Source organism: Dietzia massiliensis, assembly GCF_018390595.1.
In the GTDB taxonomy this organism is placed as follows: Bacteria; Actinomycetota; Actinomycetes; order Mycobacteriales; family Mycobacteriaceae; genus Dietzia; species Dietzia massiliensis.
Window position 1 is genome coordinate 1 of record NZ_JAHBAV010000003.1, and the last position, 57,671, is coordinate 57,671.

The window sequence follows — 57,671 nt, forward strand, 5'->3', positions numbered from 1 at the left end:
CCCCCCCCCCCCCCCCCCCCCCCCCCCCCCCCCCCCCCCCCCCCCCCCCCCGCCCGCCCCCCCCCCCCCCCCGCCCCCCCCGCCACAGCCGCGCGCCGCGTGAATCCGCAGGGCCCGCTGCAGCCGCGCGCCCGCCCGAACCCGCAGGGCCCGCCGCAGCCGCGCCCCGGCATGGCGTCTCGCGCGCACCGGCGGGCGGGCCGGACGCCATCGTGAGGAGCGGCGGTGTATTTGGCCGTGCAGGCACGGGAGCGAGACGCCAGGCGGGGGAGCGAGACGCCAGGCGGGGGAGCGGATGTTCGGGTGGGGAAATGCGGAACGGGCCCGGGACGACACTCTGGTCGTCTCCGGGCCCGTGGCCTCCTCGCCGCTACAGCGCGGCGGTAAGGGGATCAGTCCTCCTCGGCGGCCTTCGCGGCGTCCTCGGCATCCGCACCCTCGGGGGCGGCCTCCTCGTCGGCCTCGAGGTCGGCGCCCGACGGGGCCTCCATGACGTTGACCAGCAGCGTCTCCGGGTCGGAGATCAGGGTCGCGCCGGCGGGCAGCGTGACGTCGGCGGCGGTGATCTGCGTGCCGGCCTCGGCGTCCTCGACGGAGATCTCGAAGTCCTCGGGGATGTTGAGGGCGTCGACCTCGACCTCGATGACGTCGGCGTCGGTGGTGACCAGGGTGCCGGGGGCGGCCTCGCCGGTGACCAGCACGGCGATCTCGACGACGACCTTCTCGCCCTTCTTCACGACGATGAGGTCGGTGTGCTCGATGACGCGGGTCAGCGGGTGCACGTCGATCTGCTTGGGCAGGGCCAGCTGCTCCTCGCCCTCGATGTCGAGGGTGAGCAGGGCGTTGGTGCCGGCGTGACGCAGGATGGCGGCGAACTCGAGCGCGCCCAGCAGCAGATGGCGGGGCTCGGTGTTGTGGCCGTACAGCACCGCGGGGACCTTGAAGTCGCGGCGGGCGCGGCGGGAGGCGCCCTTGCCGAACTCGGTGCGGACGGTGGCGGCGAGCTTGTTGACGTCAGACATGCGATGACCTCTGTGTTGGTATTTCCGGCCCGGCGCGAAGCGCACCAGAGGCGGGAGCCAGAGGTGATCGCGTCGATAACGGAGCGGCCCTTGCGGGTCCTCCCTCGCCGAGATGACCCGACCAGCCTAGCGGCGCCGGGGGTTCGCACCCAAATCGGACGAGCCGGGCCGGGCGGGAAGCGCGAATCGGGCGAGAGCCGACGGCCAGACCGGAAGTGCGCGGGACCCGCCGAAGACACACGGGCACGGCGAGACCGGAAATGCGCGGGACCCGCCGCCCCTCAGAAGGGAACGGCGGGTCCGGGCGCGTGGGGTGCCGGTATTCGTCAGGCGCGAACCGGGCGGAGTGGCGTCAGAGGATCTCCTCGACCTCCGCCGTGGGGCGCGCGAGGCGGGTGCCCTTGTCGGTGACGACGAAGGGCCGCTCGATCAACCGCGGGTGGGCGACCATCGCGGCGAGGAGCTCGTCATCCGAGGCGTCGATCAGGCCGAGCTCGGTGAACTCCGCCTCCTTGACGCGGACGGCCTGCCGCACCGTGAGCCCGGCGTCGGCGATGAGCGTGCGCAGCTCGTCGACCGTCGGCGGGGTGTCGAGGTACTTGATGATCGTCGGCTCCACGCCCCGCTCCCGCAGCAGCTCGAGAGCCTGCCGCGACTTGGAGCAGCGGGGGTTGTGGTAGATCGTCGCATCCATGGTCGCCCCTACGCGGAACCGTTGAACAGGCTGGTCACCGAGCCGTTCTCGAAGACCTCGTGGATGGTCCGGGCCAGCAGCGGCGCGATGGACAGCACGGTGAGGTTCTCGAAGCGCTTCTCCGGCGGGATCGGCAGCGTGTCGGTGGTGATGACCTCCTTGGCGCCGCAGGAGGCGAGGCGCTCGGCGGCCGGGTCGGAGAAGATGCCGTGCGTGGTGGCGATGATGACGTCGCCCGCACCGGCGTCCTTGAGGACCTTGACCGCGCCGGCGATGGTGCCGCCGGTGTCGATCATGTCGTCCATGAGCACGCAGGTCTTGCCCTCGACGTCACCGACGACGCGGTTGGACTTGACCTGGTTGGGCACGTTGGGATCGCGGGTCTTGTGGACGAACGCCAGCGGGGCGCCGTCGAGCGCGTCGGCCCACTTCTCGCCCACCTTGACGCGGCCGGCATCGGGGGAGACCACGACGATGTTGTCGGTCCCGTAGTGCTGCCGCACGTAGTCCGACAGCTGACCCTGGGCGTGCATGTGGTCGACCGGACCGTCGAAGAAGCCCTGGATCTGGTCGGTGTGCAGGTCGACCGTGATGATCCGGTCGGCGCCGGCGGCCTTGAGCAGGTCGGCGATGAGGCGGGCCGAGATCGGCTCACGCCCGCGGTGCTTCTTGTCCTGGCGCGCGTACGGGTAGAACGGCAGGACCGCCGTGATCCGCTTGGCGGAGCCGCGCTTGAGCGCGTCGATCATGATGAGCTGCTCCATGATCCACTTGTTCAGCGGGGCAGGGGCGCTCTGCAGCACGAACGCGTCGCAGCCGCGGACCGACTGTTCGAAGCGGACGAAGATCTCGCCGTTGGCGAAGTCCCGGGCAGTCTGCGGGGTGACCTCGACCCCCAGCTCTGCGGCGACCTGATCGGAGAGCTCGGGGTGCGCGCGCCCCGCGAAAAACATCAGGTTCTTCTGGTTGTCGATCCACTCGCTCACTGCGTGAGTCCGTCCTTCTGGGAGTCGTTCCGGGCACGACGGGCGGCCTCGGCCGAGCCGGAATCCGGCCGGTTCTTGATCACCCAGTCGTCGATGTTCCTCTGCCGTCCTCCGGACACCGCGAGGGCACCCGGCGGGACGTCGTCCTTGATCACGGTACCCGCGCCCGAATAGGCCCCGTCTCCGACGGTCACCGGTGCGACGAACATGGTGTCCGAACCGGTGCGGCAGTGATCGCCGATCACTGTACGGTTCTTGTTCACCCCGTCGTAATTGACGAACACGCTCGACGCCCCGATGTTGGTGTGCTCACCGATGGTCGCGTCCCCCACATAGGTCAGGTGCGGCACCTTGGTGTTGGCGCCGATCGTCGACTTCTTGACCTCGACGAACGTACCGATCTTGCTGTTCGCACCGAGGTCCGCGGCGGGCCGCAGATACGCGAACGGGCCGACCTCGGCGCCAGCCCCGACTGTGGCGCTCACCGCATGTGAACGCACGACCGTGGCACCCTCGCCGACGGTCGTGTCCTGCAGGGTGGTGTCCGGGCCGATGGTCGCGCCGTCGTGGACGACGGTCGCGCCCGCCAGGTGCGTGCCGGGCAGGATCGTCACGTCCCGTCCGATCTCCACGCCCACGTCGAGCCACGTGCTGGACGGGTCCACGATGGTCGCCCCGGCGCGCATGGCCGACTCGCACAGACGGCGGTTCATCTCACCGGCCAGCGCGGCCAGCTGCACACGGTCGTTGACGCCCGCCACGAGGTCCGCGTCCTCGACGCGGTGTCCGCGGATGAGTCCGTTGGCCTGCCGGGCCAGCTGGATGACGTCGGTGAGGTACAGCTCGCCCTGCGAGTTGGCGGTGCTCAGCTGTCCGAGCTTGTCCCGCAGGACCTGCGCGTCGAACGCGTAGATGCCCGAGTTGACCTCGCTGATCGCCTTCTCGTCCTCCGAGGCGTCCTTGTGCTCGACGATCCTGAGCACCTCGCCGTCGTCGTTCCTCACGATGCGGCCGTACCCCGTGGGGTCGGGCGCCGTCGACGTGAGCACGGTGACCGCCGCCCGTGGCCGCATGTCGTGGCGGCTCACCACCTCGCGCAACGTCTCGGCGTCGAGCAGCGGGATGTCGGAGGTGGTCACGAGGACCGTGCCGGAGAAGTCGGCGGGCAGCCCCGACATGCCGGCCGCGACCGCGTCACCGGTGCCCTTCTGCTCCTCCTGGACGGCCGTCGACACGGGCACCCCGAGGTCGGCCGACAGCTCCGCCACCGCGGCGGAGACCTGCTCGCGCTGGTGCCCCACCACCACGACGACCGCGTCCGGCTCGATCCCCGCCGCGGCGTGCAGGGCGTGACCGAGCATGGTCTGCCCGCACACGCGGTGCAGCATCTTGGGGGTGGCGCTCTTCATCCTGGTGCCGGAGCCGGCGGCCAGGACGATGACCGCGGTCTGGGCGCGATCGGTCTGCGGTGTCGTCATCAAGTCTCCTCGGGCGTGGCAGCGCCGTGTGGGGGATGGGCGGCTGCGCAACATCTGCGCAATCGCCATCGGTTTTGTGCACGTTCCGTCCGAGGATAGAGGGTGACTCCGACCAATCGAACCGTCTCGCGGCCGAGTAGCCTGCCCCGGGTGTCAGTTCTGAGGCGCCAGCTCGCCGATACCCGGCCGTTGAGGCAGCCGGACTTCCGCAGACTGTGGCTCGCCAACATCGTCACGGTCATCGGCGCGCAGCTGTCCATAGTCGCGGTGCCGCAACAGGTTTTCGAGATCACCCGCAACTCCGCCTATGTCGGCCTCACCGGCGTGTTCGCGCTCGTGCCGCTCATCGTGTTCGGCCTGTGGGGCGGGGCGTTGGCCGATGCGTTCGACCGGCGCACGCTGCTCATGATCACCACCACCGGCCTCATCGCGACCGCCGCGCTGTTCTGGCTGCAGGCCGCCGCCGGGAACCAGAACGTGTGGCTGGTGATGGGGCTGCTCGCCGTGCAGCAGGCGTTCTTCGCGGTGAACCAGCCCACCCGGTCGGCGATCATCCCGAAGCTCGTCCCGTCCGATCAGTTGGCCTCGGCCTCCGCGCTCAACATGACCGTCATGCAGTTCGGCGCGATCGTCGGGCCGCTCTCGGCGGGCATCCTCATCCCGGTGCTCGGGCTGGAGTCGCTGTATCTCCTGGACTCGGTCGCGCTCCTGGCGACGCTGTACGCCGTCTACCGGCTCCCACCCCAGCCGGTGTCGGGGGAGCGCCCCTCGGTAGGGCTGCGGTCGGTGATCGACGGGTTCGCCTACCTGGCCACCCGCCGCATCCTGTTGGCCTCATTCCTCGTGGACATCATCGCGATGGTCTTCGGCATGCCGCGGGCGCTCTTCCCGCAGATCGCCACCGAGTCCTTCGGTGACCCCGCGACCGGCGGGACCGCGCTCGGGCTGTTGTTCGCCGCGATGAGCGTCGGCGCCGTGCTGGGCGGTGTGTTCTCCGGCTGGATCCCGCGTGTGCGACGGCAGGGCCTGGCGGTGCTGGTGTGCGTGGCGCTGTGGGGTCTGGCGATGGTCGCGTTCGGCGTGTTCGTCGGTGCGGCCTCACCCGAGGGCTCGGCCTGGTGGCTGTGGTTGGCGCTCGCGGCGCTGGCGTTCGGCGGTGCGGTGGACATGGTCTCGGCCGCGTTCCGTCAGGCCATCTTGCTTGAGTCGGCCACCGACGAGATGCGTGGTCGCCTGCAGGGCGTGTTCATCGTCGTGGTGGCCGGCGGGCCGCGGATCGGCGACGTCGCCCACGGCGTGGCGGCGGCGTCGGTGGGAACCGCGGTCGCGGCGGCCGGTGGCGGCGTGCTCGTCGTGATCGGCGTGGTGATCTGCGCGGTCGCGTTCCCGGCGTTCCTGCGATACACCGTCCGCAGCGCGGTCGAACGGGGCGCGAAGGGCTGAGCGGGCGCGCCGCGTCGGCTACCCGACCGCCGGGTACTGCGCGGCCTTGAGGAACCGTGCGAGATGCACCGCGTTCGACGAGAGCGTGGTGATGGTCGACGCCAGGGCGGAGGGTGTCTCGTCGAGGTCCTTGTAGTCCTTGGGGTTCATCGCCTCGTGGTTCCAGTAGGTGCCGCCCTGGGCGGGGATCGTGAACCCGATGTCGTTGAGTCCCTGGAACGTGTCGGCGATGATCTTGTGCGCGCCGTCCTCGTTGCCCACCACCGAGACCACGGCGACCTTGCCGAACATCGCCGGCCGGCCGTCGTCGTCGGTGGCGGACAGCTGCGCGTCCAGACGCTCCAGCACGCGCTGCGCGATGCTCGACATGTGGCCGACCCAGGTGGGTGTGGAGAAAACCAGGATGTCGGCGGCCCTGATCTTCTCGAGGATGGCGGGCCACTGGTCGCCGTCGCCCATGTCGTCGTCGACACCCGGGCGCACGTCGTAGTCGGCGACGCGGACGGTCTCACCGGTCACGCCGTGACCGGCCAACTCGTCGAGGATCTGCCGGGCGATGAGGTCACTGCTCGACTCGGCGGGAGAGGCCTTGAGCGAGCACACCAGTGCGAGGGCTTTCAGGTCCGTGTCCATGCCGCGCACGGTAGACCCGCCCCGCGCGCCGGTCAACCGCTGTCGCGGGCCCGGTCAACAGACCGGTGGAGCGTGTCGTAGGCGACCCCTACGGTGGGGGCCACTCACGGACCGACGAGTGGAGAGGACACGCGTATGAGCACGGACAGGACGGTGGCCGACCTCGTCGTCGAACGACTCGTGGCCTGGGACGTCGAACGGATCTACGGCTACGCCGGGGACGGCAACAACCCCCTGCTCGGCGCGCTGCGCCGCTCCGACATCGCCCCGGCGTTCGGGCGCGCGCGGCACGAGGAGTCCGCCGCGTTCATGGCGGTGGCCGACGCCAAGTACTCCGGCGCCGTCGGCGTGGTGACCTCCACCCAGGGTCCGGGCGCGATGCACCTCATCAACGGCCTGTACGACGCCAAACTCGACAGCGTTCCGGTGGTGGCCCTGGTCGCGCAGCAGCACACCAGCGTGCTCGGCTCCGGCTATCAGCAGGAGATCAACCTCGGTGACGTCTTCTCCGACGTCGCAGGGCCGTACATGCAGACCGTCGCGTCGGCCGAGCAGGTGCCGTTCGTGCTCGACCGGGCATTCCGTTCCGCGCTCACGCACCGCACGCCGGTGGTGGTAATCCTCCCGCACGACGTGCAGAACGCACCCGCGCCGGAGTTGGGGGACGACCTCGGCCAGGAGCACGGGGTGGTGGTCACCGCTCCCGAGTGGACCCACGGGGTCACCACGCCTCGTGACGACGATGTGGCGCGCGCGGTGGACGTGCTCGACGCGGGGGAGCGGATCGCGATCCTCGCCGGGCGCGGTGCGGCCGGGGCACAGGCCGAGCTCATGGAGTTGGCCGACCGCCTGGGCGCCGGCGTGACGATGAGCCTGTTGGGTAAGCCGTACGTCGACGAGTCGTCGCCGCTGGTGGGTGGGACCATGGGGCATCTGGGGACGACGGCGAGCGCGCGCATCCTCCAGAACTGCGACACCCTCTTGATAGTCGGATCGAACGACCCCTGGACCGAGTTCTACCCGACACCCGGGCAGGCGCGGGCCGTGCAGATCGACCTGGACCCGGTACACCTGGCGAACCGGTACCCGATCGAGGTGGGCCTGGTCGGCGATGCCGCGCTCGCGCTGCGTGAGCTGCTCGGGCGGGTAGCCGAGAAGGACCGCTCCGCCTGGCGTGGCGACGTCGAGACATGGGTGCGGCAGTGGCGGGAGATCTCCCGGATGCGCTCAGAGGTGCCCACACGCGGACTCAACCCCGAGCTGGTCGCCCGGCGACTGGCCGACCACATACCGCACGACGCGCGCCTCGCCGTGGACGTGGGCAGCAGTGTCTACCACTACGTGCGGCAGATGGATCTGCCCACCTCCGTGCCCGCCCACCTGTCGTCGACGCTGGCCTCGATGGGCTGCGGCATCCCGTACGCGATCGCCGCCAAGGCCGCCGCACCCGCCAAGCCGGTGGCCGTGCTGGCCGGCGACGGCGCGGTGCAGATGCTCGGTATCAACGAGCTGATCACCGTGGCCGAGGCGTGGCCCGCCTGGGAGGACCCGACCATGGTGATCGTGGTGCTCAGCAACCGCGATCTGGCCGAGGTGAGCTGGGAGCAGCGGGAGAGCGAGTCGCAGCCGCGGTTCGCGCGCTCCCAGGAGGCGCCGGAGTTCGACATGGCCGCCTACGCCGAGCAGCTCGGCCTGCGGGGGATCCGGGTCGAGGAGCCCGACCAGCTGGTGCCGGCGCTGGAGGAGGCGTTCTCCGCGGACCGGCCCACGGTCATCGACGCGATCACCGATCCGGACGTCCCGCTGCTGCCGCCGTTCCCGCACGGCCGCGAGATGCTCGAGTCGATGCGCACCGGCCTGCAGGCCGAGGGCGCCGCAGGCGAGCACGCCCTCGAGCTGCTGGAGACGTACGCACGGATGGAGGAGGAGCGGTTCACGTGACGGAGATGAACGGACCAGGCCGACCCGACAACGACCCGGCGTTCCGGCCCGATGCCGAGGTGGAGCGCAGGCCGCGCCGCTCGCGCCAGCCCGCGCTGACGGTGCTGGCAGTGGTGGCGATCCTGCTGCTGGTTCTGGCGGTGGGGATCTTCGGCGGCATCTTCTAGGCGGAGGCCGACTGGGCAGCGGCTACGTGTTCATCCCACCGCGGGGGAGTAGGAGCGCTGCGACACCCATCGCGGTCCGTTCTCTGAGTACATCGCGGATACGCGAAAATGCTCAGCGAGTGTGTGCCTCTGCCTAACATCTGGCGCACCCATGAAAGGTCCGATATGCGCTCTGCTCTTTTCGCTGCGGCGGCGGCCGTCCTGGTTCTTGCCGGATGTTCCGCTCAATCCGACTCGGAATCCGAAGCGCTGCCCACGCCGATCACCTCGAGTTCGGCTCCGGCTGGGCCCGCTGAAGTACCTATCGCTCTCGGGGAGGTGTTCACCATCAGCGGGCCGAGTTACACCGCTGACGTCACGATCGAGCGAGTATTCGTTCCCGGGGCCTGCAGTGGGGCACCGGACGACTCTGTTGCCATTCAGGTCGATGTAGACGTGAAGTCCGGCGACGGGACTCGGGAAGTACTTAATACGGGCACGATCCGCGAACGCACGCGCGACGGCTACATCGAGAAGGAGCGGACGATCTCGCGGAGTTGCGGCGATATTGACGAGCTCGACGCCGTGAACGTCCAGACCGGTGACAAGTATCGAGGAGTCGTCTGGCTCAAAGACGACGTCGACCCTGAATCCGAGCTGCTGATCAACGCTCCGACTGATGGCGGTCCGATTACCGAAGTCTTCGTGTTGAATCTGAGCGACATCGAGATAGCAACAGACGCCCCGGCGCCACCAGGCGACGACGAACCCACTGCGCCGACAGCGGCCGCTGTACCGACAACGGCGGCGCCGACGGTCGTCGAGTGCCTGTTCGGGACCCCCGGGCCGTCTCGCATGTCAGACGGGACGATCCAGAACACCGAGTTCTGTGCCAATCAGCCGGGTGCAGCCGAGAGTCGATACCTGGAATCGAACTGCTCGGACATGGCGTGGCGTCAAGAGATGGGTTTCGAGGGCGACCGTCTGTGCGGGTCGTCCCTCTCTGAGGATGGAGCATTGGGCGGCAACTAGTCGGCTGGACTGATGAGAAGGTCCGCGTCCGACAACGCGCTGGCTTCCAGGAGTCATCCTCCGCGCGACCCGCGGCACCTTCACGTGCGCGGCGAAGGTCGGGAGTGCTCGAGCTCCCCCGCCAGGACTCGAACCTGAAATGCCTGAACCAAAATCAGGAGTGTTGCCAATTACACCACGGGGGAACGGCCCGGCGCGGGCCACTCCCCAGTCTGGCATACGAGCACGGACCCACTGTCCCCTACCTGTTCCCGGATGGGTGGCCTGGCCGCTAGCAGCCCACACGGGGGAGTCCGACCCCTGATCGGTCGGCCGCGTTCAATGCTCCGACTAGGCTTTTCCGTCGAGGGAGGCGACACCACATGACAGGTCAGTCGGAAATGACGCCGGCGCCGCGTACCAGGATGTCAGCGGCGAAACGCCGGCAGCAGTTGGTCGAGGTGGGCCGCCGGATTTTCGCCGAGTACGGTTACGACGCGGCCACTGTCGAGGAGATCGCGTCGGTCGCAGGCGTGTCCAAGCCGGTCGTCTACGAGCACTTCGGCGGCAAGGAGGGCCTGTACGCGGTGGTGTGTGACCGCGAGCTGGCCTATCTGGGTGCCGAGATCACCGAGGCGTTGGAGGGCGAGGGGTCGCGCCGCCGCATCGAGCGCGCCGCGATGGCGCTGCTTCGCTACGTGGAGGAGCGCACCGACGGGTTCCGGATCCTGGTGCGTGATTCGTCGCTGAACAACGGTGGCTCGTACTCGACGCTGCTCAACGATGCCACGGCCAGTGTCACCTACATCCTCGAGGAGGAGTTCGTGGCCCGCGGGTTCGACCCGGTCACCACGAACGTCTATGCCCAGGCCCTGGTCGGCATGGTCTCCGGCACCGCGCAATGGTGGCTTGATGAGCGCACTCCGCCCAAGGAGGAGGTGGCCGCGCACATCGTCAATCTCTGCTTCAACGGCCTGTCGCACCTCGATCCCGCGCCGTCGCTCGAGTCAGGTGTCATGGCGAAGTACTCCAGCCGCAGTCATCCGGCCGGCGACTCGGCCGGGCGCGATCTGCGCCCGGGGCCGGCTCGGCCCTGAGCGCACCGTAAGTGACGCGGGCCCGTGAGCGCACGTGAGGTCCCCGGTGAGTCCGCCACCCTCTGCGAGGCACCGGCCGAGAAGAACAGGGCCCGCCGGAAAGAACGAAGCCCCCGCGGCCCTCGAATAGCGGGCAGCGGGGGCATTCGTGTCGGCAGGTTCGGCAGTCACGGCCTGCCGGAACGGTCGGCCCGAGAATCAGACCTCGTCGGCCACCGGGGCGCTCGAGAGCTTGGCGGCATCACTGCGTAGACGGAACGAGACGGCGATCATGATCAAGCCGACGATCACGCCGAACCAGCCGGCGAACGGCAGGAAATTCTCGATGGTCGACGGCCCCAACAGCGCCAGGCCGAGTCCCACCACGGCGATCACAACGCCGACCGCACCCATGATCCACGCGTTGGCGACGACGGTCCGGAGGGTGGACGCGCCGTAGACCAGCAGCGCACCGGAGGCGATCAGCCAGATCGCGAAGAGCAGCACCAGCGCGGTCACGGTGATCGACGGCCAGAACAGCACGACCAGGCCGAGCACGATGAAGAGCGCGCCGCCTCCGATGAACAGGCTCGACGAGCCGCTGTGTCCGCGCAGCCCCAGGCCCGTGGTGATGGTCATAGCGCCGTCTGCGATCGCGAACGCCGCCACGAGGAACACCGCGAGCATGAGGCTCGAGCCGGGGGCGATCAGCGCGGTGATGCCGAGTACGAGCGCCAGGACACCGCGGATCAGCTGGACCCACCAATTTCGGGTGAGGGACGTGATCATTGTTTCCACCTCTCTGTCAGCGGGCTCTCAGCCCGTACGCCTCGAGATCATGCCCGCACTTCGGATGTGCGGCAGTCCACTGTGAGGCATTGGACTCTAGTAGGTATCCGCCGGTGTTCGTGGGTGCCAGCAGCGCGCGCCAGCGCCTGCAGGTGGCCGCCGACGCCGACGGGGTGCAGGGCGAGGGCCGCCGGATCAGAGGTTCGCGAAGAAGTCCGCCCAGTAAAAGTCCCAGAACGCCCACAGGATGACGCCCGCCACGGCGAGGAACCACACGACCACCGGGACGAGGTGCCACTGCTGCAGAGTGCGCACCCAACGGGCCGCCGTGAGCTTGGCCAGCACGTGCAGCAGCGTGTACCAGAACATGGGGATGGTGGTGGCCCACACGACCATGCACCACGGGCACAGCACCTGGATCTCGAAGATGGACTGGAACGCCAGCCAGTGCACGAACCCGGCGGCGAACGTCAGACCGAGCAGCGCGCCCACCCAGTACCAGCGGGGGAACCGCACGCCGGAGGCGGCGGCGACGCCGATCGCGATCACGATGCCGTACCCGACGAGCCCGATGAACGGGTTGGGGAAGCCGAACGCCGCGCCCTGCTCCGAGTTGATGACGCTCTTGCAGCTCATGAGAATGGAGAAGTTGCATGCGGGCGTGTAGTCCGGGTTCTCCAGCAGCCGGATCTTGTCCAGGCTGAGCTGGAACGACGCGACCAGCGCGATGGCCGAGCCGATCGCCAGCAGCACGCCGATCCACCGGTCGGTGAACACCCGCGAGCCGACGATCGTCGCGCCGGCGTCCGGTCCGTCGTCGCGGGGGCCGGGGGCGATCGTCACCGGGGCGGCGGGCTCGCCGGGTGCGGTGTCGCCCGCGGCTGGCCCGGGGGTGCCCCGTCCGGCGTTCCCGGCGGCGGCGTCTGTGGTCTCGCGCATACGCACAGGCTACCGGGGCCGCCGCGCCGTTAGAGTGGGAGATCTGGCACATCGGCCCGCCTGTCGTGCCCCGCCGCGCACCGCTGGTCCGATCACGGCCGACCTGCGCGTGCCGTGCGCCCGCGCCCGCCCAGACCGAGTCCGACCACCTCGCCCCGACCCTGAAGGACCCTCACGCGTGACCTCCACCGCCCCCGCCGTCACCTCCACGACCGCCGCGCTGTCCGGTCTGGCCGGTGCGGTCATCTCCAACCCGGCGCTGGCCGACCTCCGCGCGGGCCTGGACCGCGACGCCGCGGTGGTGCGCGCGCCGGAGTCGCTGCGGCCGTTCCTGGTGGGCGCAATGGCCGAGCGCGCGCCGTTGCTGGTGGTCACCGCCACCGAGCGCGAGTGTGAGGAACTCGCCGACGAACTGTCGGGGATGTACGACGGCGAGGTGGCGCAGTTCCCGAGCTGGGAGACGTTGCCGCACGAGCGTCTGTCGCCGGCGGCCGACACGATCGGTCGCCGCCTCGAGGTGCTGTCCGCCGTGATGGCCGGACGGGCGCCGAGGATCATCGTCGCGGCGGCGCGATCGGTGGTGCAGCCCATCTCCCCGGCGGCCGCCCGCCGCGAGCCCGTGCGGCTGACCCGGGGCGCCGAGGTCGACCCGACCGACCTCATGGCCCGCCTGGCCGAGTTCGCCTACACCCGCGAGGACATGGTCGCCCGCCGCGGCGACATCGCCGTGCGCGGCGGCATCGTGGACGTCTTCCCGACCACGGCCGACCACCCGCTGCGCATCGAGTTCGACGGCGACGAGATCGCCGAGATCCGCGAGTTCTCCGTCGCCGACCAGCGCTCGCTGCCCGACGGTGAGGTCGAGCAGGTCGTCCTCTACCCGTGCCGCGAGCTGCTGCTCGACGACGACGTCCGCGCCCGGGCCGGTCAGCTGGCCGCCGAGCACCGCGCCAACCCGACGCTGGCCGAGCTCCTGGACTCGCTGGCCGAGGGCATCCCGCGCGACGGCATGGAGGCCCTGACCTCCGTGCTCGTGCCGGGCGAGATGGCCACCCTGCCGATGCTCATGCCGGACGACACCCGCGTCGTGGTGTGCGACCCCGACAAGGTGCGCCGCCGCGCCGCCGACCTCGCCTCGGCGGGCCGCGAGTTCCTCGAGGCCTCGTGGACCGCCGCCACCATGGGCGGCGACGCCCCCGTCGACAGTGAGACCCTCGACCTGTCCGGCTCGGGCTACCGCACCTTCTCCGCGGTGCGCGAGGAGGCCACCGGCGCCGGCCGCGCCTGGTGGCAGCTCGTCCCTCCCGGTTTCCTCACCGACCCCGAGGACGGCCTCGTGGTGACCGTCGAGGCCGGCGACCCGCCCGCCCCGCGCGGCAAGGACTCCGAGATGGAGGCCATGTTCGCGCGGCTGCGCGCGCTCGTCGGCGCCGGCGGCCGGGCCGCGATGGTCGTCCCGGGCCACGGCACCGTCACCCGCATCCTGGAACGCCTGTCCGAGGCCGAGGTCCCCGCCACCGCCGCGCCGGCGGGCTCCGAGCCCGCCGACGGCCAGGTGTCGGTGTACGAGGCGGTCCTGCACGCCGGGTTCGCGCTCACCGGCGGCGCCGACGGGGCGTCCGGCGACCTCGTCGTCGTCTCCGAAACCGACCTCACCGGCAACCGACTCGGTTCCACGGCGCGCCCCAAGGCCCGCCACTCCAAGCGCCGCAACCAGGTCGACCCGCTCGCCCTCAAGGCCGGCGACCTGGTCGTCCACGATCAGCACGGCATCGGCCGGTTCGTGGAGATGGTCGAGCGGCAGGTGCGCGGCGGCGACGGCTCCTCGCGGCGCGAGTACCTGGTGATCGAGTACGCGCCCGGCAAGCGCGGCGCGGCCGGCGACCGGCTCTACGTGCCGATGGAGTCGCTCGGCCAGCTCAGCCGCTACGTCGGCGGCGAGGCACCGACGCTGTCCAAGATGGGCGGCGCCGACTGGCAGAACACCAAGCGCAAGGCCCGCAAGGCCGTCCGCGAGATCGCCACCGAGCTCGTCCAGCTCTACGCCAAGCGGCAGTCCGCCCCGGGGCGCGCCTTCGGCCCCGACACGCCCTGGCAGCGCGAGATGGAGGACGCGTTCCCGTTCACAGAGACCGTCGACCAGCTCAGCGCGATCGAGGAGGTCAAGGGGGACATGGAGAAGTCCGCCCCCATGGACCGCGTCGTGGTGGGCGACGTCGGCTACGGCAAGACCGAGGTCGCCGTTCGCGCCGCGTTCAAGGCCGTCCAGGACGGCACCCAGGTCGCCGTGCTCGTACCCACGACCCTGCTGGCGCAGCAGCACCTCGCGACGTTCACCGAGCGGATGACCGGGTTCCCCGTGACCATCAAGGGGCTTAGCCGGTTCACCTCGGACGCCGAGGCCAAGGAGATCCTCAAGGGCCTGGCCGACGGGACGGTCGACGTGGTGATCGGTACCCACCGACTTCTCGCCACGGGGGTGCGGTGGAAGAACCTCGGCCTGGTGATCGTGGACGAGGAGCAGCGCTTCGGCGTGGAGCACAAGGAGCACATCACCTCCCTGCGCACCCACGTCGACGTGCTCACCATGTCCGCCACGCCCATCCCGCGCACGCTCGAGATGTCGCTGGCGGGCATCCGCGAGATGAGCCAGATCCTCACCCCGCCCGAGGAACGCCTGCCCGTCCTCACGTACGTGGGCGCGTACTCGGACAAGCACGTCGCCGCCGCCATCCGGCGCGAGCTGCTGCGCGAGGGCCAGGTGTTCTACGTCCACAACCGGGTGCGCACCATCGACTCCACCGCCGCGAGGATCCGCGACCTCGTGCCCGAGGCGCGCGTCGTGGTGGCGCACGGGCAGATGGGGGAGGAGCAGCTCGAGCAGACCGTCGGCGGGTTCTGGAACCGCGAGTACGACGTGCTGGTGTGTACGACCATCGTCGAGACCGGCCTGGACATCTCCAACGCCAACACCCTCATCGTGGATCGCTCCGACCAGCTGGGCCTGTCGCAGATGCACCAGCTGCGCGGCCGCGTGGGCCGGTCCCGCGAGCGCGGGTACGCCTACTTCCTCTACGACCCGGAGAAGCCGCTCACCGAGACCGCCTACGACCGGCTCGCGACCATCGCGCAGAACAACGACCTCGGCGCGGGCATGGCCGTGGCGATGAAGGACCTCGAGCTGCGCGGCGCCGGCAACGTGCTGGGCGCGGAGCAGTCGGGCCACATCGCGGGCGTCGGGTTCGACCTCTACATCCGTCTCGTCGGCGAGGCGGTGGAGGCCTACCGCGCGATCGCCGACGGCGAGAAGGTCGAGACGCAGGAGGAGCTCGGCGAGATCCGCATCGAGCTTCCCGTCGACGCCTTCATCCCGCCCGACTACGTGGACGGCGACCGGCTGCGGCTCGAGGCCTACCGCAAGCTCTCGCAGGCGCGCGAGCCCGGCGATATCGACGCCGTGGTGGAGGAGCTGCTCGACCGGTACGGGCCCCTGCCCGTCGAGGCCCGCCGCGTGGTGTCGGTGGCGCGGCTGCGGCTGGTCGCGCAGAAGTACCGGGTCCGCGAGATCGTGTTGGCCGGCTCGCGCCTGCGCGTGGGCCCGCTCGACCTGCTGGACTCGCAGCAGATGCGTCTCAAGCGCATGTACCCGGCCGCGCAGTACCGGGCCACGCAGAAGACCGTGCTGCTGCCGCTGCCCAAGGCCGCCGGGGCCCGCGCCGGTGCGGGCGGGGAGAAGGCGCGCGACGACGAGATGTTGCAGTACGCCGCCGACTTCCTCACCGCGATGGCCGGCGACCCGGAGGGTTCGAACCCGGTGATCCAGCCCGAGACCGCGCCGGCGCGATGAGTGAGCGCGGTCCGGCCGCCGACGCCCCCCGTCCCCATCGAGAAGACAGTTCCGCACGAGACCACTCGGCCGATGCGGGCGAAACTGTCTTCTCGACGGCGGTCGGCGACCGAGCGGGCCGCCGGGCGGACGCGTCGGGCGACCGGCTGTCCGAGGCCGTCGCCGTGATGGCCCGCATCCGGCGCCACGGCCGGTGGGAGTCCGCCCAGACCCACGCCTCCCTCCTGCCGTATCTGCTCGAGGAGTCGTGGGAGCTGGTCGACGCAGTGGCGGACGGCGACCGCGACGAGCTGGTCTCGGAGCTCGGCGACCTGCTGCTCCAGGTGCTGTTCCATGCCGCGATCGGGGCCGAGCGGGACGAGTCGCCGTTCGACGTGCAGGACGTGGCCGGGGCGTTGCTCGACAAGCTCCGACGCCGGGCGCCGTACTGGTTCACCGACGGGCCCGGTCGTGGGCCCGGGGCCCTCGATGCCGCCGAGCAGGACCGACTGTGGCAGGAGGCCAAAGCCGCCGAGCGCGCCGGTCGCCCACCGCGCGGTGTGGTCGAGGGAATCTCCTGGGACATGCCCGCACTGGCACTGGGGCAGAAGGTTCTCGAGCGCGTCCGGTCGGCCGGGATCCCCGACGATCTTGTGCCCGATCGGATGCGGGTCGTCCACGTCGGTGCCGGGGGGTTGTTCCGCGCCGCCGCCCGCGCCGCCGCCCACGACACCGACGAGGCCTCCGACGCCGACGGCTCCGGCTCAGCGGAGGTCGAGTACCGACGGGTGGTCCGCGAGTTCGCCGAGACCGTCAGGGCCGCGGAGTCGCGGCTGCCCGTGCCCGCGGCCGAGGCCGGCGCGGATGAGTGGCGTGCCGCGTGGCACCGCCGCACCGACCGGCACTGATCCACACCTCGGGAACACCCGCCTCCCGCACGCCGCCGACCAGCCCGCCGCCGACCCGCCCACGGGTGCGCCCGGCCGAGGGGTGGTCCTCGCAGTCACCTGCTGAGGTATGTGAGCCCACTCTTAAGTTGACGGCACTCCGTTCGCGGAGCGCACAGTCGCCGGGGTCGACCGCTGCCGCTTGATCTTGGGCCATCGGCGCAGGCAGGACCCGTAATGTTTGCATCCGTCCGCAACTATCTGGGGTCGGTGATCTGGCAACGTTCATCCACAACATTCCCTGAGCATCGGCCTCGGCACCGAGGTCCGTTTGGGGTTTTCCTCCATCTTGTGGCCGGGTCGCAGGCCGTCGAACGGTGGGGAGCGGGCTCCATTTTGGACCTCCCGACAATGCCTCTCGCCTTGGCGATTCTCAGTCTCCCGTCAGGGTTCTCTATGCTGGGCCCGTTGTTCTGACAATAAAAGAGAGAAAGGCAGATATGGATTTGCTCGGCTCTCCCGCGCTGAGTGCGACTGCGCTTGTATTGCTACTGCTGCTGTTCTACGGCGGCACCATGGTCATGTCCATGCGGATCGCGCGCAAGGACGAGAACGCTGACAACTACATGACGGCCGGTCACCGGATCGGATTCGGCATCTCGGCGGCGTCGATGACGGCCACCTGGATCTGGGCCTCGTCGATGTACGCCTCGGTCAACTCCGGCTACCTCTACGGTCTGTCGGGACCGATCCACTACGGGCTCTGGGGTGCCCTGATGATCCTGTTCATCTACCCCTTCGGTCGACGCATCCGTAAGGTCGCGCCCCAGGCTCACACCCTGGCCGAGGTCATGTTCGCGCGCCACGGGCGCTCCTCCCAGCTGATGCTGGCCGGCTCCAACATCCTGGGCTCGGTCATCTCGCTGACGTCGAACTTCATCGCCGGTGGCGCCCTGATCGCCATGCTCAGCCCGTTCAGCTTCATGCAGGGCATCATCGTGATCGCCGCCGGTGTGCTGCTCTACACACTGTGGTCCGGCTTCCGCGCCTCGGTGCTCACGGACTTCGCCCAGGTGCTGGCCATGCTCGGCGCGGTCATCATCATCGTGCCGTCGATGTTCTTCTTCCTCGGCGGTGCCGAGGTGTTCTCGAGCGGTGCGGCCAACCTGACCCCGCAGCAGAGCAACTTCTTCTCCTCGGACGCGTTCCTCAACCAGGGCGCGCCCTACATCGCGGCCGTGCTGGCTTACGCGATCGGCAACCAGACCATCGCCCAGCGCCTGTTCGCGGTGCGCGAGGACCTGATCAAGCCGACCTTCATCACGGCGACGATCGGCTACGGCGCCACGATCATCGGCATCGGCATGGTGGGCGTGCTCGCCCTGTACGCGGGTATCGATCCCGTGGACGGCGACCCCAACAACATCCTGCCGCAGGTGGCCGCTGAGTACCTGCCGGGCGTCCTGGTCGCGGTGTTCTTCATCATGATCATCGGGTCGCTCTCGTCGACCGCGGACTCCGACCTGTCGGCCATGTCGTCGATCGCCATGACCGACGTCTACGGACAGAGCCTGCGCAGCAAGGGCAAGGTCCCCAATCCGCGCACGATGCTCATCGTGGGCCGGCTCACGATGGTCGTCGCCACCGCTGCGGCGCTGGTGTTCGCCAACATCCGCTTCAACATCCTCGACCTGTTGGTCTTCGTGGGTGCACTCTGGGGCGCCCTGGTGTTCCCGGTGATCGCGAGCTTCTACTGGAAGAAGGTCACCAACATGGCCTTCACCGTGTCCGTGCTCGCGGCGCTCGCGGTGTTCCTGCCGACCCGTTTCGGTGCCATCCCGGACAGCGGCGTGCTCGCGTACGGCATCGAGGCGCTGGCGGTGGTCGGCGTGGGCGTGGTGCTCGGGCTGATGGTCTTCGGGTTCTTCGGCCTGCGCCCGGCGCTGGTCGTCGGCGCGATAGCAGCCCTGGGCAGTGCGCCGTTCATCTTCGGCTTCCTGCGTGACTACGACACCCTGACCGCCTCGCTCGTGGCGTACGCGGTGAGCACGATCGTCTGTGCCGCGATGTCCTTCCGTAGCTCGATGGACTTCGACTTCGCCAAGATCGCCGCCCGCACCGCCGACTACGACACGGCGGAGTCGGCGGAGACCCTCGAGGCGCAGTCCGACGACGACGGCCGCGACCAGAACGTCCGAACCGATGACGACGACGACGACCTCGTCCGCGTCTAGGAAGGAAGGCAGCTGACAATGACACCGATCCTTCTCACGATCTACGTCCTGATCTGGCCCGTCATCGTGGCCGGCGTCCTCGCCGTCCTCGTTCGTGGCTTCGTCAAGGAGGCCGCCGAGGCCAGGCGCGAAGGCGACCCGATCATCTAGGTCGCCACAGAGCCGGCCCGATGCAGTGCTGGCCCGCCACAGAGCTGGCCCGTTGCAGAGCAGAGCCCCCGGTAGGCAGTCGCCGACCGGGGGCTCTTCTCATGCCCGAACCACGACCGCGCCGAGAGCGAGCATCACCCCGGGCGCGAGTCTCAGGCCAGGAGCGCGGCGTCGACCTCGTCCCACGAGCTGGCGCCTCTCAGCGACATGGTGAGGTCGATCTCGGCGAGCAGGTTGTCGAGCACCTCGCCGACGCCGTGTTCGCCGGCGATGGCCAGGCCGTAGACGTGGGGCCGGCCGATCGTCACCGCGTTCGCGCCGCACGCCATGGCCTTGACGACGTCGGTGCCGTTGCGGACGCCCGAGTCGAGCAGCAGTGTCGGCTCCGGGCCGACCGCCTCGCGGATCGCCACGAGGGCGTCGAGGGTGCCGATCGACCCGTCGACCTGGCGGCCGCCGTGGTTGGACACCATGACCGCGTCGACACCGGCATCGAACGCCTGCCGGGCGTCATCGGGGTGCAGGACGCCCTTGAGGACGATCGGCAGCCTCGTCCGGTCCCGCAGGGTCGCCAGGTGATCCCAGCTCAGTGCCGGGTTGGAGAACGTGTCGAGGAACGTCTGCACGGCGGCACGGGTCTCGGGGGCGCGCAGGTTCTCCCGCGTCGAACCCGGGTGGTTGCGCGCCATCTCGAGCAGCGTCAGCGCCGCCTGCGGGGTGACCTTGACGGCATCGGCGTCCGCGCTGGCGCCCGCCGCGGCCTCGCGGTCGACCCGCTCGGCGACCAACTGCCGGAAGCGCGGGTCCGAGGTGTACTGCGCTATCCCGACACCGCGGGTGAACGGCAGCGAACCGAGGTCGAGGTCCCACGGCCGCCAGCCCAGCGTGGTGGTGTCGAGGGTGACGACCAGGGCGCCGGCGTCGATCGCCTCGGCGCGGGCGATGAAGCTGTCAACCAGCTGCTCGTCGCTGCTCCAGTACAGCTGGAACCAGCGGGGGCTGTCCTGCATCGCGGCGGCCGTCGCCTCCATGGGCGAGGAGCCCTGCGAGGAGAAGATGTACGGCAGTCCGCGCCGGGCGGCGGCCCGGCCGACCATGACGTCGGCGTCGCGACGAATGAGTCCGGCGGCGCCGATCGGGGCCACCAGGACGGGCGCGGGGAGCGTCTGCCCGAGCACCGTGGTGGAGATGTCGCGCCGGGAGGTGTTGCGGAGCATGCGCGGCACCAGTCGCCGGCGGTCGAAGGCCTCGCGGTTGGCGGCCATCGTCTGCCCCGAGCCGGCGCCTCCGTAGACGTAGGCCCAGGCCTTTTTGCCGCCGGGTCGTCGCAGGAGCGCGCGGCGGGCGGCGGCTTCGAGCTTCTCGGCGCCGGTCGGTACCGCGGGGGTGATCCCGGAGACTCCGGAGCGGTAGATGATGTTCTGGCGCGCGCGGCCGAGGGTGTCTGTGATGGGGGTCACGAAGTCTGCCGTCATAGCCGTGAGCGTACTGAGGCCTTCGTCGCGTGCGCGGAGGAGGTGCTGCCCGGCGGGTCTACTCCGCGCGTCCGTCGGGCCGGTCGGACCGGTCCGCGCTGTCGACGGGCCGACGGACCATGGCGGTCGAGGACTGACCGGGCAGCGTCGGCACGGAGCCCACTGCCTCGAACCCGAACCGCTCGTAGAGGCGACGGCTCGCCGGGGTGGTGGATTCGAGGAACGCCAGCGGGTTCGCGGAGTGGTCGACGACCCTCAGGCGGTGCTCCAGCAGTGCCGATCCGACGCCCTTGCCGCGGGCTCGGGGACCGGTGCCGATGTCGCGGATGTACCAGTGCGGTTCGGTGGGCCGGTAGGCCTCGATCTGGAGGGTGTGCCGGGCACCGCGGCCCAGGGGGAGCCGGCCCAGCGTCCACAGGGCCGCACCGGAGATCGCTCGCCGGGCGGTCCCCAGAGCGCCGCGGGCGGCAGGGGGCTGCCACAGGACCGCTCCGACGACACGGCCGTCGTCCATCGCGACGTCGACCCACTGGGGGTGTCGCCGCACCCGGCGGAGGTAGTACGAGGTGAGTTTGGTGTGCCGGGTCTCGTCCTCGGGCAGCGTGACCGACCATGCGGGGTCGTCGCGGAACGCGTCGCTGAGGATGCGGGCGATCGCGGGCGCGTCGGCACGCGTGGCGGTTCGGACGGTGACCATGGGCGGGCTCCTGGCGGGTGCGGGTCGGGTGCGGCGTCGGGCTCTTACGTCAGGTGCGCCGTGGTCAGACAGGTGAGGTCGTCGTCGCCGGTGGCGATCGGCACCGTCGAGGACTTTCCGTCGTGCTCGACGGTGAGGGTGCCGGTGAGGTCGCGGGGGAGCCACAGGCCGACGAACCCGTTGTCGTAGGCCGTGCGGGTCTCGTCGACGACCGTCCGCCCCGTCTCGTCGGTCACGGTGATGTCGACGGGCTCGCCGGCCATCTCGCCGAGGCAGGTCGTCAGACTGTGGAAGAGACAGTCATGGGTCTGGTCCTCGTAGGGCGCGACGGACAGGTAGAACTGCTCGTCCGGCATCGGCAGGGTCGCGATGGAGCCGCCGGCGGTGTCGGTGAGGACGAGCTCGGTCGGCTGGACCGAGGCGAGGAGGGTGGTGGGGCGCTCGGCGACGGGCATCGTGTCGAGGTGCTCGATCACCCCGCGGGCGTCCATATCGGCCAGCCCGTACTGGTCGAGGATCTCGACCGCCGCGACCTGGCTCGCCTCGGCCTGGTTCTGACCACTGTGGTCTTGTCCGCCCTGGTTCTGCGCGCTCTGGTTCTGCCCGCTGGGGCTCTGGTCCGCCTGGTCCGATTGTGTGGTGCCACAGGCGGAGAGGGTGAGCCAGCTCGCGGTGACGACCGCGGCGAGGGCCCGGCGACGGAAACGAGGGGTGGTGGTCATTGCTGGGCGGGCTCCTTGTCGGGTATCACGCTGTCGGGTATCACGCCGTCGGGTGTCGCGTGGCCGGTCAGGCCTCACATCGCCGCGAGCATCTCACGCATGCGCGCGATCTCCTGCTGCTGGGTGTCGATGATCGACCGGGCCAGGGCGACGGTCGGCGGGTAGGTGCCGTCCGCCACCTCCCCCTGTGCCATGTCGATGGCGCCCTCGTGGTGGGCGATCATCTGCTCCAGGTACAGCCGCGCGGCGTCGGTGCCCTCGGCGTCGAACAACTGCTGGAGCTCGTCGGCGGAGAGCATGCCGTCCATCATCGACATGTCGTTGCCCATCACGGGCATGCCGCCGCCACCGTGGCCCCGGTGGCCGTCGCGCGGGCCGGGCGGTTGTCCCCACTGGTCGAGCCAGGTCGTCATCTGATCGATCTCGGGAGCCTGTTCGGCCTTGATCTTCTCGGCGAGGGCTGTGGTGTCGGCGGGGATGTCTGATTTGGCCAGGATGATGTCGCTCATCTCGATCGCCTGCTCGTGGTGCGGGATCATCATCCGCACGAACATGACGTCGGCGGCCGAGCGCTCACCCTCATCGGCGGGAGCGTCGGCGCCGGGATCGGCCGGGGCTTTCGTGCCGGACTCCGCGCTGGCGTCGGCGGAGGTGCCGGCCGGGGCAGCCGCGGTCGCGGTGTCGTCCCCGCCCCCGCTGCATGCGGTCAGGGCCAGCGCGGACGCGGTCACGGCGGCGGAGACCAGGAGCGTCGTGCGGGTCATGGCGGGTGTCCTCTCCTCGCGGATCGGCAGGCGTGCTCAGCCCAGGGTATGCAGAACCGCGAGTCCGAGCGCCCCGCACGCCGCGGCGACGAGCAGGGAGGCGAGCGTGCCGATGATGAATCGCTCGCTCACCGCCGGGTTCTCGCGGATCTCGGGGTATCGGCCGAGGGCCTTGATGGCCACGACCACCGCGGCGAGCTCAAAGCGCCCGGCGAGGATGGCCGCGGTGAGTCCGACACGTTCGAGGATCCCGATCCACATGCCGCCGCGCAGTACCTCGCGGACCTGCGGGGCGGGGTCGTCGCGTCGGCGCATCACCGGTCGGCGCTCGTCGCCGGTGACCTCGACCGTCGGAGGCTCGGGCACCTGCGCGGAGCGCAGGACGAGTGACGCGATCGGCGACCCCAGCGCGGCGGAGGCGAGGAGGCTGGCCGTCACGACGATCGCGATGGGGATCCAGTCGGGCCAGGTGCTCATCGCCCGGACTCCCCGCGCTCGCGGCCTGTGCGCCCGGTCCCGCGCGCCGCGGCCGCCGGGTGCTCGCCGGACCGGTCGGCGAGTGCCGCCGCGTGCGTGCCGGCGAGCAGCCGGTCGAGCGCCGGGTAGGCCGTTCGTTCCTCCCGGATCCGGGACAGTCGCAGGGCTCCGGTGACCGAGGCGGGCGCGATGCCCAGCTCCTCCGCGGCGGCGACCTGCGTGGGGGAGCGGTCGACGGCGTCCACGACCCGCCACTGCGCCTCCGTGCGGCCGAGTACGAGCGGCGCGACCAGGGCCCACACCGCTTCGCAGTCGGCTGCCCAGGCCGTCGCCGACGTGCGCTCGTCCTGCGATCCGGGGTCGCCCGGCACCCGTATGGCCACCGAGCCGGGGAGGCCCTTGGCGGCGTCGACGGCGGAGCGGGCGGCGATATAGGCGGCCCCGCGACCGGCCCGGGTTCCGGAGGCGACGGACTCGTCGTCGACGTCTCCCACCCCCACGCCGCAGTGCCACTCGCCGTCGCGCAGCGCGACGAGCAGGGCCGCGCGCACGGCGGCGGGGTCGTCGAGCAACCCCTGGACCTCGTCGCCGGCCGTGCGCTCGAAGGCCGCCGCGACCGGCACGCCGTCCAGCGCGTCGAGGAGGGCGGGCACCCGGTCGGCGCTGGTCCGGCTGCGGCGCTGGTCGATGGTCACCACGAACATGAGGTGATCGTGCCACACCCCGCCGACATGAGGTGAAAACACCTAAAACAGCGAAATGAGCCGTTATCGCCTCATCTGGCGAGTTGAGGGGTCGGGGCCTCATGCGCGGGTCCGACCGCTGCTACGGGGGGCCAGGGGGTACGGGCGGCGCGCAGACCGTTGAGGATCACGAGCACCTCGGCCAACTCGTGGATGAGCACCACGGCCGCGAGTCCGAGAACGCCGGTGATCGCGAGCGGAACGAGGGTCGCGATGAGGATCAGCGAGAGGGCGATGTTCTGGTTGATGATCCGGCCGCCCCGGCGCGCGTGCGCGAGCGCCCGCGGCAGGAGGCGCAGGTCGGTGCCGGTTAACGCGACGTCCGCGGACTCGATGGCCGCATCGGATCCGCGCACGCCCATCGCGATCCCGACGTCCGCCGTCGCGAGCGCCGGGGCGTCGTTGATGCTGTCGCCGATCATCGCCGTGGGCCGGGTGCGGGAGAGCTCGGCGATCGCGTCGGCCTTGCCGCCGGGCGTGAGGTCGGCGCGGATGTCGGAGATGCCGGCCTGCGCCCCGAGAGCGGCGGCGGTGCGTGGGTTGTCGCCGGTCAGCATGCTCACCCCGATGCGGTGGTCGGCCAGGGTTGCGACGACGACGGGGACCTCCGCCCGCAGCTCGTCGCGGATGCCCATGGCGCCGATCAGGCGGCCGTCGCGATGGACCACGACCACCGTCATGCCGTCGTGCTCGAGGGCCGTGATCTGCCCGGTGAGCTCGTCCGATGCGAGCCGGCGCGGTGATCCCACGGTGATCCGGCTGCCGTCGACGGTGCCGGAGATCCCGTGCCCGGCGGACTCGCGGACGTCAGCAACGTGCGGCGTCCCGGCCTGCCGGCTTTCGGCTGCGGCGGAGGTGATCGCGGTGGCCAGCGGGTGGGTGCTGTGGCGCTCGACGGCCGCGGCGAGGCCCAGCACCTCGGACTCGCTGACGCCCGGGGCGGTGAGGACGCGGACGACCGAGGGGTGGTTGCTGGTCAGCGTCCCGGTCTTGTCCATCGCGAGGTGGCGGATGGTGCCGAGGCGCTCGAACGCCGCCCCGGAGGTGATGACCACCCCGAGCCGGCTGGCCGCACCGATGGCGGAGACCACGGTGACCGGAACGGAGATCGCCAGCGCACACGGCGAGGCCGCCACGAGCACGATCAGCGCGCGGGTGATCCACAGCTCCGGGTCGCCGAGCAGGGAGCCCAGGGCCGCGACGAGGACGGCCAGCACCAGGACCCCGGGAACGAGGGGCCGGGCGATCCGGTCGGCGAGGCGGGCCCGGTCGCCCTTCTCTGTCTGGGCGCGCTCGACGAGGCCGACGATCGTGGTGAGCGTGTTGTCCGCGCCCGGGGCCGTGGCGGTGAGTTCGAGGAGGCCGGAGGTGTTGATGGAGCCGGCCAGGATCGCGTCGCCGGGCTCGACCTCGACGGGGATGGACTCGCCGGTGACCGCCGAGGTGTCGACGCTGCTGCGGCCGCGGGCGACAGTCCCGTCAGTGGCGACCCGCTCACCGGGGGCGACGACGAGCGTCTCGCCCGGACGTAGTTCGGCCGTCGGGATCTCGGCGGTGTCGGCGCCCCGGCGGACGGTGGCGGTGTCCGGGACCAGGCGGAGGAGCGAGCGCAGGCCGGAGCGGGCGCGGTCCATGGCCCGGTCCTCGAGTGCCTCGGCGATGGAGTAGAGGAACGCCAGCGCCGCGGCCTCCTCGACGTAGCCGAGGATGACGGCGCCGACGGCGCTGATGGTCATGAGCAGGCCGATGCCGAGGCGGCCGTGGGTCACCAGTCCGCGGATCGCGCCCGGGGCGAAGGTCGAGCCGCCGAGGAGGAGGGCGGCCCAGAACAGGAGCTGGCCGACCGCTCCGGCGCCCGCCCACTCCGCCCCGGGCCACGCCGCGCCCGACCACTCCGTGGCCAGGCCCGCGGCCAGCGCGACGCCGGAGGATGCCGGGACGAGAACGGCCGGATCCCGCCACCACGGACGGGCCTCCTCGTCGTGGTCGCCGGGGTCCGGGGCGTTGCAGCCGCACGCGGAGGTCACGACGGCCTGCAGGTGGGGCAGTCGGAGACCACGCACTCGGCGTCGGTGTCCACGGCAAGCGTCACGTCAAGGAGGTCGCGGAGCGAGGCGGCGAGGTGGGGATCGGAGATCTCGTAGCGCATCTGCCGTCCCTCGGGTGCGGCCACGACGATGCCGCAGTCCCGCAGGCAGCCCAGGTGGTTGGAGACGTTCGGTCGGGTGAGGTCGAGCTCGCGTGCGAGGCCGGCCGGGTAGCGGGGCCCATCGAGCAGGCACAGCAAGATCCGGGACCTGGTCGGGTCGGCCATCGCCCGGCCCAGCCGGTTCATCACGTCGAGGCGCGTCTCAATGGTCAGCACGCACTGAACTATACAGCGCTCGCTGAACAATGACTGGAGTCAGGCGGTGGCGGGGCGGCCGATGTCCGGGCGGGCGTCGCCGAAGGTCTCCTTGCGCTCGCGGTCGCGGACCCGCTCGCCCCACGCGTCGAGTCGGGCGCGGCCGAACGGCGTGCGGTAGCGCAGGGTGTTGAGCGCGACGAGGTAGGCGTGGGCCCACGGCGGCCGCACGGGCAGACCGAACTCGCGCATCGACTCGCGGCCCAGCAGCACGGTGAGCATGCTCAGCAGTCGCTCGTGTCCGACGCGGGCGCGCAGGCGGGGGAAGGGGCCGCTGCGATGCCGCGTGCGCTGCGCCTCGACCAGCGCCTGCGTGAGCTGCGGGCCCGCCTCGGACAGCCCGGCCTGCGCGAGCAGGATGTGGTAGTTGATGCGGTGGCGTTCGCTCTCGCGCTCGACGAGGAAGTCGTCGTCGACCCCGAGCAGCCAGCCGACGTAGCGCCACACGTGCATGACGTCGGCCGAGTCCTGGCGGCTCACCGGCACACCGAGCGTCCGCACGCCCAGTAGGACGACGGCGTCGAACAGGCCCAGGGTGGCGGCGAGGTCGCTCTGGTTGATCGGCAGGCCCCAGCGGCCCGTGTCCCAGCGCGGCTCCATCGCGTGGTTGACCACCGCGTGCATCGCCCGCACATGGCCGGTGAGCCGCCACGCCTCGCCGCCCGGGCGCAGCCCGTCGGGGATCGAGAGCGACATGGTCCAGTGGCTGGTCTCGGCCAGCCGACGCAGGGTCGTGTTGCCGGTGAGTCCGCCGGTTGCCACGAGCAGGTCGGTGGGGCCCCCGAAGCGGTAGCCACCGATGAGCGAGAGTTGCAGCAGGATGTCGGCGGCGTTCTGGCCCAGCCGCGGGTAGACCTTCTGGCCGCGCTCGATCTTGGCCCAGTCGACCCAGTCCGGGGTGTCCTCGAGTCGGGCGATGTACTCGCGCAGGACGGCCGGGGCGTCGTCGGGCAGGCCGGCGGAGCCGGTGGTCAGGGCCTCGTCGAGCTGGCGGCGGCTCACGGCACCGGGCTCACCGGAGCGCAGGTGCATCGCGGCGGCCAGCCTGTTGCCGAGCTCGTCGCGCTCGAGGTAGCCGCGGCCGAGGCGGTCCATGAGGTGCTCGTCGACCTCGTCCACGCGCGCGACGGCCTTGAGGGTGCGGCCGATGCGCTTCGAGCGGTCCTCGGCCTCACGGAAGCGCGTCGGATACGGCGAGTGCACGGTGGTGGGGCGTTCAGGCGCTGCGGTCATGACACGACTATGACGCGAGTATTTACTCGCATACAATTCGCGTTCATGAGAAGGGTGCCCAAGCAGGCCAGATCCCGCGCGATGGTCGAGCGAATCGTGGAGGCGGCTCGCGTCGTGCTCGTGCGCGACGGCTACGAGTCCTTCACCACGAACCGCGTGGCCGACGAGGCCGAGGTGAGCCCGGGGTCGCTGTACCAGTACTTCCCCGACAAGTCGGCGCTGGTCACGGTGGTGATGGACCGCTGGTCGGCGGAGATCTCCGACCGCGTCGCGGCCTCGCTCGCGGCCTCCGGCCCGGTCGACGTGCAGGACCCGGCGGCGGTCCGGGGGATCGCCGACGCGCTGCTGTCCGCGTTGGAAGCAGACGCCGGGCTGCTGCGGATCGTGTGGGAAGAACTGCCCGCGGTGCGCCACCGGGCCGCGCAGCACGCGCTGGAAACGCGGGTCCGCGAGCTGCTGGCCGTGTACCTCTCCGCGGCCGGCCTGCGCTCGGCGGACCCGGCGGCGCGGGCCTGGGTGATCGTCATGGCCGTGGAGAACATCGCCGTCCGCTGGGTGCTCGACCGGCCGGCCATAAGCCGCGACGCCCTGCTCGACGAGCTCACCGCGCTCGCCGGCGGGTTCGGGTCCGGGTGAGGTGAGCATCACGGCCGGCCCGCCGCGAATCGGGGGATACCCTGACGCGCTGCGGAACCGGGCTCCGGCAGGATGGCAGGCGATGCCCACCTTGACCCCCCGCGCCACCGCGAGCCTCGCGGGACTGCTCGCGACCGTCGTCTTGTCGTCGTCGTGCTCCTACGAGGCCACCCGCGAGGCGCCCATCCCCATCCCCCCGGGCATTCCGCCGGCCGCCGGCGCCCCGGTGCCGACCATCGACATCAACGCCCCGGGTCGCACGTCCGACCAGCTGCGCGAGTGGGCGGCCGGCCTCAACGAGCCGATGAACATCCCCGTCGCCGCGCTGGCGGCCTACGGCAACGCCGCCGAGACCATGCGCCAGACCCGGCCCGAGTGCAACCTCGCCTGGACGACGCTCGCCGGCATCGGGCACGTGGAGACGCGGCACGGCCGGTACCGCGGGGCGATGTTGAACGACGACGGCTACGCGCTCCCGCCGATCATCGGCATCAAACTCGACGGATCGCCGGGTTTCGCGGACATCCCCGACACCGACGGCGGGCGCTGGGACGGCGACACCGAACACGACCGCGCCGTGGGGCCGATGCAGTTCATCCCCGAGTCGTGGAACAAGTACGGCCGCGACGCCAACGGTGACGGGGTGGCCGACCCCAACCAGATCGACGACGCCGCCGTGGCCGCCGCGCGCCTGCTGTGCGAGACCGGGGGAGACCTCTCGGTGGCCGAGAACTGGCAGCGCGCGGTCCTCGCCTACAACGCCTCGCGCGAGTACGTCATGGACGTGCGCGACGCCGCGGCCGCGTACTCGGTGGGGACGACGGCGCCGTGACCGGGGCCCGTCACCCGCGCGGCGCCGGGCGGTAGCGCACCGCCACCGACCCCGACCGGAAACCGATCCGGTCCACCAACCGGAGCTCGACGCGTTCGCGCAGCCCCGCCATGAGCGTGGGGCCGTGACCGGCGAGGACGGGCTGCACGACGAACTCGTACTCGTCGATCAGCCCCAGGTTGGCCAGCGCGAGCGGCAACGTCACGCCGCCCACCCACAGGCCCAGCCCCGGCCGGGCCTTGAGCTCCCGCACCGCGGTCCCGAGGTCACCCCGGAGAAGCTCGGCGTTCCAGTCGACCCGGTCGAGGGTGCTGGAGACGACGTACTTGGGCGTGCGGTCGATGGCCTCGGCGAACGGGAGCTCCCACTTCTCCATCCAGTCCGGCCACACGCCCGACTCCGGACGCCGCCACGCCGACTCCATGAGCTGGTAGGTGACGCGGCCCAACAACAGGGCGTCCGCGGCGGCCATCTGCTCGGTCCAGAACCGCATCGACTCCTCATCGGGCATGACCCCGGCCTCGTGGTCCACACACCCGTCGAGGGTGACGTTGATCGAGTAGCGCAGAGGTCTCATCTCGCAGCCCCGTTCGCGAAGTCCGGTGAGGTCGAAACTAGCACCGCAACCGCCTGAGTGCGACGGCGAAATCCCCCGCTGGCATAGAGTCGTCGGGGCCCCTGAGCCGACCTCACCTACCCCCGGGCCGACCTCACCTACAGCGGGAGTTGCTCACCTATGTCAGCACCGACGTCTCCACCGGCTCGGCCGCGCCGCCGGGCCGCGGACACCCCCGGCGGGGACGCCCCGACCACGGCGAACGGGCTCCTGCTCCGCGCGGTCGGCCGCCGCCGGCACCTCTGGGCGCCCGGGCTGGTGCTCATGACGCTGTGGCAGCTGTGCGAGGCGCTGGTGCCCATCGCGATCGGCGTGATCGTGGACGCCGCGATCATCCCGCTCGACCGCTGGGCCATGTTGTGGTCGGTGGTCGGGCTCATCGGCCTGTTCACCGTGCTCAGCCTGGGATACCGCTTCGGCGCCCGCATGAGCAACCGCGCACTGCAGGAGGAGGCCCACGACCTGCGCGTGGAGGTCACTCGGGTGCCGCTGACCCGCCGCCGCGCGATGGACGGCGCCAGCTCCGGCGACGTGCTCTCGGTGTGCTCGGCCGACGCCGACGTGGCCGCGCTGGTCTTCCGGCAGATCGCCCTGGGCGGGTCGGCGGTGATCGGGATCGTGGGGATCTCGGTGTACCTGCTGTGGACCGACTGGGTGGTGGGGCTCATCGTGCTCATCGGCGTGCCGCTCAGCCTGGTGCTGGTCGCCCTGCCCAGCCGCGCCATCTCCCGCCACAGCACCGCGCAGCAGGCCGCGATCGGCATGGCGAGTAGCCGCGCCACCGACATCATGGCCGGCCTGCGCGTGCTCAAGGCCGGCGGCGGCGAGCGCTGGGCGGCCGAGCAGTACCGCACCGCCTCCGAGGACGCGGCCGCCGCGGGGATCATCACCGCCGAGCGCTCCGGGCGCGTCCAGGGCATCGGCTCGCTCGGCATGGCCGTGGTCCTGGCGCTGGTCCTGCTGGCCGCCGGCTACCGCGTGATCCAGGGCCAGATGGAGATCGGCACGCTCGTCTCCGTGGTGGGCGTGGCCGTGTTCTTCGAGGAGCCCGTCCGGATGATCACCCAGATGGTCGCCGTCTTCGCCCGCTCCCACGGCGCCGCGCAGCGCCTGGTCGACCTGCTGCAGTCCGCGCCGGTCGACGACTCCGGCTCCGAGGTCCCCGCCGGCGCCGAGCTGCGCGTGGAGGGCCTGGAGCTGCCCGACGGCCGCACGCTCGACCTGGAGGTCGCCGAGGGCGAGGTGGTCGCGCTCGTCGCCGATCAGCCGGCCGCCGCCGACGCCGTCACCCTGGCGGTCGCCGGTCACGGCGACGGGGCCGACGCCGTGCGTGTCGGTGGTCACCGCCGCAGCCAGCTCGCCCCCGCGATCGCCGAGCACCTGGTGGCCGCGCCGCACCGCGTGGACCTGTTCGTGGGTACCGTCCGCTCGAACATCACCATGAGTCACGACGACGACGAGGAGCCCATCTCCGAGGCGGTCCTGCAGGCCTCGGCGGTCGCGGAGATCCTCGAGAACCTCCCCGACGGCCTGGACCACCCTGTCCAGGAGGGCGGCCGGAACCTGTCCGGGGGCCAGCGACAGCGGATCGCGCTCGCCCGGGCGCTACACGCCGATCCCGACGTCCTGGTCCTGCACGAGCCGACCAGTGCCGTCGACGCCGTCACCGAGTGGGAGATCGCGCAGGCCGTGCGCCGGCTCCGGACGAGTCGGCCGGGCCAGGCCACGCTCGTCGTCACCTCGTCACCGCCGTTCCTCGCGACCGCCGACCGGGTGGTCCACCTGCCCCGCAGCGGCGACGTGCGCACGGGAACACACCTCGAGCTGCGCGAGGCGTCAGCCACCTACCGGACGGCGGTCGACCGATGAGCCACACCGAGACTCTCGCCACCCAGGACGCGCAGGCGGCTCCGGACGCGGCCCTGCCCCTGGCCAGCGGCCGCGAGTCGCTCGCCGTGCTGTGGCCGCTGCTGCGCGAGCGCCGCGGCTTCCTGCTGCTGGTGGCCGTGGCGGGCCTCGTCGGCGCGGTCGCAGGCCTGGTGGCGCCGTGGGTGATCGGCAGGCTGGTCGACGTGCTGCCCGGCAGCCAGGACTACTCCACGGTGTGGGCGGCGGCGGGCGCGATCGCCGTGGCCGGCGTGGTGGGCGCGGGTTGCACGTGGGCGGGCCAGGCGTGGCTGGCCCGGCTCACCGAGCCGACCGTGGCGCGCCTGCGGGAGATGGTCATGGACCGCTCCCTGCGCCTGGGCGCCGCGCAGATGGAGACCACCGAGACCGGCGATCTGGTCTCGCGCGTGGCCGAGGACGCGCGCGAGATCAGCCAGGCCGCGACCGCCGTGATCCCGCTGGTGGTGCAGTCGCTGTTCACGGTGATCGTCTCCGGCGTCGGCCTGGCGACGGTCGACTGGCGGCTCGGCCTCGTGGGCCTGGTGGCGCTGCCGATGTACTGGACGACGTTGCGCTGGTACCTGCCCCGGTCGGGCCCGATCTACGCCGCCGAGCGCGCTGCGTTCGGCACCCGCGCCAGCCGGCTGCTCGGCGGGATCACCGGCTCACGGACTCTGCATGCGTACGACGCCCAGGACGCCGAGCTGCGCCGCATCACCGCCGCCTCGGCGGAGGCGCGGGACCTGTCGATCCGGGTGTTCTACTTCGTCACCCGCGCCTTCTCCCGCAACAACCGGGCCGAGGTCACGGTCCTGGGACTGCTGCTGGTCGTGGGGTTTGTCCTCGTGGACGCCGACATCATCACCGCCGGCGCCGTCACGACCGCCGCGCTGCTGTTCCACCGGCTGTTCAACCCGATCGGCGCGCTCGTGGGGATGGTCGACCAGGTGCAGTCCGCGGGCGCCTCGCTCGTGCGGATGGTCGGCGTCATCACCATGCCGGTACTCGAGCGCACCGCCACTCTCGAGCCCGGCCCGCTCGAGCTGACCGGCGTCTCCCACTCGTACGGCGGGGCCGCTCCTGCCCTCATCGACGTGGACCTCACGCTGGCCCCGGGCGAGGTCGTCGCGGTGGTCGGCTCGACCGGCGCCGGCAAGAGCACCCTGGCCCTGGTCGCGGCCGGAACCCTCACACCGTCGCGCGGCAGCGTCCGCATGGGCGGGGTGCCACTGACCGATGTCGACCCGGTGGCCCTGCGCCAGCGCATCACGATGGTCTCGCAGGAGGTGCACTCCTTTGCCGCGACCATCGCCGAGAACGTGCGGGCGCCCCGCCCCGAGGCCTCCGAGTCCGAGGTCCGCGCCGCCCTGCGGACCGTGGGCGCCGACTGGGTGGACGACCTGCCCGACAGCATCCACACCGTCATCGGCGAGGGCGGCCACCCGCTCGACCCCATGCAGAGCCAGATGATCGCCCTGGCCCGCGTGGAGCTGGCCGACCCCGACGTGGTGATCCTCGACGAGGCCACCGCCGAGGCCGGGTCCGCCGGAGCGCGCCGCCTCGACGACGCCGCGGCCGCCGTCCTGCGCGACCGCGCCGGCCTGGTGGTGGCGCACCGGCTGAGCCAGGCGGTCTCCGCCGACCGGATCCTGGTGATGGAGCACGGCCGGGTCGTCGAGTCCGGCACGCACGACGAGCTGCTGCGCGCGGACGGCCGCTACGCCGAGCTGGCGCGGGCGTGGTTCGGGGCGTGAGGGTGCCGCGGCTCAGAAGGCGGCGCCACGCAGGCTGACCCCCGGGGCGCTGCCGCCGATCCGCTCCCCGGATGTAGCGCGAGCCCTCCCGCCGATCCGCCCCTCGGATTTCGTCTTGCCCTAGGAACTCCGGGAGCAAGATGTAATCCGAGGGGCGGATTTTCGCGAGACAGAGCAGAAGGGCGCCGCGAGCGGAGTAGCGTTCCCGCTCACACATTTAGGTGAGTGGGCGAGGGGGAGAGGCGCCATGGCCGGACTACTCGTAGTGGAGTCGCTGTGGGGGAACACCGAGCGGCTCGGGCGGGAGATCGCGGCCGCGTTCGGCGCGAACATACAGGTCGTCGATGCGGTGTCCGCGCCGGACAAGCTCGCCGACGACGTCGACTTCCTCATCGTCGGCGGCCCTACCCACGCCTTCACCATGTCGACTGCGGCGACACGCGAATCGGCTACGCAGCAGGGCGCCCCGTCCATCCCGGCGCGCGGCATTCGCGAGTGGATCGAGTCGGTACAGCCGCCCACACGCGCGGTGCCGGTGGCGACGTTCGATACGCGAGTGGTCAAGCCCCGCCTGCCCGGTTCGGCGGCCAAGAAGGCCATGAAGAAGCTGGTTGCGCGCGGGTTCCGCCCGGCCGCCAAGCCCGAGACCTTCGGCGTCCACGGCTATGGAGGCCCTATCGCGGACGGCGAGGTGGAGCGGGCACGCGCCTGGGGAGCGGAGCTGGCGGCGCTCGGCCCTCTCGACTGACTTCAGCGCCGCCCACCATCGCGCCGCGAGGCGACCACCGCCGGCGCGATCCCGAGTAGCGCGAACACCAGGATGAGCTGGAGCGTACCGGCGGTGAAGTAGATCCCGTGCAGCGCCGAGAACCCGCCCATCACGGCCAGCTCGACGAAGATCCAGATGATCATGGCGAACCCGGCGAACGCCGCCCAGAACAGCGCGGTGGCGGCCCGACGCACCTCGGCGATCACGGCGACCAGCTGAGTCCCGCCGATCACCACGATGAGCAGCATCGCCGGCCAGACGTAGCTGGTGAACCCCGAGCCGGCGATGACGTCGATCGGGATGCCCATCGACCCGGGCGTGAGCAGCCCGATGCCGCCGCCGATCGCCGACAGCGCGTTGAATCCGCCGACGCCGATCAGCGCGCCACGCACCAGCCGGGTCGGGATCCGCGGGTGGGTGTCGGTCATGGCGCGATGGTATCCACCGCGTTCCTGTCCGTCCGGGGGTTGAGGCCGGTGCGCGGGGAAGAGGTGCCGACGACGATGACGACGACGACAACGCCCGCCGAGGCTCTACCGGGACTTCGCGTCGCACTATCACCCGGGTGTCCGCCCCCTCACCGATTTCTCTTCCATCGGGAAGGCACGTCCGGACGGGTGCCGAGTTCGGCGAATCGCGCGACAGTGTGCTCTGTGTCACTTAGTTTTCTGAGTAGCTGACACCTGTCACTTACCTAGTGTTCGCGCCCGACTCCCACCCCTCAGGAGAACCGATGAGACGCATCCCCACCGCCGCCGCTGCACTGGCGATCACCGCGCTCGCGCTGTCCGCGTGCGATTCGAGCGAGGCCGATCCCGCTGCGGCTGCCGATCAGGACACGCTGGCGATGCCCGCCGACGACGCCCGGTGTACCGAGGACAAGGCCGGCGGCACGATCACCACGGGCACGTATGTCATGCTGCCGTCGTTCTCGCCCGGTCAGGGGCAGGTGGGCGTGCGGGGCGGCGCGGAGTCGGCGGCCGTCTACGACCGGCTCGTGCGCTGGGACACCCGCACCGAGACGTTCGAGCCGAAGCTCGCCGAGTCACTCGAGAGCTCCGAGGATCACACGGTGTGGACGTTGACGCTGCGAGAGGGCGTGACGTTCTCCAACGGCGACCCGCTCACCGCCCAGGACGTGGCCTTCACCATGGGCCTGCACAAGGACCCGGCCACGCGCTCGACGGCCATGACCGACGTCCAGCAGATCGAGCAGACGCGGGTGATCGACCCGCTGACCGTCGAGTTCACGCTCGCCGAGCCGTGGTCCGCGTTCCCGGTCCTGCTCGCCGGGTCGGCGGGCGAGGTGATCCCCGAGAAGGCGTACACCGAGGCGGGCCCGGAGAAGTGGGCCCGCTAGCCGGTGGGCGCCGGGGCGTTCACGCTCGCCAGCTACACGCCCAATCAGGAGATGGTGCTGGATCCGAATTCCGACTACTACGGCGGCCCGGTGTGCCCCACGCTGAGGTTCATCCAGATCCCGGGCTCGCAGTCCACGCTCGAGGCGTTCCAGAACAACGAGGTGGAGGTCGCGTTCCTGCGCGGGTCCAAGTTCGCGGACATGGCCCGCGAGGCGGGTGCGCAGGGCTACGAGGAGATCACCAGCGCCGGTCGGCTGGTCTACATGAACAACGGGGCCGCGGGCTACGACGGGATCCTCACTGATCAGCGCGCACGCCAGGCCGTGACGCATGCGATCGACAGGGAGCTGCTGCTCGGCCGGCTGGGCGACGACCCGGCCCAGGCCACGTCCGCGCTACTGGCCGACTCGTCCCGCTTCTTCGACGGGCAAGAGGGGCCCGCGCTGGACGTCGAGCGTGCGACCGAGCTGGTCACCGAGCTCAAGCAGGAGACCGGCTGGGACGGCTCACTCACGCTGCTGGTGTCGGACGTGCCGGAGAACCGCGAGGCGGGGATCGTCATCAAGGCGATGCTCGACGCCGTCGGCTTCGATGTGACCGTGGAGGTCGCGCCGGCCTCGGCGGCGAGCGCGCGTCAGTTCACGGGCGACTACGAGATGGCCTTCGGCGGCCTGGCCACCTCCGACGCCGACCCGGCTTCCACGCTGGCGAGTTCGCTCATGCCGGGCGGCGCGCTCAACGTGTCGGGCGTGGACGATCCCGCGTTCGCGGACGCCATCTCCGCGCTCAAGGCCGCCCCGGACGTCGACTCCCAGAAGACGGCGTACGCCGACCTGCAGGAGGTTCATAACGAGGTGGCGCCCTACGCGGTCTTCGGCAACGGCGTCGAGCTGGTGACGATCGGCGAGTCGGTAATGGGCATCAGTCCGACCATCTCCTCGACGATGCTCTTCGACGGCGCGTTCATCGAGGAGTAGGCGCTCGCCCGGGAGTAACCGCTCGCCAGGGGAGTGGCCGACCGCCGGAACCAGACCGCCTTAGCTGAGTTCGTCCGCCAGTTTCGCGGCGGGGATCCAGTCGATCCCGAACACCCGGGCCACCTCGGAGAACGTCGAGGCATCCGTGTCGGTGCTGGTCGCGGAGGCGATCAGGCGGGACAGCATCACCGTGCCGGCTCGTTCCTCGATCGTCCCCGCCGCCGCCAGGAGCGACCAGGAACAGACCTGGTGGTTCCGGTGGGCGCGGCCCATCGTCTGCTCGGCCAGGAGTCCCGAGTAGCGGGCCTGGTGGAAGAAGCCCCTGCGCGGGGTGCCGGTCGCGAACGATCCGTCGGCGAACTGCTCGCTCGCCTGCAGGTTGATCGCGGTGGGCGTGTTGAACACCACCACAGGCGCCTCGCCGCGCTGGAAGCGCATCCGCTCGGTCTCGGCCTCCGGATTGGAGCCGTAGATCCGCGCCACCGGGATGCCGTCCGCCTCGAGCATCTCGGCCACCGGGTGCGCGGCGGTGGAGACCATCTCGGTGGCGATGAGCACCTGGTAGCCGCGGGCGAGTTCGGCCTTGGCCGCGGCCACAGTGTGCTCAACGCGAATCATCGACGCCTTCTGTCGCAGCCTCACCAGCGCAGCCAGCCCGCGGGCGATGTTCCTTCCTGTCCTGGCCAGCTGCATCTCGCGCTGGAAGTCTCCCCACTCCAGCTCGTAGGCCCGCCACTGGTCGGGGGTCAGCTCCACCAGGTCCACGTCGAAGGGCGGCGGCCCCCACACCGCGGACCGGGTGAGCATGAGCGGCGGATCGTGTCGCAGCAGGATGTCGCGCACGTCGCTGATGGCGGCTTGCTGCGTCTGCAGCGAGTCTTTGGCCTCGGCGCTCCACGTCCACTTGCCGTAGGAGGGTTCCAGGGGCACGCCCCGGTCGGCCAGCGCTCGACCGAAGTCCGCCCACTGGGCCGGCGGATCTCCGTGTACCTGGGCGTACAGCGACGACATGTAACCCCATTCGCCGGGGTGATGCCCCGGGGTGGCGGTGATCGTCAGGACGAACGGGGCCGTCTCGTGCGGCGAGTTCATGCGGGTCAGTCGCCGCATGTAGCTGGTGCGCTTGCTGTCGTGGCGGAACTGGTGGGCCTCGTCGATCACCGCGACGTCGACTTTCAGCCGTGGCCGCCCGTTCCGGGCCATGAGCTTGCTCAGGCTGTCGGAGGACATGATGATCCAACGCAGCTCGTCGTCACCCAGGGCGGCGATGGTGCGACGCCATGACGGGATGGTGATGCGGGCTGGCCGGTCCACCGTCACGAGGATGGTGCGGGCGCCGCGCTCGCGCGCAATCGCCTTCGCTGCGGCCACCGCGACCAGCGTCTTACCGGTGCCCACGTCATTGGCCAGATGAACCTGCCGGAACCCGCGCTCAGCGGCCGTGGCGATCGCATCGACGTCCGCGCGCTGCTCCGGGCGCAGACTCATCGGCGCGGCGGTCGCACCCGGGCCCGTGCTGCCGTTGAGCTCGTCCTCCCGCCACCGCAGGTAGGAGTACGGCTTGCTGGCGTAGGGCTCCAGTGACTCGGGCAGGGAGGTCCCGACGTACGCGTGCGCCGTGAGCGACTTGTAGTAACTCACCCCGGCCGGCATCCCACCGCCCAGCCCGCCCCAAGGGAGCTCCAGCAGCCACACCCGCTGTCCGGGCGGGATAGTCGGGACCGCCATCGCCGCGCTGGACTTCTTGGCCGACGTCGCCCGCGTGGAGCTCGCGCTTTTCGCCGACGCAGCCCTCGTGGATCTCGTCTTGCGCCTAGTGGAGGTCTTGCGTGGGGACAGGGTCGCCATCAGCTCTCTGCCCCGATGTGGGCGGGGACGACGACGGGTGAGTCCACAACATTCTCCTGGATGGTCCTGGCAAGGCTTGGCTCACTCTAGGGGTCGACTACGACGCCGTCGGTGCCCGAGCCTCTGACCGCACGGCGCGCACCGCGGCCTCCGGGTCATCGACCTGCAATCGCACCACGGACACCTCCCGCAACGCGGGCGCACGCCACCCGAATTCCGGGACCGACGCCGCAACGGGCTGCGAGAGCGTGAGGCTGAGGTTCGTTCCGTCGGGCCCGGGTAGCACGAGCGCGCCACCGCGGTCGTCGTCGCCGGTGATCTCGGCGTTGGTGGGGGAGAGCCGCCGCTCCCGGCGCACGTCCGCCACCGCGTCGAGCGGTATGCGCGCGCAGACGTGCGGCCCACTGCGCAGGGTCAGCACGCCCCGGTCGAGGAGGTGCGGCCGCACGATCCGCCCGGCCAGCCACCCCAGCACCATGAGGAGCCCGTAGATCCCGAGTAGGTCCAGAACGAGCCGGACCAAGTGCCACGGGACCAGCAGGTGGACGGCCACGAGTTCGATGGTCGCCGCGACGGCCAGCGCGATCGGCATGCCGAGGGTGCCGCGCGCGTAGCCGATCGGCACCGCGCCGGCGGGGACGTCGGGACGCCGGGTCACCCAGCGCGCGAGCGACGCGACGGTGCGGGCCTCGGCCGCGGCCAGGCGTAGGTAGGGATCGTCGGCGGCCAGCGCGCGCAGGGCCTCGCGGCGGGTCTCGGTGAGGGCGCGGTGCGCGCGGTAGCGGCGGACATAGCCCGTGACGACGAGCGCGCCGAGGGGGATCTCCACGATGAGGAAGAGGGCGAGCGCGACGGCGGGTCCGATCGTGCCGGTCGCCAGGAGTGCGGCGTCGGTGGCGACGACGACGAGGGCGATCAGCGGAACCAGTCTGCTGTTCATAGCTCGACTCCCAGGGCGCTGAACGTGCGGCGCAGCACCTCGCGCTGGGCCGGGTCGGGGAGGAGCTGGTCGAGCGTGGGGCCGGTGAGCGAGTCGTCCATGTCTGCCGAAGCGCCGGTGATGATCGAGCGGATGGTCGGGTCGGCGATCAGACTCTCGACGAGCCGGGCGATCTCCGGCTCGACGTCGGCGGGGCGTCGGCCCTCGATGCGGTGGAATCCGGCGAGGAGATCGAGATACCTGCGGCGCCGCTCTTCGTCGGTCGCAAGGGCGGAGTACGCGGCGGCGAGTTCGTCGGGAAGGTCGCCACGGAGGGCGGCGAGGTCGAGCATGTCGCGCTCGAGCTTCACGAGGGCTGCGAGGTCCGGATCGTCGCTCGCCTCGGAGCGACACAGGTCGAGGGCGCGGGCGACGGGCTCGGGCAGGAGGCCCGGGGGCAACCCGGCGGCCGCGCGCTGGGCGATGGCGTCCAGTCGGTCGCGTTGGCGGGTCAGGGCCGCGATCCGCTGGTCGATGCCGTCGCGAATCGCGGCGAGGTCGGTCGCGGGGTTTCCGGCCTCCGGTTCGAGGAGGGCCGCAATCTCTTTGAGAGGCACGCCGGAGTCGGACAGGAACGCGATCCGCGCGATGCGGGCGAGGTCGGCGACGTCGTATTCGCGGTACCCACCGGAGGTCCTGGCCGGCTCGGCGACCACTCCGAGGCGGTGGTAGTGCCGGATGCTGCGAGCGCTGATGCCGACGATCTGGGCGACCTGGCCGATTCTCGTGCCTCGATCATCAAGCTTGACACTGTGACAAGGTCAAGGCCCGGTGAGTCGTAGAGCACCTTCGTCCTGGGATCGCCGCCCTACCATTCGGCAGGTGAACGACTTCGCGGATCTGAGCGTGGCTGAACTCCTGCGGCTGTGGGCTGGCAGCGCGACGGAGCTCAAAACGAGGGGCGTCATCCAGACCCACAACATGGTCGGGGAAATCGCCGAGGCGGTGGCGCACGCGTATCTCGGTGGCAGGCGGGGGTCATTCAGTCAGCCAGGCTGGGACATCCTCACCGAGGCCGGTGAGCGCGTCCAGGTGAAGGGGATCCGGCACACCGCGGATCGGAAGAGGCTCAACACGAGCGCGATCCGCGATGAGAACTACGAATCGGTGCTGATCATCGAGTTCGACGAGTACTTCGAGCGTGCAGAAGGCTCCCGAATCGAGCGTCGGGTAGTCGAGGAGATGTGCCCGATCACGCCGCACATCAACGGCCGGATCATCAAGCTGACATCGCGCTTCCGGGCCGACGAGCGCGTGAGCCGCATCGATCTGACGGAATACCTCGAGGCTCTATGAGCCCTGGCGGTATCCGGGCGGGTCTGCGGGCGGGGGATTTCGACCGGTGTAAGCGTACGAATGGGTGAGACAGTAGCCCCCTCGCACGCCCCCGGCGCCGCCTCGGCACGCCGCGGAGAGGCTCGTGGAACAATGGGCCGCGGACTGCGCCCGCCCACGCGGCGCCGGCCACGCACACGAACCCACGAACTTCCCCCAAGGAGCACAGATGGCGCTTATCGAGCAGGTCGGAGCCCGGGAGATCCTCGATTCGCGAGGCAACCCCACCGTCGAGGTGGAGGTGCTTCTGGACGACGGCTCGTTCGGCCGCGCCGCCGTGCCGTCCGGTGCGTCCACCGGCGCCCACGAGGCCGTGGAGCTTCGCGATGAGGACGATCGCTACCTGGGCAAGGGCGTCACCAAGGCCGTGGAGGCCGTGCTGGACGTCCTCGCCCCCGCCGTCATCGGCATCCCCGCCGAGGACCAGCGCGTCGTGGACGAGGCCCTCCTCGACGCCGATGGCACGCCCAACAAGTCGACCGTCGGCGCCAACGCCGTTTTGGGCGTCTCGCTGGCCGTGGCCCGCGCTGCCGCCGAGTCCGCCAACCTCGAGCTCTACCGCTTCATCGGCGGCTCCAACGCGCACGTCCTGCCCGTGCCCATGATGAACATCCTCAACGGTGGCGCCCACGCCGACTCGGGCGTCGACGTCCAGGAGTTCATGATCGCTCCCATCGGCGCCCCGACCTTCCGCGAGGCCCTGCGCATGGGCACCGAGGTCTACCACCACCTCAAGACCGTCATCAAGGACCGCGGCCTGTCCACCGGCCTGGGCGACGAGGGCGGGTTCGCCCCCTCCGTCGAGTCCACGACGGCCGCGCTGGACCTTATCGTCGAGGCCATTCAGAAGGCCGGCTACGAGCTGGGCACCGACGTGGCGCTCGCGCTCGACGTGGCCGCCACCGAGTTCTTCAAGGACGGCAAGTACCACTTCGAGGGCAAGCAGCTCTCCGCCGCCGAGATGGCCGACGTCTACGCCGAGCTGGTCAACAAGTACGCGCTCGTCTCGATCGAGGACCCGCTCGACGAGGACGACTGGGACGGCTGGAAGACCCTCACCGACATGATCGGCGACAAGGTCCAGCTGGTCGGCGACGACCTCTTCGTCACCAACCCGCAGCGCCTGGCCGACGGCATCGAGAAGGGCCTCGCCAACGCCCTGCTGGTCAAGGTCAACCAGATCGGCACCCTCACCGAGACCCTGGACGCCGTGGACCTGGCCCACCGCAACCGCTACGCGTCGATGATGTCGCACCGCTCGGGCGAGACGGAGGACACGACCATCGCCGACCTCGCCGTGGCCTGCAACTGCGGCCAGATCAAGACCGGCGCCCCGGCCCGCTCGGAGCGCGTGGCCAAGTACAACCAGCTGCTGCGCATCGAGGAGATGCTCGGCGACGCCGCCCGGTACGCCGGTGCCGGTGCCTTCCCGCGCTTCAAGGCCTGAGTAGTCGAGAGGAGGGCTCATGGCCCGCCCACCGCGCCCCTCGGACCGCCGGGGAGACGCACGCGATCGCGCGTCGTCCCGGCGGCCCGGTGAGGCGTCGGGTGCCATCCGACGCCGGGCGACCGGGGCGGGCCGTGGGACCACCGGCGGCCGCGGCACCGGAGCCGACGCGCGCGGCGCCGGAGCCGGAGGCCGCAGTGCAGGCGATGACGGCGCCGTAGGGGCCGGAACCGACCAGCCCGCCGACGGCACTCGCCGGCAGCCGCCCCGTCGGCGGACGCCGAGCCGCGAACGCGACCGGCCCGTCCCGGCGTCCGCTCGCTCCGGCAGGATCGGCACCACCGCGCATCCGGAGGCCCACCGTCTCACCACGCGCACGGACCTGTCCGACACCCTGTTGGGCCCGCGGAACTACACGCCGCGGCGGATCGGTCTCCTCGCCGTCGTCGCCATAATCCTGTTGGTCACGGTCTCGTTCCCGCTGCGCAACCACTACCAGTTCCTCCGCGACGAGAAGGCCGTGGCGCAGGAGCGGGCCGCGCTCGAGGCGACGATCGCCGAGCTCGAGGCCGAGCAGGAGCTGCTGTCCGACCCGGCCTACATCGAGCAGCAGGCCCGCATCCGCTTCGGCGCCGTGAAGCCGGGGGAGACGCCGTACCGGGTGTCCATGGTGGATCCGGTGGAACAGGCGGCGGCCGAGCAGCGGGCGGCGGAGATCGCGGCGCTGCCCTGGCAGACGCGGGTGTGGCGGTCGATCTCCGAGCCGACCGACCCGATCATGCCGGAGGACTCGGCGCTGCTCGAGGGCACGTCCATCCCCGGCGGCCCCGACACCCCGGCCGTACCGGTCGTCCCCGACGGCGTGCCCGGCGGTGACGACCCCGCCGCCCCCATTCCGGGCGGCGTCCAGGAACAACCACAGGAGAACCCCTAGCGTGAGCGCCGAACAAAGCGTGTCCCAAGCTGACCTCGACGCGATCGCCGCCCAGCTGGGCCGGCCGCCGCGTGGGGTGCTGGAGGTGTCCTACCGCAGCCCCGACGGCAAGCCCGGCGTGGTCAAGACCGCGCCGCGGTTGGAGGACGGCACCCCGTTCCCCACTCTGTACTACCTCACCGATCCGCGGCTCACCGCCGAGGCGAGCCGTCAGGAATCGGCGGGGATCATGAGGGGGATGACGACGAGGTTGGGCGCCGAGCCCGACCTGGCCGCGAACTATCGCGAGGCGCACGAGCGGTACCTGGCCAAGCGGAACGCGATCGAGGACCTCGGCACGGACTTCAGCGGTGGTGGCATGCCCGAGCGCGTCAAGTGCCTGCACGTGCTCATGGCGTACGCGCTGGCCGAGGGGCCGGGCGTGGTGCGGCTAGGCGATGAGTCGGTGGCGCTGGCCTGCGAGGCCGGGCTGCGCGGCACCGCTCTGCCTGCCGACTGGCCGACGCCCGAGGAGCTGGGGATCCCGGACTACCTCGCCATGGACGAGCAGTGACCGCTGCTGTGCGCGTCGGCGCGATCGACTGCGGCACCAACTCCATCCGGCTGCTCGTCGCCGAGGGCGTCCCCGGCGAGCCCGGACTCGTGGACGTGGTCCGCGAGATGCGGATCATCCGCCTGGGCGAGGGCGTGGACGCGACCGGGCGGCTGTCCGGGGGGGCGCTCTCCCGCTGCCGCACGGCCCTCACCGACTACGCGGCGACCATGGCCGAGCTCGGGGTGCAGTCGGTGCGGATGGTGGCCACCTCCGCGACCCGCGATGCGGCGAACAAGGACGAGTTCTTCGGCATGACCGCCGAGGTGCTGGGCGCCCACTTTCCGGGTGCTGTCGCCGAGGTGATCTCGGGGCAGACCGAGGCCGAGCTGACCTTTGCCGGCGGTGTCTCGGACCTCTCGCCGAGTGACGGCCCGTTCGTGGTGACCGACCTCGGCGGCGGGTCCACGGAGATCGTGGTGGGCGAGCTCGCCCGCGGTGAGGTGCGCCTGCTGGGAGCTCGCAGCCTGGACATCGGGTGCGTGCGGATCACCGAGCGGGTGCTGCACTCGGACCCGCCCACCGCCGTCGAGGTCGCCGAGGCGCGCGCGGTGGTCACCGAGGCGTTGGTCGAGACCGGCGACGTGCCGGTGGGCCGCGCCGCCCGTTGGGTGGGGGTCGCCGGCACCTTCACCACGTTGAGCGCGCTGGCGCAGAACCTGGGGGAGTACGACCAGGAGCGAATCCACGGCAGCGTCATCTCGCTGGGCCGGATGCGCGAGGTGTGCGACCGCTTGGTGGCCTCGTCGGTGACTGAGCGGCGCAGCCTGGGGGCGATGCATCCGGGCCGCGCGGACGTGATCGGTGGGGGAGCGATCGTGGTCCAGGCGCTGTGTGATGAGATATTTGAGCGCGCGGGGTTGTCCGAGCTCACGGTGAGTGAGAAGGACATCCTGGACGGCATCGCGATGTCGGTGCTGACCCGCTTGGCCGGCTAGCCCGACTCGGCGCCCTACGCGCCACCCGAGCCCGCCCCGGCGGGCCGGCAAGCCCCCATAGCCCAATTGGCAGAGGCAGACGGCTTAAAACCGTTTCAGTGTCGGTTCGAGTCCGACTGGGGGCACGGCCACCGCAGACGTTGCAAGGCACTTATCCGCAGAACCCTCTGCACTCAGACGAATGTCCATTAAGGTAACTTAAGTTCTTGCGTCGCATCGGCGGGGTGCGGCAAGTTTTGAGTGAGCGTAGGGATGCCGTGCGAATAATCGACAACGTCAACGATCTGCTCGGCGACGACCTCCGAGGCGAGATCACCTCTGGAACGAAAGTGCGCATCGCTGCGTCGACCTTTTCGATATTCGCGTTCGAGGCCCTGCGCAAGGAGCTTGAGCAGGTCTCCGAACTTCAGTTCATTTTCACCACGCCGTCGTTTGTGACGGAGGAGGTGACCGACAAGCTTCGCAAGGAGCGTCGCGAGTTCTTTATTCAGGGTGGGCAGGCCGAGTCGAGCCTCTACGGCTCGGAGTTCGAGATCCGGTTGCGGAACAAGCTCACCCAGCGAGCGATTGCTAGGGAATGCGCTGACTGGGTGCGACGGAAGGTGAAGTTCCGGTCGAACGCCACCAGCAGCCCGATGCAGCCGCTCGCCGCTGTCGACGATGGTGCCGTCTACTTCCCGATCCAGGGCTTTACCACCACGGACCTTGGTTACGAACGGGGGCCGGCGGTGTCGAACATGGTCACCAAGTTCGAGGGCGCACCCGAGACTGGGCAGTTCCTTGGCATCTTCGACCAGATATGGAACAACCCGGACCAACTCGACGATGTCACTCAGGCCGTGCACGACCACATCGCGAGTGTGTATGCGGAGAACTCGCCGGCCAGGATCTACTTTCTGATCCTCTACAACCTGTTCGCCGAGTTCCTCGACGACATCAGCGAAGACGTCCTTCCTAATGATCGGACCGGCTACCAGAACACCAAGGTTTGGAACAGCCTTTACAACTTCCAGCGCGATGCGGCAACCGGGATCATCAACAAACTCGAGACCTACAATGGCTGCATCCTTGCAGATAGCGTCGGCCTCGGTAAGACGTTCACCGCGCTCGCTGTCATCAAGTACTACGAACTGCGCAACAAGTCGGTCCTCGTACTGTGCCCGAAGAAACTCGCCGAGAACTGGACAAACTACAACGCAAATCTGACCACCAATATCTTCGCCGGCGACCGCTTCAATTACGACGTGCTTGCCCATACCGACCTGTCCCGCACCCGCGGAGAGTCGATGGGGCTGCGTCTCGATCGGGTCAACTGGGGCAACTACGACCTTGTCGTGATCGACGAGTCCCACAACTTTCGCAATGCCGATTACGCAGAGGAAAAGGAGTCCCGTTACCAGCGGCTCATGCGTCAGGTTATCCGTGAGGGCGTGAAGACCAAGGTCCTGATGCTCTCGGCCACCCCGGTGAACAACCGGTTTAACGATCTGAAGAACCAACTCCAGCTCGCCTACGAGGGTGAGTCCGAGAACCTCTCACAGCACCTGAGCATTTCGACTACCGTCGAGAAGGTTTTCAAAGATGCGCAGACCGTCTTCAACGAGTGGTCCAAGCTCGACCCGCAGGACCGCACGTCCGATCGCATCCTCCAGATGCTCGACTTCGACTTCTTCGAACTCCTCGATGCCGTGACGATCGCCCGCTCCCGCAAACACATCCAAGCGTTCTACGACACCACCGCGGTTGGAGCGTTCCCTGATCGGCTCCCGCCGAAGTCGATCCGCGAACCGCTCACTGATCTGCCCGATGTTCCGGGCTTTAACATCATCTTCGAGCAGCTCCAAACACTCACCCTTGCGGTGTATACACCCCTGGCCTACGTCTTCCCCAGTCGGATCGGCAAGTACGAGGACCTCTACAACGTCACCGCTGGCAATGCGCGAGCCAACCTCGGGCAGCAAGGGCGTGAGCAGGGCCTCAAGAAGCTCATGACCGTCAATCTGCTCAAGCGGTTGGAGAGCTCGGTCGATGCATTTCGGCTGACTCTGTCGAAGATCGAGCACAGCGTGGATCGGACGCTGGGTCTGCTCGGCTCTCACACGAGCCCGGTCTCCGAACTCGGCTCCGACCTGTCGGATCTCGATCTTGATGTAGATGACGAAGACGACGCGAGTCTGGAAGCGCTCACCTTTGGGAAGAACATCAAGATCGACCTCGACGACATCGACCTCGAGTCCTGGCGTCGGGATCTGTGGAACGACCGCACGACCCTTCAGATTCTTCTCGGTGAGATGCGCAAGGTCACCCCGGAGCACGATTGCAAGCTCCACGCACTCAAGCAACTCATCGCGCACAAGGCAGCGCACCCGATCAATCCTGACAACCGCAAGGTTCTGGTGTTCTCGGCGTTTGCCGACACCGCGAACTACCTCTATAGCGAACTCGCACCAGGTCTCGCCGCGGCAGGATTGGAGACGGCACTGATCACCGGCGGTGGCCACGGTGCGAAGACGACCCTGGGCACCGGGTTCGACTTCCAGCAGGTCATGTCGTTATTCTCGCCCCGCTCGAAGCAGCGTCATCTTGTGATGCCGAATGAAACACGAGATATCGACGTCCTCATCGGCACCGACGTGATCAGTGAGGGACAGAACCTGCAGGACTGCGACTATCTGATCAACTACGACATCCACTGGAATCCGGTGCGCATCGTCCAGCGATTCGGCCGCATCGACCGCATCGGCTCGACCAACACCCAAATCCAGCTGGTCAACTTCTGGCCCGACATCTCCCTCGACGAGTACATAAACCTCAAAGAACGCGTCGAGAACCGGATGGTCATCGCGGACCTCGCCGGCACCGCCGACGACAACGTCCTCACCCTCGAAGACAGCGATTCAGCATTCCGCAAGGAACAGCTCCGCAAACTCCAAGACGATGTCATCGAACTCGAGGACGTCCGCACCGGCGTCTCCATCACCGACCTCGGCCTCAACGACTTCCGCATGGACCTTCTCGGCTATCTGAAGGAGTACGGCGACCTCGCAGCCAGACCGAAGGGCCTGCACGCCGTCGTCCCCGCCGACCCTGCCAAGGGACTCGTACCCGGTGTGATCTTCGCGCTGCGAAATATCAATGCCGACGAGAACATAAACCGAGGAAACCGCCTGCACCCGCACTATCTCGTCTACCTCGGCGACGACGGCACCGTCATCGCCGACCACACCGAGGCCAAGCACCTGCTCGACCTTCTCCGCGTCGGATGCCGGCCCCACGACCAGCCCGTCGCCGACGTCGTCCGCGCCTTTAACGAGGCCACCGGGGAGGGTGCGGACATGGGCCGGTATTCGCAGCTGCTCACCGATGCGATCCATTCGATGATCGACATCACCGAGGAACGCGACATCGACAGTCTGTTCACCAGCGGCCATACCACTGCCCTCGCCCAGACCATCGCCGGCCTCGACGACTTCGAGCTGATCGCGTTCATCGCCGTCGTCGACACCGAATCAGGGTTGACGACCAATGAATGATCCGCAGATGACCCTGCTGTACCGGTGGCCCACGGCCGCGAAGTTCGACCGGCGGGTTCCGAAGGAAAAGTTCTATGGCCACGGCACCGTCACTCCCGCGGTTCGCGAGAAGTTCGTCGCCGAGGTGCAGCGCATCACCTGGGCCTACAAGCTCGCCGAAACCACGATCAACCTCGCTGGCAACACCGCGGTCCCCGAGATCCAAATCTTCCAGATCGACGCAAAGGGCACGGACGTCACCGAACCGGTGTTGACAGCGATCGACAAGGCCATCCCATTCCCGATCATCTTCGAGATCAACCGCGACGACGGCGAGACCAGGAGCACCCGGATGGTGGCCGCGCACAAACAACTAGGTTCCGGTGCACCGAAGATCGGCGCCTACTACAGCACAGGCTGGCAGTCGGCCCGGACCGAACGGAAATGCCTTCCGACCTCGATCACCCTGCCGGCCCTCTACACCGCACTACTCGACCCGCTGGCACCGTTGGCGGCGCGACCGGGTGAAGACGTGTCAGAGGTTGCAGCCAGACTGGAGACGGTGCGCAAGCTCGAACGTGAAATCGCCGCGCTGGAACGCAAACTCCGCACCGAACCCCAATTCAACCGCAAGGTTGAATTGCGGCGCGCATTGAAGACGAAGCAAGCAGAACTGACCGTGTTGGTCGAAAGGTAGGCATAGCAAACCCGTGGAGAAGCTGCGCATGACATCGCCCGATCTGACCGAAGTCAACATCGAAAAGCTCGCCAAGCTGTTCCCGAGTGTCGTCACCGAAACCCGCGACGCCGAAGGCAATCCAAAGAAGGCCATAGATTTCGACTTGCTTCGTCAAGAGCTGTCCGATCATGTCGTCGAAGGTCCGCAGGAGCGATACCGGCTCGATTGGCCCGGCAAACGCGCTGCCGCGTTCGCTGCCAACGCCCCCATCGCCAAGACCCTTCGCCCTGTGCGCGAGGAATCCGTCGACTTCGATAAGACTAAGAATCTCTTCATTGAGGGTGACAACCTGGACGCACTCAAACTCCTGCAGGAATCGTACCTCGGCAAGGTCAAGCTTATCTACATCGACCCGCCATACAACACGGGTCGAGACTTCATCTATGCAGATGATTTTGCTGAGTCTGCTAGTGAATACCTCGTTCGGTCCGGTCAAGTTGATTCCGATGGGGCGAGACTTGTTGCGAACACTGAGGCCAACGGACGGTTCCACTCGGACTGGCTTTCGATGATGTATCCACGGCTAAAGCTTGCCCGCAACCTTCTTGCGGACGATGGGCTTATTTTCATTTCTCTTGATGACGGGGAGATCGCGAATCTTCGTCGCATGTGCGATGAAATATTCGGACAAGACCAGTTTCTCGGGCAGGTGATCTGGAAAAAAAGAAATACGCCGCCAAATGATCGAATGCTTGGTGCGCAGCATGACTATATTTTAGTCTACTCTCGCTCCGGTTCTAAAGGGCTCCGGCTCAGGCCGCGATCGGAGGAGCAGATTGCAAGGTATAAAAATCCGGATGGGCACCCAAAGGGCCCGTGGGTTGCGGGCGATCTTACGGCCAATATCAAAGGTGGCCGTTATGTTTCCAGTCTCAATTACCCGATAGTTAATCCGATCACCGGCGAGGAGCATTGGCCTTCTAACGGAGGAAATTGGCGATTCAATGCCAGCAGGATGGCTGAGCTTCTGCAAGAAAACTCGATATACTTTGGCAAGGATGGGAAGTCAGCACCCAAATTAAAGAGATTCCTCTCTGATGTCAAGAGTGGAACATCTTGGACTACACTTTGGGACTTCGCTCCATATAATTCCGCAGGTTCTGCTGAGATGGAGGCACTCTTTGGTAACGGGTCAGTCTTCGAGTCACCTAAGCCGACCGGGTTGCTCAAGTTGATCTTAGAGGCGTCAACCGATCCAGATTCAATCGTCCTCGATTTCTTTGCGGGCTCTAGCTCATTGGCTGCGGCAACGATGATGAAGAACTCTGAAGATGGTGGAAGTCGGAGATTCATCATGGTTCAGCTGGATGAGCCTACTGGTAACTCGCTAGCGGCTAAGGCAGGGTATTCGACTATATCCCGATTGAGCGCCGAGCGAATTCGCAGAGAAGGGGAGAGGATTCACGGCGCAAGCGATATCGGTTTTCGTTTTCTGAAAGTTGATGCTTCAGGTTTTGTAGAGGTTCTTCGGACCCCGGACGAGACCGAGCAGTTAGCGCTCGGTGAAATCGAGGGAAGTGTAAAGCCTGATCGTTCTGGCGAAGACTTGCTGTTCCAGGTGTTGCTCGACTGGGGCCTCGAACTTACTATGGACATTGCTATTGAGCAGATCGACGGTCAAGAGGTCTTCGTGGTCGAGGACGATGCTTTGATCGCCTGCTTTGACGCTGAGGTCAGTCCCGAGCTGGTGCGTACCATTGCTGAGCGCGGACCCTTACGCGCTGTATTCCGTGATTCGTCCTTCGCTTCGGATGCTGCCCGCATCAACGCAGAGCAGATCTTCCGCGAGGTCTCGCCGTCCACCGATGTGAAGGCGGTCTGACCACGATGAAGCTTCAGTTCAAGGTTCAGCAGTATCAAACCGACGCCGTCGACTCGGTGGTAGAAGTGTTCGCGGGTCAGCCCAAGCACGATGGGATTTCGTACCGGATCGACCCCGGCAACCTCAAGCCGGACGCCAACCCGGGGCTGTTCGAAACAAACGAAACACCGGATTCCGGCCTGCGGAACGCGGAGATCGCACTCACCAGTGCGCATCTGCTTGAAAACACGCACAGGGTGCAACGGTCACGGAACCTGCCGTTAGCGCCGAAGCTGGTGGACAGCAAGGCAGCACCGGGCGCACCGAATCTCGATGTCGAGATGGAGACGGGTACTGGCAAGACCTACGTCTACATCAAGACGATCATGGAACTGAATAAACGGTACGGCTGGTCGAAGTTCATCATCGTCGTCCCGTCGGTTGCGATCCGTGAAGGCGTGCAGAAGTCGTTCGCGGTTACCGCCGAGCACTTCCAGCAGCTCTACGGAACGAAGCCGCGGTCGTTCATTTACAACTCGTCGCAGCTGCACGAACTGGAGCGGTTCAGCTCCGACGCCGGGGTGCAGGTGATGATTATCAACATTCAGGCGTTCAACTCGTCTGGCAAGGACAACCGCCGCATCTATGACGTGCTCGACGATTTCGGGTCTCGCCGGCCGATAGATGTTATCAAGGCCAACCGGCCAATCGTGATCATCGACGAGCCACAGAAGATCGGCGCAGACAAGTCGCTCGCCTCATTGGCCGAGTTCAATGCACTGATGGTGCTGCGCTACTCGGCGACCCACAAGGTCGAGCACACCAAAGTCCATCGCCTCGACGCTTTGGACGCCTACAACCAGAAGCTGGTCAAGAAGATCGCCGTCCGCGGCATCACAGTCAAGGGGCTCGCAGGCTCGACCGCCTATCTATACCTCGACTCGATCGAAATCGCCAGAGACGCCACCCCCCGTGCCCGTGTCGAGATCGAGGTACAGACGAAGACCGGCATCAGGCGCCAGATCAAGCGTCTCGACAAAGGTGACAACCTCCACGCCATCTCGGGCGGAATCGAGGCCTATAAGGGCTTGTTCATCACGGACATCGACGCCAATCGCGACGTGCTCGAACTGAGCAACGGTGACGTGGTTATCGCCGGACAGCTCGCGGACCGTGACGTGACCGAGGAAACCAAGCGACGCATTCAGATCCGGGAAGTCATTCGCGCCCACCTCGACAAGGAACGCGAACTGTTCACCCGGGGCATCAAGGTGCTTTCCCTGTTCTTCATCGACGAGGTTGCTAAGTACCGCGACTACGACCGCGAAGACGCCCTCGGCGACTATGCCCGCATCTTCGAGGACGAATACGAGACGATCCGCGACGACGTGCTCGGTGAACTCGCCCTTGACGAGTCAACCGCCGCGTACCAGGAGTACCTGCTCCGCGACGAGACCGGGACGGTGCACGAGGGCTACTTCTCCATCGACAAGAAGTCTAAGCGGCAAATCGATGGCAAGGTCAGTGGACGGGGCGACGACAAGGGGCAGTCGACCGACACCGATGCCTACGATTTGATCCTCAAGAACAAGGAACGCCTGCTGTCGTTCGAGGAACCGGTGCGATTCATCTTCTCGCACTCCGCACTGCGTGAGGGCTGGGACAACCCCAACGTATTCGTCATGGGGATGCTCAAGAAGAGCGACAACACGGTCTCGCGCCGTCAGGAGATTGGCCGAGGTCTGCGGTTGGCAGTCGATCAGCACGGCGAACGCATGGACAACCCGGCCGTCGTGCATGATATTAACGAACTGACTGTCGTCACCGACGAGTCCTATACCGACTTCGTGACCGGGCTTCAGAAGGAGATTGCCGAGTCGTTGGCGGCACGGCCGCGCGAGGCAAGCGTGAAGTTCTTCACAGGCAAGACCATCCAGACTCCCAATGGCGAATCCGTCGTAGAGGAGGCGCTCGCGCAAGCGCTGTACAAGTACCTGATCAAGAACGACTACCTCAACGACGACGACACGATCTCCGAGACGTATAAGCAGGCCAAGGAAGCCGGTACCCTCGTCGAACCCACCTCGGAGGTGCTGCGGCCTGTGATCGAGTCCGTGTTGCCGCTCGTGGATTCGCTGTACCTCGAAGTGAAGGTAATCGGCGAGGACGGCCGCAAGCCGAAGAAGATCCCGCTCAACGAGGCCAACTTCGCGAAGAAGGAGTTCCGGGCGCTCTGGGGCCGGATCAACCACAAGGCGGTCTACCAGGTCGAGTTCGACTCGAACGAGTTGATCCGCAAATGCATTCAGGCGCTCGACACCCACCTCAACGTGGCCGCGATGCAGTACGTCCTCATCGAAGGACAGCAAAAGGACGATCTTGACGCCGAGGACCTCACCAATACGGCCGGATTCGACCGAACGCGGACACGGACTCATACCGAGACTGTGACTGCCGGCTCACAAGTGAAGTACGACCTTCTCGGCGAGATTACCGATAAGACCCAACTCACCCGACGTACAGTCGCCTCCATCCTGGGCGGAGTCACACCGGAGACGTTCGCGAAGTTCCGGCTCAACCCGGAACAGTTCATCACCGAAACCGCCCGGCTCGTCAACGAGCAGAAAGCGACCGTGATCGTTGAGCACCTGACCTATGACACACTCGAAGACCGATTCGACTCGGCGATCTTCACCGAGAATCAAACAAAGCAGGACTTCACGCAGGCCGGCGACAAGCTGCGCAAGCACATCTACGACTACGTCGTCACCGATTCCAAGGTCGAACGCGCCTTCGTCGACGAGATGGACACCAGCAACGAGGTCGCGGTCTACGCCAAACTCCCACGAGGCTTCTTCATCCCGACTCCCGTCGGTGACTACAACCCCGACTGGGCGATCGCGTTCACTGAGGGAAGCGTTAAGCACGTGTACTTCGTCGCCGAGACGAAAGGCTCTCTGTCGAGTCTGCAGCTCAAAGGGGTCGAGAACGCCAAGATCGAGTGTGCCCGTAAGTTCTTCGAGTCGATCAATGCGAAGAACGGACAGGACGTCAGATACAACGTCGTCACGGACTACACGGAGCTGATTCAGCTCGTGACCACGTAGCCGAGGTGAGCGGCCTTCTCATCTCCTCGAAGTGAGAAGCCCCAAGACAAACTGACTGTCGTCGATGATCAGCAGCTCCACGTCCGAGAGGTCATTGAGCATCCGATGCTCATACTCGCGCTACCCGATCATCAGAACCCTGCTTTCCGAAGCACGTCCCTAACAGGCCGCGGGCCGCGGGGAGCGCGAGAGCGTGTTTGCCCAGTCGGACTGAGCAGGTCGGGGAAGGGCCAATTATGGAGGTGCGAAACGCGGATAGCGAGCGGCCAGCACCGAGAGTTGCCTCGAGAATTCAAACGCGCGGCCGAGTGGCTTTGTTGCCGGACGAAATTCGACGGCCCTCTAACAACCCAGCCACGTCGTGATGCTGTCCAATTGAGTCTTCAGTTGATTCCACGGCTGACTCAGATCGAGTGTGCGGGCACCGATTCGAGTTCCCTGGACGGTCATGTCGAGGTTGGGCTGCGCTGGCGCATTAGTGCGTGCATACAGCAGAAGCCCGCTGACGGACCCGTCCTGAGTGACATCGGCATTCTTTGCGTACGCCAGAATTTGGTATAGATTCTCCGAGCTGACGGACTCCTTGCCCCACTGTCCGGTCTGCAATGACTTACTGTAGTACTTGGCATCAACTAGCAGGGACCTCCTACCGAAGTTAAGTCGGAGGTCGGTCTTCATGGTTGGAAGATGTTCGGTCCCAGACGACAGCAACTGGTCGTAATCCCAGGCGATGTACGGAGCTCTGGGAGACAGTTCTGGGCGGTGGAATGCAAAGTACTCGAGCAGGAACCGCTCGTAGAGTCGACTCATGGCCTCGTCGGGGAGCCAGGTGGTGAGCTTCTTGTCGCCGGAGCTGTCGGTCAGTAGTAGCCCGCGGACAACCAACTCACACACTCCTAGCAGCAAACGGTACGAGGCGTTACTGCGGTGGACGGTGAGGCCGGACCACCGGATCGAGGTCGGGGCGACTGTGGTGACGGCATCCATATAGGGCAGTAGGCGCCGGAGGGCCTCCTTGCGGCTCTTACTGATCTCGCCATGACGAACCAGCAGGATGATCACGGACTTCAGCGCGCGATTGTGGGGTGTGTCCGGGTCGTACTCGTCGTAACCGCAGATCAGCCGACCGCGGCTTCCGGAGTGCTCGGCGATGCTGCGCGAGACATCGATCCGGCCACGAACCGTCGCCAGTTCCTCCCGACGGTGCACATAGTCGTGGTGCATGCCCCGCTTGACCTGCGTCCCTACTCCGCGGACCAAGATCTCCGCGAAGAGGTCGTGAAGATTGTCGAACTGCTCCGTCCCCACGGTGTCGGTGAGTATTTGAAGGCTTGGGGGCCACCGGATATTGCCTTCGGGGGCCAGCAGTATTGCCGTTGGGGGCCGGTGATCGCGCCTGTCGGGGCCACCGACCCCCAGCGGGGTCTTCGCTACTGGTGCGCGGCGGCGTGCTCGCGCATGTTGTGGGTGCCGGTGTCGATCCAGATGGCGCTGTGGACGATGCGGTCCATGATGGCGTCGGCGTGTACCCCGGAGCCCAGGCGTTGGTGCCAGTCCTTCTTCGCGTACTGCGTGCAGAAGACGGTGGATCCGGTGTCGTAGCGGCGCTCGAGCAGTTCGAGCAGCATGCTGCGCATCGCTTCATCGGGGTGGTCGAGGAGCCATTCGTCGATCACGAGTAGAGAGAACGCGGCGTACTTCTTGAGGAACTTCGTCTGACCCTGCGGTCGGTCTTTCGCCAGCGCCCAGGCCTCTTCCAGGTCGGGCATTCGGATGTAGTGCGCCCGGTACCGGTGGGTGCAGGCTTGCTTGGCCAGGGCGCAGCCGAGGTAGGACTTTCCCGAGCCGGTGAACCCCTGGAACACGACGTTCTGTTGGCGATCGATGAACGAGCAGGTGGCCAGCTGGGCGAGCACGGCTCGGTTCAGTCCGCGCTCGTCGATCAGGTCCACTCGCCGCAGGTCAGCGCTCGGGTACCGCAGTCCTGCTCGGCGGATGAGGCCGTCGACTTTGGAGTGGTTGAAGCTCTCGTGGGCGTGGTCGACGACCAGCTGCAGCCGCTCATGGAAGCTCATCCCGAGAACGTGGTCCTCGTGTTGCGCCTCGATCGCCTCCAGCAGGGGCTGGGCGCCCATCTCGCGGAGCTTGCGTTTGGTGGCCCTTCCGGATTTAGAGTGCGTAGCTGGGGTTCGCCGGTGATGCGGTGAGGCACAAGATGTAGGGGTCCTGGGGCGTGTGAAGATGCAAGTTCCTACACCAGCACTTCGCATCCCCAGGACCCGCTTTGAACGCTACCTCCAGTCTGCTTGCCGACACCATCTGCCGCACCGGCGAACTTGGGGTGACCATCACCGACGTCGCCGTGGCCGACGAGCTCACGCACTTGTTCTGCGCCCCGGTCACGCTGGACCCGGTGTGCGCTGAGTGCGGGATGGCCGGCCGCCTTCGTGATCATGTCGAACGGAAGGTCACGGATCTACCGATCGTCGGTCACCCGACCAGGCTGCACGTGCGGGTACCGGGTTTCACCTGCGACAACATCGAATGCGAGACGCGGATTTTCCAGCAGCGGATGCCGGCGTTGGCTGAGCCGAGGGCCAAGACCACCCGCCGTTGCAGCTGCTGGATTCTGCAGCGTCTGGCGATCGATCGCACCAGCGTGTCCGCGGTGGCCAAGGCCCTCGGGCTGGGGTGGGATCTGGTCAACGATCTAGCACTGCCGGAGACTCGCACGATTGTCTACGACCAGCCCGGCCACTTCGACGGAGTCCGTGTCCTCGGGGTCGATGAGCACAAGTGGAAGCACGTGCGCGGTGACGGCAGCAGCTCGTTCGCCCGCCGTCCTGGTCGACCTGACCCCGGTGGACGGCACCGGCCCGTCCCGCCTGTTGGACATGGTCCCGGGGCGTTCGGCGATGGTGCTCACCGAGTGGCTCGATGCCCGTGACCAGGTGTTTCGAGACCGAGTCAAGGTAGTGACTATGGACGGGTTTGCCGGCTACCACTCCGCGGCCGCCAGCGCGGTGCCCGCTGCCCGGACAGTGATGGACCCCTTCCACGTCGTGCACCTGGCCGCCGACAAGCTCACCGTGTGCCGCCAACGCATCCAGCAGGCCACCACCGGGCACCGGGGCCGCACGGGAGATCCGCTGTACGGCATCCGCCGCACCCTGCGCACCCGCGCTGAGCTGCTGACCGACAAGCAGAAGGTCCGCCTGTTCAAGGCGTTCACCGCCGACGATGCGCACGCGGCGGTGGAGGTCACCTACGGCGTCTACCAGCGACTCATCGCCGCCTACGAGGCCACCGGCAAGCGGGAGAGCAAGATCGCGATGTACAAGCTCCTGCGCTCAATCCGGACCGGGGTGCCCAAGGAGTTGCCAGAGCTCGCACAGCTCGGCCGGTCACTGTGGAAGCGGCATCGGGAGATCCCGGCCTACTTCGACGTGGGGGCCTCCAACGGCCCCGTCGAGGCCATCAACGGGCGCCTCGAGCACCTCCGCGGAATCGCCCTGGGCTTCCGCAACCTCGGGGCACTACATCCTGCGGTCACTGATCCACTCCGGACAGCTCCAGAATCGGATCAACGCACTCTAAATCCGGAAGGGCCCGTTTGGTCTCGATGTCGATGGCGCTCATCGTGTGCCTCCGGCGTAGTAGTCGGCGCCGCGCACGTAGCCGCCGACCTCAGCGGGTGCTTCTTGTGCCGGTCGCAGGGCCGCGGCCTTGTCCTGGCCGGTGACCAGGATTGGTTGGATGTGCGCGTACCGGGGCGAGCGCACCGGACCGGTCAACGCCAGTGCGCACGCGGCTTCGACCCGCTCGGCCGAGAAACGG

General features: G+C 68.5%; 47 protein-coding genes, 2 tRNA genes and 2 pseudogenes (1 of these 51 running past the window's edge). 26 read left to right on the plus strand and 25 right to left on the minus strand.

Features of this window, described 5'->3' with window-relative positions:
• Positions 1–392 precede the first annotated feature (392 nt).
• The 4 genes from KHA85_RS01330 to glmU form a co-directional block, all read right to left on the minus strand.
• Positions 393–1,022 (minus strand): 50S ribosomal protein L25/general stress protein Ctc, encoded by a 630-nt coding sequence (locus KHA85_RS01330; RefSeq protein WP_213184519.1) that lies wholly within the window; start codon positions 1,020–1,022, stop codon positions 393–395.
• A 352-nt stretch (positions 1,023–1,374) separates the two neighbouring features.
• Positions 1,375–1,716, minus strand: a complete 342-nt coding sequence (gene arsC / locus KHA85_RS01335) for an arsenate reductase (glutaredoxin) (protein WP_213184520.1) — start codon at positions 1,714–1,716, stop codon at positions 1,375–1,377.
• Between the two features lie 8 nt (positions 1,717–1,724).
• Entirely contained in the window at positions 1,725–2,702 is a 978-nt protein-coding gene (locus tag KHA85_RS01340; protein ID WP_007630089.1) for a ribose-phosphate diphosphokinase, read from the minus strand.
• Positions 2,699–4,180 carry a bifunctional UDP-N-acetylglucosamine diphosphorylase/glucosamine-1-phosphate N-acetyltransferase GlmU gene (glmU, locus tag KHA85_RS01345; protein WP_213184521.1) on the minus strand — a complete coding sequence of 494 codons (1,482 nt, stop codon included), beginning with the start codon at positions 4,178–4,180 and terminating at the stop codon, positions 2,699–2,701. The genes KHA85_RS01340 and glmU overlap by 4 nt, the downstream gene beginning before the upstream one ends.
• A 159-nt stretch (positions 4,181–4,339) precedes the next feature.
• Here glmU and KHA85_RS01350 point away from each other — a divergent pair, with 159 nt between their 5' ends.
• Complete coding sequence (locus KHA85_RS01350) at positions 4,340–5,623, plus strand: MFS transporter (protein WP_213184583.1); 1,284 nt, start codon at positions 4,340–4,342, stop codon at positions 5,621–5,623.
• Positions 5,624–5,641: 18 nt separating this feature from the next.
• Here the strand turns inward: KHA85_RS01350 and KHA85_RS01355 are convergent, their stop codons facing one another.
• A complete protein-coding gene (locus KHA85_RS01355) occupies positions 5,642–6,256 on the minus strand; it encodes a flavodoxin family protein (protein ID WP_213184522.1) in 615 nt (204 codons plus the stop codon).
• A 135-nt stretch (positions 6,257–6,391) separates the two neighbouring features.
• Here KHA85_RS01355 and KHA85_RS01360 point away from each other — a divergent pair, with 135 nt between their 5' ends.
• The 3 genes from KHA85_RS01360 to KHA85_RS01370 all read left to right on the plus strand — a co-directional run bounded on the left by KHA85_RS01360 (position 6,392) and on the right by KHA85_RS01370 (position 9,375).
• On the plus strand, positions 6,392–8,197 hold the full coding sequence (locus KHA85_RS01360; RefSeq protein WP_213184523.1) for a thiamine pyrophosphate-requiring protein: 1,806 nt from the start codon (positions 6,392–6,394) through the stop codon (positions 8,195–8,197).
• Positions 8,194–8,364: a hypothetical protein gene (locus KHA85_RS01365; RefSeq protein WP_213184524.1), complete on the plus strand. Its 171-nt coding sequence runs from the start codon at positions 8,194–8,196 to the stop codon at positions 8,362–8,364. Before KHA85_RS01360 ends, KHA85_RS01365 begins: the two co-directional genes overlap by 4 nt.
• A gap of 318 nt (positions 8,365–8,682) precedes the next feature.
• Entirely contained in the window at positions 8,683–9,375 is a 693-nt protein-coding gene (locus KHA85_RS01370; protein WP_213184525.1) for a hypothetical protein, read from the plus strand.
• Between the two features lie 113 nt (positions 9,376–9,488).
• Here the strand turns inward: KHA85_RS01370 and KHA85_RS01375 are convergent.
• A tRNA-Gln gene (locus KHA85_RS01375) sits at positions 9,489–9,560 on the minus strand.
• 219 nt (positions 9,561–9,779) lie between these two features.
• On the opposite strand from KHA85_RS01375, the gene KHA85_RS01380 reads away from it, so the two are divergent.
• On the plus strand, positions 9,780–10,451 hold the full coding sequence (locus KHA85_RS01380) for a TetR/AcrR family transcriptional regulator (RefSeq protein WP_061229823.1): 672 nt from the start codon (positions 9,780–9,782) through the stop codon (positions 10,449–10,451).
• A gap of 198 nt (positions 10,452–10,649) precedes the next feature.
• On the opposite strand, the gene KHA85_RS01385 is transcribed toward KHA85_RS01380, so the two are convergent.
• On the minus strand, positions 10,650–11,219 hold the full coding sequence (locus tag KHA85_RS01385) for an HdeD family acid-resistance protein (protein ID WP_213184526.1): 570 nt from the start codon (positions 11,217–11,219) through the stop codon (positions 10,650–10,652).
• A gap of 195 nt (positions 11,220–11,414) precedes the next feature.
• Positions 11,415–12,158, minus strand: coding sequence for a vitamin K epoxide reductase family protein (locus tag KHA85_RS01390; RefSeq protein WP_082904392.1), 744 nt, complete (start codon positions 12,156–12,158; stop codon positions 11,415–11,417).
• Between the two features lie 178 nt (positions 12,159–12,336).
• On the opposite strand from KHA85_RS01390, the gene mfd reads away from it, so the two are divergent.
• From mfd to KHA85_RS01410, 4 genes are all read left to right on the plus strand, one after another.
• The gene (gene mfd, locus KHA85_RS01395; RefSeq protein WP_213184527.1) at positions 12,337–16,005 is read left to right on the plus strand and encodes a transcription-repair coupling factor; all 3,669 of its coding nucleotides are present in this window, start codon (positions 12,337–12,339) and stop codon (positions 16,003–16,005) included.
• A 167-nt stretch (positions 16,006–16,172) separates the two neighbouring features.
• Entirely contained in the window at positions 16,173–16,892 is a 720-nt protein-coding gene (locus tag KHA85_RS01400) for a MazG nucleotide pyrophosphohydrolase domain-containing protein (protein ID WP_236885008.1), read from the plus strand.
• Positions 16,893–17,371: 479 nt separating this feature from the next.
• Positions 17,372–19,105, plus strand: a complete 1,734-nt coding sequence (locus tag KHA85_RS01405; RefSeq protein ID WP_213184529.1) for a sodium:solute symporter family protein — start codon at positions 17,372–17,374, stop codon at positions 19,103–19,105.
• Between the two features lie 18 nt (positions 19,106–19,123).
• On the plus strand, positions 19,124–19,255 hold the full coding sequence (locus KHA85_RS01410) for a putative transporter small subunit (RefSeq protein WP_096907137.1): 132 nt from the start codon (positions 19,124–19,126) through the stop codon (positions 19,253–19,255).
• 152 nt (positions 19,256–19,407) lie between these two features.
• Here KHA85_RS01410 and KHA85_RS01415 read toward each other — a convergent pair whose 3' ends face one another.
• The 9 genes from KHA85_RS01415 to KHA85_RS01455 all read right to left on the minus strand — a co-directional run bounded on the left by KHA85_RS01415 (position 19,408) and on the right by KHA85_RS01455 (position 27,770).
• Positions 19,408–20,730, minus strand: coding sequence for an alpha-hydroxy-acid oxidizing protein (locus KHA85_RS01415; RefSeq protein WP_213184530.1), 1,323 nt, complete (start codon positions 20,728–20,730; stop codon positions 19,408–19,410).
• Between the two features lie 58 nt (positions 20,731–20,788).
• Complete coding sequence (locus KHA85_RS01420) at positions 20,789–21,427, minus strand: GNAT family N-acetyltransferase (RefSeq protein ID WP_213184531.1); 639 nt, start codon at positions 21,425–21,427, stop codon at positions 20,789–20,791.
• Positions 21,428–21,471: 44 nt separating this feature from the next.
• Positions 21,472–22,149 (minus strand): CueP family metal-binding protein, encoded by a 678-nt coding sequence (locus KHA85_RS01425; protein ID WP_213184532.1) that lies wholly within the window; start codon positions 22,147–22,149, stop codon positions 21,472–21,474.
• A gap of 74 nt (positions 22,150–22,223) precedes the next feature.
• The gene (locus KHA85_RS01430) at positions 22,224–22,913 is read right to left on the minus strand and encodes a DUF305 domain-containing protein (RefSeq protein WP_213184533.1); all 690 of its coding nucleotides are present in this window, start codon (positions 22,911–22,913) and stop codon (positions 22,224–22,226) included.
• A 36-nt stretch (positions 22,914–22,949) separates the two neighbouring features.
• Positions 22,950–23,390, minus strand: coding sequence for a hypothetical protein (locus KHA85_RS01435; protein ID WP_213184534.1), 441 nt, complete (start codon positions 23,388–23,390; stop codon positions 22,950–22,952).
• Positions 23,387–24,136, minus strand: a complete 750-nt coding sequence (locus tag KHA85_RS01440) for a hypothetical protein (protein WP_308936815.1) — start codon at positions 24,134–24,136, stop codon at positions 23,387–23,389. The genes KHA85_RS01435 and KHA85_RS01440 overlap by 4 nt, the downstream gene beginning before the upstream one ends.
• A gap of 29 nt (positions 24,137–24,165) precedes the next feature.
• Entirely contained in the window at positions 24,166–26,160 is a 1,995-nt protein-coding gene (locus KHA85_RS01445) for a heavy metal translocating P-type ATPase (protein ID WP_213184584.1), read from the minus strand.
• The gene (cmtR, locus tag KHA85_RS01450) at positions 26,157–26,498 is read right to left on the minus strand and encodes a Cd(II)/Pb(II)-sensing metalloregulatory transcriptional regulator CmtR (RefSeq protein ID WP_182643132.1); all 342 of its coding nucleotides are present in this window, start codon (positions 26,496–26,498) and stop codon (positions 26,157–26,159) included. Before cmtR ends, KHA85_RS01445 begins: the two co-directional genes overlap by 4 nt.
• A gap of 39 nt (positions 26,499–26,537) precedes the next feature.
• Entirely contained in the window at positions 26,538–27,770 is a 1,233-nt protein-coding gene (locus KHA85_RS01455; RefSeq protein ID WP_213184535.1) for an oxygenase MpaB family protein, read from the minus strand.
• A gap of 45 nt (positions 27,771–27,815) precedes the next feature.
• Between KHA85_RS01455 and KHA85_RS01460 the strand changes: the two genes are divergently transcribed.
• Both KHA85_RS01460 and KHA85_RS01465 read left to right on the plus strand, forming a co-directional pair.
• A complete protein-coding gene (locus KHA85_RS01460; RefSeq protein WP_236885001.1) occupies positions 27,816–28,406 on the plus strand; it encodes a TetR/AcrR family transcriptional regulator in 591 nt (196 codons plus the stop codon).
• Between the two features lie 82 nt (positions 28,407–28,488).
• Positions 28,489–29,238 carry a lytic transglycosylase domain-containing protein gene (locus KHA85_RS01465; protein ID WP_007627229.1) on the plus strand — a complete coding sequence of 250 codons (750 nt, stop codon included), beginning with the start codon at positions 28,489–28,491 and terminating at the stop codon, positions 29,236–29,238.
• Positions 29,239–29,248: 10 nt separating this feature from the next.
• Here KHA85_RS01465 and KHA85_RS01470 read toward each other — a convergent pair whose 3' ends face one another.
• Positions 29,249–29,815, minus strand: a complete 567-nt coding sequence (locus KHA85_RS01470; RefSeq protein ID WP_213184536.1) for a dihydrofolate reductase family protein — start codon at positions 29,813–29,815, stop codon at positions 29,249–29,251.
• Between the two features lie 159 nt (positions 29,816–29,974).
• Here KHA85_RS01470 and KHA85_RS01475 point away from each other — a divergent pair, with 159 nt between their 5' ends.
• The 3 genes from KHA85_RS01475 to KHA85_RS01485 all read left to right on the plus strand — a co-directional run bounded on the left by KHA85_RS01475 (position 29,975) and on the right by KHA85_RS01485 (position 34,243).
• A complete protein-coding gene (locus KHA85_RS01475) occupies positions 29,975–31,723 on the plus strand; it encodes an ABC transporter ATP-binding protein (protein WP_213184537.1) in 1,749 nt (582 codons plus the stop codon).
• Entirely contained in the window at positions 31,720–33,495 is a 1,776-nt protein-coding gene (locus tag KHA85_RS01480) for an ABC transporter ATP-binding protein (RefSeq protein ID WP_213184538.1), read from the plus strand. The genes KHA85_RS01475 and KHA85_RS01480 overlap by 4 nt, the downstream gene beginning before the upstream one ends.
• A gap of 247 nt (positions 33,496–33,742) precedes the next feature.
• The gene (locus tag KHA85_RS01485; protein WP_213184539.1) at positions 33,743–34,243 is read left to right on the plus strand and encodes a flavodoxin family protein; all 501 of its coding nucleotides are present in this window, start codon (positions 33,743–33,745) and stop codon (positions 34,241–34,243) included.
• Between the two features lie 2 nt (positions 34,244–34,245).
• Here KHA85_RS01485 and KHA85_RS01490 read toward each other — a convergent pair whose 3' ends face one another.
• Positions 34,246–34,692 carry a hypothetical protein gene (locus KHA85_RS01490; RefSeq protein ID WP_213184540.1) on the minus strand — a complete coding sequence of 149 codons (447 nt, stop codon included), beginning with the start codon at positions 34,690–34,692 and terminating at the stop codon, positions 34,246–34,248.
• Positions 34,693–35,180: 488 nt separating this feature from the next.
• On the opposite strand from KHA85_RS01490, the pseudogene KHA85_RS01495 reads away from it, so the two are divergent.
• Positions 35,181–36,602 (plus strand): annotated as a pseudogene (locus tag KHA85_RS01495) (ABC transporter substrate-binding protein).
• 60 nt (positions 36,603–36,662) lie between these two features.
• On the opposite strand, the gene KHA85_RS01500 reads toward KHA85_RS01495, so the two are convergent.
• From KHA85_RS01500 to KHA85_RS01510, 3 genes are all read right to left on the minus strand, one after another.
• Positions 36,663–38,330: a DEAD/DEAH box helicase family protein gene (locus KHA85_RS01500; protein ID WP_236885002.1), complete on the minus strand. Its 1,668-nt coding sequence runs from the start codon at positions 38,328–38,330 to the stop codon at positions 36,663–36,665.
• 217 nt (positions 38,331–38,547) lie between these two features.
• Positions 38,548–39,390, minus strand: a complete 843-nt coding sequence (locus KHA85_RS01505; RefSeq protein ID WP_213184542.1) for a hypothetical protein — start codon at positions 39,388–39,390, stop codon at positions 38,548–38,550.
• On the minus strand, positions 39,387–40,151 hold the full coding sequence (locus KHA85_RS01510; protein WP_213184586.1) for a MerR family transcriptional regulator: 765 nt from the start codon (positions 40,149–40,151) through the stop codon (positions 39,387–39,389). The genes KHA85_RS01505 and KHA85_RS01510 overlap by 4 nt, the downstream gene beginning before the upstream one ends.
• A gap of 100 nt (positions 40,152–40,251) precedes the next feature.
• Between KHA85_RS01510 and KHA85_RS01515 the strand changes: the two genes are divergently transcribed.
• From KHA85_RS01515 to KHA85_RS01560, 10 genes are all read left to right on the plus strand, one after another.
• A complete protein-coding gene (locus tag KHA85_RS01515; RefSeq protein ID WP_213184543.1) occupies positions 40,252–40,725 on the plus strand; it encodes a hypothetical protein in 474 nt (157 codons plus the stop codon).
• A 208-nt stretch (positions 40,726–40,933) separates the two neighbouring features.
• Positions 40,934–42,211, plus strand: a complete 1,278-nt coding sequence (gene eno, locus KHA85_RS01520) for a phosphopyruvate hydratase (RefSeq protein ID WP_213184544.1) — start codon at positions 40,934–40,936, stop codon at positions 42,209–42,211.
• A 19-nt stretch (positions 42,212–42,230) separates the two neighbouring features.
• On the plus strand, positions 42,231–43,145 hold the full coding sequence (locus tag KHA85_RS01525; RefSeq protein WP_213184545.1) for an FtsB family cell division protein: 915 nt from the start codon (positions 42,231–42,233) through the stop codon (positions 43,143–43,145).
• 1 nt (position 43,146) lies between these two features.
• Entirely contained in the window at positions 43,147–43,698 is a 552-nt protein-coding gene (locus KHA85_RS01530) for a DUF501 domain-containing protein (RefSeq protein WP_213184546.1), read from the plus strand.
• Entirely contained in the window at positions 43,695–44,675 is a 981-nt protein-coding gene (locus tag KHA85_RS01535; protein WP_308936816.1) for a Ppx/GppA phosphatase family protein, read from the plus strand. The genes KHA85_RS01530 and KHA85_RS01535 overlap by 4 nt, the downstream gene beginning before the upstream one ends.
• 51 nt (positions 44,676–44,726) lie before the next feature.
• A tRNA-Leu gene (locus KHA85_RS01540) sits at positions 44,727–44,800 on the plus strand.
• A 132-nt stretch (positions 44,801–44,932) separates the two neighbouring features.
• Positions 44,933–48,208, plus strand: coding sequence for a helicase-related protein (locus tag KHA85_RS01545; protein WP_213184547.1), 3,276 nt, complete (start codon positions 44,933–44,935; stop codon positions 48,206–48,208).
• A 7-nt stretch (positions 48,209–48,215) separates the two neighbouring features.
• Complete coding sequence (locus tag KHA85_RS01550; RefSeq protein WP_213184548.1) at positions 48,216–48,884, plus strand: DUF4391 domain-containing protein; 669 nt, start codon at positions 48,216–48,218, stop codon at positions 48,882–48,884.
• A 13-nt stretch (positions 48,885–48,897) separates the two neighbouring features.
• Positions 48,898–50,748, plus strand: coding sequence for a site-specific DNA-methyltransferase (locus KHA85_RS01555; protein WP_308936818.1), 1,851 nt, complete (start codon positions 48,898–48,900; stop codon positions 50,746–50,748).
• Positions 50,749–50,753: 5 nt separating this feature from the next.
• Positions 50,754–53,834 carry a type III restriction-modification system endonuclease gene (locus tag KHA85_RS01560; RefSeq protein WP_213184549.1) on the plus strand — a complete coding sequence of 1,027 codons (3,081 nt, stop codon included), beginning with the start codon at positions 50,754–50,756 and terminating at the stop codon, positions 53,832–53,834.
• A 342-nt stretch (positions 53,835–54,176) separates the two neighbouring features.
• Here the strand turns inward: KHA85_RS01560 and KHA85_RS01565 are convergent, their stop codons facing one another.
• Together KHA85_RS01565 and KHA85_RS01570 are read right to left on the minus strand one after the other, a co-directional pair.
• A complete protein-coding gene (locus tag KHA85_RS01565) occupies positions 54,177–55,142 on the minus strand; it encodes a 5-methylcytosine restriction system specificity protein McrC (protein WP_308936819.1) in 966 nt (321 codons plus the stop codon).
• Positions 55,143–55,264: 122 nt separating this feature from the next.
• On the minus strand, positions 55,265–55,969 hold the full coding sequence (locus KHA85_RS01570) for an ATP-binding protein (protein WP_213184550.1): 705 nt from the start codon (positions 55,967–55,969) through the stop codon (positions 55,265–55,267).
• 149 nt (positions 55,970–56,118) lie between these two features.
• Between KHA85_RS01570 and KHA85_RS01575 the strand changes: the two are divergent.
• A pseudogene (locus KHA85_RS01575) lies at positions 56,119–57,431 on the plus strand (ISL3 family transposase).
• A 38-nt stretch (positions 57,432–57,469) separates the two neighbouring features.
• Here the strand turns inward: KHA85_RS01575 and istA are convergent.
• Positions 57,470–57,671 carry the 3' portion of an IS21 family transposase gene (istA, locus tag KHA85_RS01580; RefSeq protein WP_213184551.1) on the minus strand. 1,364 nt of this gene lie beyond the right edge of the window, so the window shows 202 of its 1,566 coding nt (coding positions 1,365–1,566); its start codon lies off the right edge, out of view; it ends in the stop codon at positions 57,470–57,472.

Coding starts and splice junctions, on each gene's coding strand:
- KHA85_RS01460 (WP_236885001.1), top strand. CDS start 27,816: ATGAGAAGGGTGCCCAAGCAGGCCAGATCCCGCGCGATGGTCGAGCGA.
- KHA85_RS01355 (WP_213184522.1), bottom strand. CDS start 6,256: ATGGACACGGACCTGAAAGCCCTCGCACTGGTGTGCTCGCTCAAGGCC.
- KHA85_RS01470 (WP_213184536.1), bottom strand. CDS start 29,815: ATGAGACCTCTGCGCTACTCGATCAACGTCACCCTCGACGGGTGTGTG.
- KHA85_RS01480 (WP_213184538.1), top strand. CDS start 31,720: ATGAGCCACACCGAGACTCTCGCCACCCAGGACGCGCAGGCGGCTCCG.
- KHA85_RS01410 (WP_096907137.1), top strand. CDS start 19,124: ATGACACCGATCCTTCTCACGATCTACGTCCTGATCTGGCCCGTCATC.
- KHA85_RS01570 (WP_213184550.1), bottom strand. CDS start 55,969: ATGGGCGCCCAGCCCCTGCTGGAGGCGATCGAGGCGCAACACGAGGAC.
- glmU (WP_213184521.1), bottom strand. CDS start 4,180: ATGACGACACCGCAGACCGATCGCGCCCAGACCGCGGTCATCGTCCTG.
- KHA85_RS01385 (WP_213184526.1), bottom strand. CDS start 11,219: ATGATCACGTCCCTCACCCGAAATTGGTGGGTCCAGCTGATCCGCGGT.
- KHA85_RS01435 (WP_213184534.1), bottom strand. CDS start 23,390: ATGAGCACCTGGCCCGACTGGATCCCCATCGCGATCGTCGTGACGGCC.
- KHA85_RS01425 (WP_213184532.1), bottom strand. CDS start 22,149: ATGACCACCACCCCTCGTTTCCGTCGCCGGGCCCTCGCCGCGGTCGTC.
- KHA85_RS01430 (WP_213184533.1), bottom strand. CDS start 22,913: ATGACCCGCACGACGCTCCTGGTCTCCGCCGCCGTGACCGCGTCCGCG.
- KHA85_RS01505 (WP_213184542.1), bottom strand. CDS start 39,390: ATGAACAGCAGACTGGTTCCGCTGATCGCCCTCGTCGTCGTCGCCACC.
- KHA85_RS01485 (WP_213184539.1), top strand. CDS start 33,743: ATGGCCGGACTACTCGTAGTGGAGTCGCTGTGGGGGAACACCGAGCGG.
- KHA85_RS01330 (WP_213184519.1), bottom strand. CDS start 1,022: ATGTCTGACGTCAACAAGCTCGCCGCCACCGTCCGCACCGAGTTCGGC.
- arsC (WP_213184520.1), bottom strand. CDS start 1,716: ATGGATGCGACGATCTACCACAACCCCCGCTGCTCCAAGTCGCGGCAG.
- KHA85_RS01560 (WP_213184549.1), top strand. CDS start 50,754: ATGAAGCTTCAGTTCAAGGTTCAGCAGTATCAAACCGACGCCGTCGAC.
- eno (WP_213184544.1), top strand. CDS start 40,934: ATGGCGCTTATCGAGCAGGTCGGAGCCCGGGAGATCCTCGATTCGCGA.
- KHA85_RS01360 (WP_213184523.1), top strand. CDS start 6,392: ATGAGCACGGACAGGACGGTGGCCGACCTCGTCGTCGAACGACTCGTG.
- KHA85_RS01455 (WP_213184535.1), bottom strand. CDS start 27,770: ATGACCGCAGCGCCTGAACGCCCCACCACCGTGCACTCGCCGTATCCG.
- KHA85_RS01420 (WP_213184531.1), bottom strand. CDS start 21,427: ATGGTCACCGTCCGAACCGCCACGCGTGCCGACGCGCCCGCGATCGCC.
- KHA85_RS01400 (WP_236885008.1), top strand. CDS start 16,173: ATGGCCCGCATCCGGCGCCACGGCCGGTGGGAGTCCGCCCAGACCCAC.
- KHA85_RS01465 (WP_007627229.1), top strand. CDS start 28,489: ATGCCCACCTTGACCCCCCGCGCCACCGCGAGCCTCGCGGGACTGCTC.
- KHA85_RS01475 (WP_213184537.1), top strand. CDS start 29,975: ATGTCAGCACCGACGTCTCCACCGGCTCGGCCGCGCCGCCGGGCCGCG.
- KHA85_RS01490 (WP_213184540.1), bottom strand. CDS start 34,692: ATGACCGACACCCACCCGCGGATCCCGACCCGGCTGGTGCGTGGCGCG.
- KHA85_RS01500 (WP_236885002.1), bottom strand. CDS start 38,330: ATGGCGGTCCCGACTATCCCGCCCGGACAGCGGGTGTGGCTGCTGGAG.
- KHA85_RS01390 (WP_082904392.1), bottom strand. CDS start 12,158: ATGCGCGAGACCACAGACGCCGCCGCCGGGAACGCCGGACGGGGCACC.
- KHA85_RS01380 (WP_061229823.1), top strand. CDS start 9,780: ATGTCAGCGGCGAAACGCCGGCAGCAGTTGGTCGAGGTGGGCCGCCGG.
- KHA85_RS01550 (WP_213184548.1), top strand. CDS start 48,216: ATGACCCTGCTGTACCGGTGGCCCACGGCCGCGAAGTTCGACCGGCGG.
- KHA85_RS01405 (WP_213184529.1), top strand. CDS start 17,372: ATGGATTTGCTCGGCTCTCCCGCGCTGAGTGCGACTGCGCTTGTATTG.
- KHA85_RS01525 (WP_213184545.1), top strand. CDS start 42,231: ATGGCCCGCCCACCGCGCCCCTCGGACCGCCGGGGAGACGCACGCGAT.
- KHA85_RS01415 (WP_213184530.1), bottom strand. CDS start 20,730: ATGACGGCAGACTTCGTGACCCCCATCACAGACACCCTCGGCCGCGCG.